This window comes from Paenibacillus sp. FSL E2-0190 (genome assembly GCF_037992965.1).
Lineage (GTDB): Bacteria > Bacillota > Bacilli > Paenibacillales > Paenibacillaceae > Paenibacillus_AQ > Paenibacillus_AQ odorifer.
The window spans coordinates 979,919-1,037,589 of record NZ_CP150306.1 but is presented as its reverse complement, the minus strand read 5'-3'; the positions used below and the strand labels follow the sequence as shown (position 1 = coordinate 1,037,589).

42 protein-coding genes (1 of these 42 cut by a window edge) are annotated in these 57,671 nt (G+C 45.3%); 17 read left to right on the top strand and 25 right to left on the bottom strand.

Going from position 1 to position 57,671, the window contains the following annotated elements; genetic code table 11:
• Positions 1-394 carry the 5' end (the start) of a beta-galactosidase gene (locus NST25_RS04415; protein WP_340393387.1) on the bottom strand. Its footprint begins 1,637 nt before the window's first position, so 394 of the gene's 2,031 nt are visible here — the first part of the coding sequence; its start codon is at positions 392-394; its stop codon lies beyond the left edge, outside the window.
• 119 nt (positions 395-513) lie between these two features.
• Between NST25_RS04415 and NST25_RS04410 the strand changes: the two genes are divergently transcribed.
• Positions 514-1,347 carry an AraC family transcriptional regulator gene (locus NST25_RS04410; protein ID WP_254848824.1) on the top strand — a complete coding sequence of 278 codons (834 nt, stop codon included), beginning with the start codon at positions 514-516 and terminating at the stop codon, positions 1,345-1,347.
• Positions 1,348-2,312: 965 nt separating this feature from the next.
• Here the strand turns inward: NST25_RS04410 and NST25_RS04405 are convergent.
• The 4 genes from NST25_RS04405 to NST25_RS04390 all read right to left on the bottom strand — a co-directional run bounded on the left by NST25_RS04405 (position 2,313) and on the right by NST25_RS04390 (position 7,519).
• Positions 2,313-4,304 carry a beta-galactosidase gene (locus NST25_RS04405; RefSeq protein WP_340393386.1) on the bottom strand — a complete coding sequence of 664 codons (1,992 nt, stop codon included), beginning with the start codon at positions 4,302-4,304 and terminating at the stop codon, positions 2,313-2,315.
• Between the two features lie 137 nt (positions 4,305-4,441).
• Complete coding sequence (locus tag NST25_RS04400; protein WP_094902687.1) at positions 4,442-5,743, bottom strand: extracellular solute-binding protein; 1,302 nt, start codon at positions 5,741-5,743, stop codon at positions 4,442-4,444.
• Between the two features lie 61 nt (positions 5,744-5,804).
• Positions 5,805-6,638, bottom strand: a complete 834-nt coding sequence (locus NST25_RS04395; RefSeq protein WP_036680774.1) for a carbohydrate ABC transporter permease — start codon at positions 6,636-6,638, stop codon at positions 5,805-5,807.
• Positions 6,638-7,519: a sugar ABC transporter permease gene (locus NST25_RS04390; RefSeq protein WP_036680772.1), complete on the bottom strand. Its 882-nt coding sequence runs from the start codon at positions 7,517-7,519 to the stop codon at positions 6,638-6,640. Before NST25_RS04390 ends, NST25_RS04395 begins: the two co-directional genes overlap by 1 nt.
• Positions 7,520-7,655: 136 nt before the next feature.
• Between NST25_RS04390 and NST25_RS04385 the strand changes: the two genes are divergently transcribed.
• Entirely contained in the window at positions 7,656-9,476 is a 1,821-nt protein-coding gene (locus NST25_RS04385) for a sensor histidine kinase (protein ID WP_076194393.1), read from the top strand.
• On the top strand, positions 9,473-11,134 hold the full coding sequence (locus NST25_RS04380; RefSeq protein WP_076219662.1) for a helix-turn-helix domain-containing protein: 1,662 nt from the start codon (positions 9,473-9,475) through the stop codon (positions 11,132-11,134). The genes NST25_RS04385 and NST25_RS04380 overlap by 4 nt, the downstream gene beginning before the upstream one ends.
• On the opposite strand, the gene NST25_RS04375 is transcribed toward NST25_RS04380, so the two are convergent.
• Together NST25_RS04375 and yicI are read right to left on the bottom strand one after the other, a co-directional pair.
• Complete coding sequence (locus tag NST25_RS04375) at positions 11,135-12,304, bottom strand: GDSL-type esterase/lipase family protein (protein ID WP_340393385.1); 1,170 nt, start codon at positions 12,302-12,304, stop codon at positions 11,135-11,137.
• A gap of 124 nt (positions 12,305-12,428) precedes the next feature.
• Positions 12,429-14,750, bottom strand: coding sequence for an alpha-xylosidase (gene yicI / locus NST25_RS04370; RefSeq protein ID WP_340393384.1), 2,322 nt, complete (start codon positions 14,748-14,750; stop codon positions 12,429-12,431).
• A gap of 127 nt (positions 14,751-14,877) precedes the next feature.
• On the opposite strand from yicI, the gene NST25_RS04365 reads away from it, so the two are divergent.
• The 3 genes from NST25_RS04365 (at position 14,878) to NST25_RS04355 (ending at position 17,720) form a co-directional block, all read left to right on the top strand.
• Positions 14,878-15,768 (top strand): AraC family transcriptional regulator, encoded by an 891-nt coding sequence (locus NST25_RS04365; protein ID WP_339171540.1) that lies wholly within the window; start codon positions 14,878-14,880, stop codon positions 15,766-15,768.
• A 73-nt stretch (positions 15,769-15,841) separates the two neighbouring features.
• On the top strand, positions 15,842-16,729 hold the full coding sequence (locus tag NST25_RS04360) for a helix-turn-helix transcriptional regulator (protein WP_076129612.1): 888 nt from the start codon (positions 15,842-15,844) through the stop codon (positions 16,727-16,729).
• Between the two features lie 175 nt (positions 16,730-16,904).
• The gene (locus NST25_RS04355; RefSeq protein WP_340393383.1) at positions 16,905-17,720 is read left to right on the top strand and encodes a hypothetical protein; all 816 of its coding nucleotides are present in this window, start codon (positions 16,905-16,907) and stop codon (positions 17,718-17,720) included.
• A 98-nt stretch (positions 17,721-17,818) separates the two neighbouring features.
• Here NST25_RS04355 and NST25_RS04350 read toward each other — a convergent pair whose 3' ends face one another.
• From NST25_RS04350 to NST25_RS04325, 6 genes are all read right to left on the bottom strand, one after another.
• Complete coding sequence (locus tag NST25_RS04350) at positions 17,819-19,888, bottom strand: class I SAM-dependent methyltransferase (RefSeq protein ID WP_340393382.1); 2,070 nt, start codon at positions 19,886-19,888, stop codon at positions 17,819-17,821.
• 130 nt (positions 19,889-20,018) lie between these two features.
• The gene (locus tag NST25_RS04345; RefSeq protein ID WP_036680750.1) at positions 20,019-20,894 is read right to left on the bottom strand and encodes a radical SAM/SPASM domain-containing protein; all 876 of its coding nucleotides are present in this window, start codon (positions 20,892-20,894) and stop codon (positions 20,019-20,021) included.
• A gap of 22 nt (positions 20,895-20,916) precedes the next feature.
• Positions 20,917-21,903 (bottom strand): Gfo/Idh/MocA family oxidoreductase, encoded by a 987-nt coding sequence (locus NST25_RS04340; RefSeq protein ID WP_038568824.1) that lies wholly within the window; start codon positions 21,901-21,903, stop codon positions 20,917-20,919.
• Between the two features lie 251 nt (positions 21,904-22,154).
• The gene (locus tag NST25_RS04335; RefSeq protein ID WP_036680744.1) at positions 22,155-22,928 is read right to left on the bottom strand and encodes a glucose 1-dehydrogenase; all 774 of its coding nucleotides are present in this window, start codon (positions 22,926-22,928) and stop codon (positions 22,155-22,157) included.
• Between the two features lie 77 nt (positions 22,929-23,005).
• Positions 23,006-23,818: an acetoacetate decarboxylase family protein gene (locus tag NST25_RS04330; protein ID WP_081383412.1), complete on the bottom strand. Its 813-nt coding sequence runs from the start codon at positions 23,816-23,818 to the stop codon at positions 23,006-23,008.
• A gap of 29 nt (positions 23,819-23,847) precedes the next feature.
• Entirely contained in the window at positions 23,848-25,788 is a 1,941-nt protein-coding gene (locus tag NST25_RS04325) for an NAD(P)/FAD-dependent oxidoreductase (RefSeq protein WP_076219701.1), read from the bottom strand.
• Between the two features lie 121 nt (positions 25,789-25,909).
• On the opposite strand from NST25_RS04325, the gene NST25_RS04320 reads away from it, so the two are divergent.
• Entirely contained in the window at positions 25,910-27,184 is a 1,275-nt protein-coding gene (locus NST25_RS04320; protein WP_076194388.1) for a helix-turn-helix domain-containing protein, read from the top strand.
• Between the two features lie 87 nt (positions 27,185-27,271).
• Here the strand turns inward: NST25_RS04320 and thrC are convergent, their stop codons facing one another.
• The 5 genes from thrC to NST25_RS04295 form a co-directional block, all read right to left on the bottom strand.
• Positions 27,272-28,663, bottom strand: a complete 1,392-nt coding sequence (thrC, locus tag NST25_RS04315) for a threonine synthase (RefSeq protein ID WP_340393381.1) — start codon at positions 28,661-28,663, stop codon at positions 27,272-27,274.
• 248 nt (positions 28,664-28,911) lie between these two features.
• Positions 28,912-29,415 (bottom strand): CYTH domain-containing protein, encoded by a 504-nt coding sequence (locus NST25_RS04310; RefSeq protein WP_036680734.1) that lies wholly within the window; start codon positions 29,413-29,415, stop codon positions 28,912-28,914.
• 1,262 nt (positions 29,416-30,677) lie between these two features.
• Positions 30,678-31,643: an alpha/beta hydrolase gene (locus NST25_RS04305; protein WP_340394358.1), complete on the bottom strand. Its 966-nt coding sequence runs from the start codon at positions 31,641-31,643 to the stop codon at positions 30,678-30,680.
• A 324-nt stretch (positions 31,644-31,967) separates the two neighbouring features.
• Positions 31,968-34,121 (bottom strand): alpha-galactosidase, encoded by a 2,154-nt coding sequence (locus tag NST25_RS04300; RefSeq protein WP_340393380.1) that lies wholly within the window; start codon positions 34,119-34,121, stop codon positions 31,968-31,970.
• A 25-nt stretch (positions 34,122-34,146) separates the two neighbouring features.
• The gene (locus NST25_RS04295) at positions 34,147-36,699 is read right to left on the bottom strand and encodes a glycoside hydrolase family 2 protein (RefSeq protein ID WP_340393379.1); all 2,553 of its coding nucleotides are present in this window, start codon (positions 36,697-36,699) and stop codon (positions 34,147-34,149) included.
• A 312-nt stretch (positions 36,700-37,011) separates the two neighbouring features.
• Here NST25_RS04295 and NST25_RS04290 point away from each other — a divergent pair, with 312 nt between their 5' ends.
• The 6 genes from NST25_RS04290 to NST25_RS04265 all read left to right on the top strand — a co-directional run bounded on the left by NST25_RS04290 (position 37,012) and on the right by NST25_RS04265 (position 44,331).
• The gene (locus NST25_RS04290) at positions 37,012-38,358 is read left to right on the top strand and encodes an extracellular solute-binding protein (RefSeq protein WP_076194381.1); all 1,347 of its coding nucleotides are present in this window, start codon (positions 37,012-37,014) and stop codon (positions 38,356-38,358) included.
• 107 nt (positions 38,359-38,465) lie between these two features.
• Positions 38,466-39,359, top strand: a complete 894-nt coding sequence (locus NST25_RS04285; RefSeq protein ID WP_076105422.1) for a sugar ABC transporter permease — start codon at positions 38,466-38,468, stop codon at positions 39,357-39,359.
• A gap of 2 nt (positions 39,360-39,361) precedes the next feature.
• Entirely contained in the window at positions 39,362-40,195 is an 834-nt protein-coding gene (locus NST25_RS04280; protein ID WP_076130664.1) for a carbohydrate ABC transporter permease, read from the top strand.
• Between the two features lie 35 nt (positions 40,196-40,230).
• Positions 40,231-42,063: a sensor histidine kinase gene (locus NST25_RS04275; protein WP_076130665.1), complete on the top strand. Its 1,833-nt coding sequence runs from the start codon at positions 40,231-40,233 to the stop codon at positions 42,061-42,063.
• 17 nt (positions 42,064-42,080) lie between these two features.
• Positions 42,081-43,580 carry a response regulator gene (locus tag NST25_RS04270; RefSeq protein ID WP_340393377.1) on the top strand — a complete coding sequence of 500 codons (1,500 nt, stop codon included), beginning with the start codon at positions 42,081-42,083 and terminating at the stop codon, positions 43,578-43,580.
• Positions 43,552-44,331 carry a fused MFS/spermidine synthase gene (locus tag NST25_RS04265; protein ID WP_340393376.1) on the top strand — a complete coding sequence of 260 codons (780 nt, stop codon included), beginning with the start codon at positions 43,552-43,554 and terminating at the stop codon, positions 44,329-44,331. The genes NST25_RS04270 and NST25_RS04265 overlap by 29 nt, the downstream gene beginning before the upstream one ends.
• Positions 44,332-44,418: 87 nt before the next feature.
• Here NST25_RS04265 and NST25_RS04260 read toward each other — a convergent pair whose 3' ends face one another.
• The 5 genes from NST25_RS04260 to NST25_RS04240 all read right to left on the bottom strand — a co-directional run bounded on the left by NST25_RS04260 (position 44,419) and on the right by NST25_RS04240 (position 49,961).
• Positions 44,419-45,306, bottom strand: coding sequence for a sugar phosphate isomerase/epimerase family protein (locus NST25_RS04260; protein ID WP_076310568.1), 888 nt, complete (start codon positions 45,304-45,306; stop codon positions 44,419-44,421).
• A gap of 36 nt (positions 45,307-45,342) precedes the next feature.
• The gene (locus NST25_RS04255) at positions 45,343-46,365 is read right to left on the bottom strand and encodes a LacI family DNA-binding transcriptional regulator (protein WP_036686912.1); all 1,023 of its coding nucleotides are present in this window, start codon (positions 46,363-46,365) and stop codon (positions 45,343-45,345) included.
• 68 nt (positions 46,366-46,433) lie between these two features.
• Positions 46,434-48,011, bottom strand: coding sequence for a DUF3502 domain-containing protein (locus NST25_RS04250; RefSeq protein ID WP_076105428.1), 1,578 nt, complete (start codon positions 48,009-48,011; stop codon positions 46,434-46,436).
• Positions 48,012-48,091: 80 nt separating this feature from the next.
• Positions 48,092-48,988, bottom strand: a complete 897-nt coding sequence (locus tag NST25_RS04245; protein ID WP_076105429.1) for a carbohydrate ABC transporter permease — start codon at positions 48,986-48,988, stop codon at positions 48,092-48,094.
• Positions 48,989-49,016: 28 nt separating this feature from the next.
• Positions 49,017-49,961, bottom strand: a complete 945-nt coding sequence (locus NST25_RS04240; protein WP_305953532.1) for an ABC transporter permease subunit — start codon at positions 49,959-49,961, stop codon at positions 49,017-49,019.
• A gap of 643 nt (positions 49,962-50,604) precedes the next feature.
• On the opposite strand from NST25_RS04240, the gene bglX reads away from it, so the two are divergent.
• From bglX to NST25_RS04220, 4 genes are all read left to right on the top strand, one after another.
• Positions 50,605-52,764, top strand: coding sequence for a beta-glucosidase BglX (bglX, locus tag NST25_RS04235; protein ID WP_076276802.1), 2,160 nt, complete (start codon positions 50,605-50,607; stop codon positions 52,762-52,764).
• A 116-nt stretch (positions 52,765-52,880) separates the two neighbouring features.
• Positions 52,881-53,849, top strand: a complete 969-nt coding sequence (locus tag NST25_RS04230) for a metallophosphoesterase family protein (RefSeq protein ID WP_340393375.1) — start codon at positions 52,881-52,883, stop codon at positions 53,847-53,849.
• A gap of 186 nt (positions 53,850-54,035) precedes the next feature.
• A complete protein-coding gene (locus NST25_RS04225) occupies positions 54,036-54,788 on the top strand; it encodes a 3'-5' exonuclease (RefSeq protein WP_036686897.1) in 753 nt (250 codons plus the stop codon).
• A gap of 173 nt (positions 54,789-54,961) precedes the next feature.
• Positions 54,962-55,714 (top strand): MerR family transcriptional regulator, encoded by a 753-nt coding sequence (locus NST25_RS04220; protein ID WP_076187440.1) that lies wholly within the window; start codon positions 54,962-54,964, stop codon positions 55,712-55,714.
• An 84-nt stretch (positions 55,715-55,798) separates the two neighbouring features.
• Here the strand turns inward: NST25_RS04220 and aroD are convergent, their stop codons facing one another.
• Together aroD and rbsK are read right to left on the bottom strand one after the other, a co-directional pair.
• Positions 55,799-56,563, bottom strand: coding sequence for a type I 3-dehydroquinate dehydratase (aroD, locus tag NST25_RS04215; RefSeq protein WP_076130672.1), 765 nt, complete (start codon positions 56,561-56,563; stop codon positions 55,799-55,801).
• Positions 56,564-56,624: 61 nt separating this feature from the next.
• A complete protein-coding gene (rbsK, locus tag NST25_RS04210; RefSeq protein WP_340394357.1) occupies positions 56,625-57,554 on the bottom strand; it encodes a ribokinase in 930 nt (309 codons plus the stop codon).
• Positions 57,555-57,671 lie beyond the last annotated feature (117 nt).

Below are 57,671 nucleotides of genomic sequence, written 5' to 3'. Positions count from 1 at the left end.
GCTTACCAGCCAGCTTCGCTGCATACTTGCGGTAAACTGAACTGTTCGGATTGGAGTTATGACGTCCGCCGAACTTACGTTTTCTGCCCTGCACATCGACACGGGTCACTTCAGGATAACGATGAGCCATCCAAGCTGGATGTGCTCCTGTTCCTGTAGCTAGACATACATAAGTTCCATTTTTATATAGTCTATCCATTAATTCATCCAATGAGGAGAAATCATAAGTATCTTCGGAAGGTTGGATTAAAGCCCAGGAAAACACATTAATTGTGGCAACATCAATTCCCGCCAGCTTGAACATCCGTTCATCCTCAGCCCATACTGGCGCATCCCATTGCTCCGGATTGTAATCTCCACCGTACCAAATTTTAGGTAATTTATCGTTAATCACACTTCGCACACCCTTTATAGTATAATTATATATCTATTGTAAATGGTTAAGGTTTCCCTTTAAATATAAAATAATATCTCATACATATAAGAATATAGAACTAACAGGAGAGGATAACATTGTCCGAAATCATGCATCGCAGGATCGTATTCGTCCATGAAGGTGGACAGCACTTGCCAATCACTTTAGACAGTATGGGGCACAATCATGATCAGGAAAAAGTATCCCGCCCCGATGGCTATGACACGTATCATTGGCTTCAAACCTCAGAAGGTGAAGGGATCATCCATTTTGACAATAAAACCTTTTCCCTGCCCGAAGGCAGCGGCGTATTACTACTTCCTTATACACCCCATCGTTATGAGGCTTCCACTAAAAACTGGGGTACCTATTATCTAACGTTTGGTGGCGATTCGGCACACTCTATTTTGGAGACCCTTGGGATGAATAGTAATTCTTTTTACCGTTGGGAAAATGAAGCGCCTCTCCCCAATTTGCTGAAGGAAATGCTGGATCGTCATGATGCCTATCAGGATATGTTTGGTCTCGGCGCCTCAACAGATGCTTATCGTTTTTTGCTTACTTTGAGTAAATATGGCCAGCTTCAAAATAATACGGCGATTTCCCGCAATGTAGATAAGCTGCAGCCACTGCTAAAATGGATGGACAGCCATTATGGCGATCCTGATCTTGGACTGAACGATCTAGCCGATGAACTAGGCGTATCTGGGCGCTATCTTAACAACCTATTCGTCCAAACTTTCGGACTCTCGCCTTATGCCTATTTCGTACGTTTACGCATCCGGAAAAGCAAAGAAATGCTCGTAAGCCAACCCGATCTTACGGTAAAAGCTATCTCCCAGCTAGTCGGCTTCCGCGATGTCAGCCATTATGTAGCCACATTTCGCAAGCAATCCGGGACTACGCCGGAGCAATTTAGACGTCTGCATTAAACATGCCCCGCCTACTGTGGAAAAATTGCTCGCTGGGAATATGCGGCTAGAACGTAGTAAGAGTATGGTATGCGCTACTATTTGTAGAAATGGGCGGTACGGTGGCTGGGTGCATTTGGCTGCGAGTGTACGGCACCTCTGAGATGGATCGTGCAGATCTGCACATGGTGGGACTCCATGTGGAAATCTGCTCATGGTGGACTCCATGTGGAAATTTGCTCATGGTGGATTCCATGTGGAAATCTGCCCATGTTGGGACTCCTTATGGAAATCTGCCCATGTTGGGACTCCTTATGGAAATCTGCCCATGTTAGGGACTCCATGTGGAAATTTGCTCATGATGGGGACTCCATTGTACAGCTCTCTTCAGTTCAGTATGAGTAAGTCAGACGAAATAATTGCACTTTGTACACTTAAAATAGCCTGCACGGCAGAAATTATCCATATAAGTGTATTCTGTGCAACTATATTCTCGGAATATGGCCTTGCAGCGAGATTAGCCAATTTTTAGCTGTACAAAGTGCAACTAAAACCAATTAAATACTCCAACACTTCAAATAAGTGTACGAAGTGCAACTATTTTCTGTTGTGCTTCTGTTGAAGTTTCTACATGCCCTACTCCACTCATTTTTTACTCCACACTTCCACTTACTTCACTATTCCTACCCCACACATTCCCCTACACCGCTCTTCCCCTACTCCACACATCCCTCACTCCATCTTCACCAACCTCACTTCACCCTACTCCACACATCCCTCACTCCATCTTCACCAACCTTCACTTCACCCTACTCCACACATCCCCCACTCCATCTTCACCAACCCTCACTTTACCCTACTCCACACATTCCCCACTCCATATTCACCAACCTTCACTTCACCCTACTCCACACATTCCCCTCTCCACTTTCCCCTCTCCTGCCACACTCCCAAACCCACTCCAAAATCTCTTTACTCAAAACCACTCAAATCTCCAGCACCTCTACGCCATACGGCTCGAGCTGGAGCTCTCCAGATCGAATCTTATTATCCAGCAGGCTGCTGTATTCTCGTGGCAACGGAACGATCACCGACTCGCGGCTCAGATTAAGCAGGAACAAGAAGCTTCCCTGATCTCCAGTCCGCACGGAGGCTTGTACTCCGTTTGGCAATCCTTCAAAGCATAACAACCCTTTTTCCTTAGCCAGGTTCTCCAATAGAACTGACCAGTATTGCTCTTCCGCATGGGTTCCGAAGTAATAAACCTGACCTTTGCCGAAGGAATTAACAGTAACAGCGGGTGTGCCGCGATAGAAATCATCACCATACCAGGCAATTGGCTGGGCCACTACAGGTCGGAGGATGTCGCACCACTGCGTACATTCATATGGGTTACCCTCCGCATCCACGATGACATGTGTTTCAACGCCAATCGGATCATACTCCAGCACTTCAACGCCGGTACAATAGCTCAGCTGCCCAGGCAGCGGTTGCATGACTGCGATGTTGTTTATATTTTTGACGCCACTACGGTTGGTGATCAGTAAGGTCCCGCCAGCGAGGGCAAAATCCTCCAGATTACGTACGATCTCCTCATCCAGCAAATATAAATTTGGAGCGATTACTACTTTGTATCCATCAAGCGGTTGTCTGAGGTCGATAACATCGCAGCCCATGCCAAGCTTGGTCACCGCCCGGTGAATCTGCTTAATGTTCTCATAATAATCAAAGCCCTCTGCCTGCGGCTGAATATCCAGCGCAGCCTTCTCTTCATGAGAATGGAGGATAGCCACTTCGTTTTTCAGCATCGTTCCTTGGAGCTTGCCGCTCAGCCCATTAACCTCATGACATAGCTGCGTGAACTCCGCTAATCTGCGTCCGGGAACATTGCTGTGATCAATCAGCCCGTGCCAGAATTGTTCTGCTCCTGAAGTTGCACTTCTCCAGCGAAAATGAACAACAGTATCCGCACCTCTAGCAATCGCCTGCCATGCATAGGCACGAATCAGTCCCGGATAAGGGGTTCGCCACATCGGCATCCAACAACCCGGAGATCCACTCAGCTGCTCCATGATCCAGAAGTTTTGGCGTTTGATGCCACGGGTTACGTCCAATGAAAGTGCTCCGCTATAAGGCGTTGTCTCTTGTTTGGTTGGCGAAGTATTCGGATAATAATCAAACGCAGCCACGTCCAGATCTGCACCGACCGCGTACATATCGAGGCGCTGCGGATAGCTGTGAAAGTTATGGGTTATGAAATGCTCTGGACAAATCATACGCAAAATATTGATCTGCGCTGTCTGAAACGCTACCACCGAATCCCACTGAAACCGCTGAAAGTCAAGCAGAAAAGATGGATTCTGATGAGGTGATCCGCCCAACGGCACGGTAAGCTCATTCCAATCGCTGTACTCCCCGCTCCAAACAACGGTTCCCCATTCTGCATTGACCTCAGCCAGTGTTCCGTATTTAGCTTGTACCCATGCTCGAAAAGCAGTATTACAAGCGTCACAATGACAATCCAACATGCCAAATTCATTATCAGTCTGCCAGCCTATGACGGCCGGGTGTTCACTGTAACGTTCGGCAAGACGCAGAATAATACGGCTGCCATACTCACGCAGCGATGTGCTGTTATAGCAGCGGTGTCCACGTACCCCCGGGTGAAAAATCTCTCCATTAGCAAACACCGGAAGCACATCCGGAAATTTCGTCGTTAACCATCTTGGCGGTGTAGCTGTTGGCGTACCCATCACAACCTGCAGATCATATTGATGAAAAAGGTCCAGCGCACGGTCCAGCCACTCAAACTGGTAATTCCCCTCAGTTGGCTCCAGTCGGCTCCATGCGAACTCAGCAACCCGGACTACTTTAACACCTGTTTCTTTCATCAACTTGATATCTGGTTCCCACATGGATTCATCCCAATGCTCCGGGTAATAGTCCACACCCATCTGAACATGATCATATCGTTTCATTGGCGCTTCTCCCCATCCCTTGATAATCAGCCCTGTTTCCCAAAAAAAGCACTCCCCGTCTCAAATTGATGAGGTATACGGAGAGCGCTTCTGTTAACCACTAATATCCATTAAATCTTCTCTATAATGTGCTTTACTTATTTTTTAAGCTTGTCCCATGCAGCTTGCATACCAGTCATCCAACCGTTAACGTCAACCTTGTCAGCAATGAACTGTTGAATCACGCTGGCAAATTCTTGCGTTACACCATCAGGGAATTTAGAGGATTGCAGGCCATAAACTTTGTTTTCTTTTACATAGTTCCATACGTCTGCTCCAAGCATACCGATGTCTTCAGGTGTTGCTTCGATTGTGGACAAAGCAGGGATGAATTTCCATTTTTTAACGATGTACTCTTTACCCATATCGGAAGTTACCAACCAGTTCAAGAACGTTTTTGCTTCTTCTTTAGAACCGGATTCTTTGTTGACTACAAGGTTCGCAGGGATACCAACAGTCATTTTGTCATTCTTCTCAGCATCTTCATTGATTGGCATAGGGAACATGCCAATGTTCATATCAGGAGTGATGTTATCAACAAGAGTTTGTGCCCAGTTACCTTCTTGCATCATTGCAGTTTCGCCTTTTGCGAACATTGCCAGGTGAGTGTTAGCATCTGTGGTCAAAGGATTCTTTTGTCCGTATTGTAAAGTCAGTTTGAGATACTTGCTCCACTCTTCAAACGTTTTATTTCCTACAATTGTACCAGTTCCTTCATTCAAACCTTTGATGAATTCATCTACATTATCTTGTTGTGCAAAGGCTACGCTGATCCCTTGGTTACCTAGCAGCCACCATTCCTGATATGCATTACCAAAAGGAGTTACGTCGATAGCTTGCAGCTTTTTAGCCGCTTCTTCAAGCTGTGACAATGTTTTTGGAGTTTCAGTGATTCCCGCTTTAGCGAACAAGTCCTTGTTATACACAATACCGATACCCTCAAGGTTCATTGCCATACCGTATACTTTGCCATCTTTAGTCATAGGCTCTGCAGCCATAGGAATCAGATCTTTTACCCAAGGTTGGTCGGACAGATCTTCCATCTTGTCTCCCCAAAGTTCCATTTCTGCATATCCACCATTGGAAAAAATATCAGGCGCATCGCCGGAAGCGAATTTAGTTTTCAATGCTGCTGCGTAATCCGCACCACCACCAACTGTTTGGATATCCAGCTTGATGTTAGGGTATTCTTTTTCGAATTCTACCTTAAGCTCATTGAGGCCTTCTACGATTTCAGTTTTGAATTGGAAGATCTTAACGGTCTTCACTTCACCTGAATTTGTGCCAGCGCTTCCATTTTGTGAGTTACTAGAAGCGTTATTATTACCACCACATGCCGTTAGAGCTAAACTCATTGCCATTACTGCTGATAGAGCAACTGCGGAGTGTTTCTTCTTCATTATATATTCCCCCTTAAAATAGTGGACTGCTTAAAAAATATTTGGAACGGAGGGCTCGGTGTTAACCTTTCACCGAGCCAGCCGCTATTCCCTCAACAATGTAACGTTGCATAAACAGGTAGAAAATGATAATTGGTGCGACCCCGATTACGAGAGCCGGAAGTGCCATATCCCATTGTTTGGTGTATTGACCAAAGAAGGAGAAAGTCGCTAGTGGAATGGTCCGAAGCTCTGGTGCCTGAAGAATCAAGGATGGCAACAGATAGTCATTCCATATTCCAAGTGCGTTTAGCACGATAGTTGTCATCACCATTGGCTTCAGCAAAGGAAGCACAATACGGAAGAACACGGTAATAGGATTACATCCATCTACTGTAGCCGCCTCTTCAATTTCAAGAGGAACGGACTTGATAAAGCCGTGGAACAGGAAGATCGCCATCGGAACACTGATTCCTAGATTCGTGATAATCAAACCAAGGAAAGAGTTGTTTACTCCAATAACATTTACGACCTTCAGAATAGGAATCATAATCGTTTGGAACGGAACTACCATTGCTGCTACAAAGATAAGCAGCAAGAACTGATTGAATTTCGTATTCGCCCGAACCATACGATAGGATGCCATCGCACTGAACAGAGAGATTAGAATAACACTGATCACTGTGATAATAACCGAGTTTCGGAATGCTTCACCGAAACGGGCTAATTTCCAGGCGGTTGAATAGTTCGACCACATAAATACTTTTGGCCAGCTTGCCGCATCACTCAGAATTTCACCGAAGGATTTCACCGAGTTTGCGAGCAAGAAATAGAATGGAGAGAGAAAGAGCAGCGCCAGAAGGATCATTATCACTTCCGTACCAATATTCCATCTCTTTTTTTCCGTAGGTTTCATTACGCTTCAACCTCCTTGCTCTTCGTGATACGGACCTGAATCAGAGTAATGATGGCTACAATTACAAAGAACAGCAGCGCTTTTGCAGTACCCAGCCCGTAACGATTGTTCAGGAAGGCTTCATTGTAAATATTCATAGCAACGGATTCCGTCGATTTGAACGGTCCGCCCTTCGTCAAGGACAAGTTAAGGTCAAACATTTTGAATGACCAGGAAATGGCCAAGAATAATCCGATAGTTACAGCAGGCATAATTAGCGGAACTACGATATTGCGTAGCACCTGCCAACGGGAAGCACCATCAATATCAGCCGCTTCTAGTACTTCTTTAGATACGTTACTCAACGAGGCAATGTAGATAACCATTAGATAACCGGAAGACTGCCAAACAAAGACCATTACAATCGCCCAGAATCCTGTTGTGGCATCACCGAGCCAAGGAAGATTAAAGAAGGACCATCCTGTCAGGTCGCCCATAGTGGCGAACCCTTTGATGAAGATAAATTGCCAGATGAAACCAAGCAACAATCCCCCGATAACGTTCGGCATAAAGAAAATAGTCCGAAGCATGTTACGTGTCTTTAAAGGTTTAGTTAACAGATAAGCTAAGAAGAAGCCTACCACGTTAGTCAAAATCACACCTAACACCGTAAATCTTACCGTGAACCAAAAGGAAGACCAGAAGTCAGGGTCATTTGAGAAAATAGTGGAAAAGTTTTGAAATCCGACCCAACTTACATTACCGGATACACCGTTCCAATCTGTGAAAGAGTAATACATCCCCATCAAAAATGGGATAATCGTTATTAAGGTAAAAAACAAAACTGCCGGACCAACGAAAAAAAGCTGTTGACCTAACTGGGACAACTTAGTGCCGCGCATTTATTGCCCCCCCCTTTCTTTTGCTCACTTACTTGTTTATGCTTTATACACATATTATCTGTTTTTTTCAGGGTACCTCACACCTACTAAAGTGATCTTTCAGGTGTAAAATATTGATCGGATGTGACAAATTTCGATGAAATGGAACACGATTCGCACAAAATTGATCGTTTTTATCCTACTGCCAACGTTAATCTGTATTATGGCCACCATGTTTATTAGCTATCACTATAGCACTCAATCCCTAAGAACAAGGGCAGTAGATGAGAATACGAACCTCCTCTTTCAAGGCAATAGAAACATCGAAAGTCTGATTCAGGAGATCAATCGTCTCTCCCTTATCGTCTATTCAGATTCAGATTTCTACAGACTGCTCGAAGCGGGATACGAGGATATGGCAGCAAATACACGAATTTATTCTTCTCTAAATTACATTTCTTCATCCATGCCAGATATATCCCAGGTGTATCTTTACGGTGTAAAGGATAGAAAAGCCACTTTGCTCACCCAAAATACACCCAAACGTTGGCAGGGTATCCCCCCTTATGCCGACTCAGAGATCACTAGCAGTTCTCCTGTGTTTATACAAAGTACACATATAAGTCACAGCTATGGCCTAACTTCACCTATCCCGCAACTCATACCGGAGCCTGTGTTCACATTGCATAGACGAATTGAAAGGATTCCCACTACCACCCCACTCGGCTTCCTGTCGATCGATGTTAAGCTAACGGCTCTTACCGACATCGTCAGCCAGTTATATGATCAGAAGCAGGAGAACATTTGGCTGCTGGATGGCGATGGCAGGATTGTATACGGAAGCAACAGTGAGGAATACGGCAAGCGCCTACACGCTTCTTGGTACAACAAGCAAATCGCCACGAATCAAAGCTCGCAAGGGTATTTTGAAGAGGAAGATGCTGTGTTTATTTACCAAAGAATCGAAACCCAAGGTTTAAATTGGACCCTCGTGAAGCAGATTCCTACGTCCTATCTTTTCCGGGAAGCTAACGAGGCGGCAGCGATCAATATATTCCTCCTTGTTCTACTTTTGATTACAATTGCCACGTTAACAACCCTGATCTCTTTTCGAATCACGGCTCCTATCAAGCAGTTGACTCGTTACATGAATCAGGTGCAGACCGGTAATCTTGATGTTGAAATTCAACCTATGGGCAAAGATGAGATTGGCGTGGTTACCGAGCGATTCCGCAGTATGATGGACACGATCAACAACCTGATTTTAAGAGAGTACAAGCTGGAATTGTCCAATAAGACCAATGAACTGCGGGCACTGCAGGCACAAATCAACCCGCATTTTCTGAATAACACGTTACAGATCATTGGCACGCTGGCCTTAGAGCTTAAAGTGCCCCAAATTTACTCACTTCTTTCAGCTCTAGCCAAAATGATGCGCTACAGCATGTACAATGAGGAGAAGATCGTAACTGTTAAGGATGAGCTGGATCATGTCAAAGCCTACATTGAACTGCAAAAGGAACGTTTTGAAAATAAGTTCAGTTTCCGCTACGATATGGAGGAATCACTTTTAGAGACGTTTATGCCGAAAATGATTTTACAGCCTATTGTAGAAAATTATTTCAAACACGGCTTTAATCTTTCCCGCAGTGACGGATTCATTGAAATCACCGCAGCAAGAGTGGATGACAACCGGATGGAAATCTGTATCCAAAATAACGGAAATGCGATCCCTTCAGCGAAGTTAGATCTTTTAAAGCAGAAGCTACAGCATCCTACTAGAACAGATATAGATTTATTAAGAAATACAGAGCAAACCAAGGAAGCTACAGGATCAGGTATTGGTCTGCCGAACGTTCTGGCTCGACTCAAGTTTGTGTGCGGAGATAGTGCCACTTTAACTGTGGATAACCTTAGAGCAGGCGGAGTAGTAGTGAAATTGGAAATTGAAATTATAGCGGAGCGTGAAAAGATATGAAGGCGTTGATTGTTGATGACGAGGCAAGAGTTAGAAAGGCAGTCAGACTGCTTGTCGACTGGGACGCCCATCAAATAGATGAAATTCTGGAAGCCGGAAATGGAAATGAAGCCATCGAGATCATCCGGCAGGCTAAACCAGCATTAGTCATTATGGATATGATGATGGAATCAGGTAATGGGATAGAGTTAATGACCTGGGTGAACGAATTCGCCGGCAACACTAAGTTTATTGTGGTCAGCGGACATAATGATTTTGAGTTCGTACGGCAGACTGTGCGGCATGGGGGTATTGATTATATCCTGAAACCTATCGAAGCCGAGGCAATCAATGTAGCGGTAGCTAAAGCAGTTGCAGCCTGGCGCTCAGAAGAAGACGACCGAAGCGAACGGCAGAAACAGAGTATTCAGCTTAATGAGTTCAAGCCCATTTATGGGGAAAAGCTATTATCTGCACTAATTGATGATCCGATCAATTCTGATTTATCTTTGCGGAGGTTATGCAGTGATGGTATCATTCCGGAAAACATCCATTCCGCTCGGTTAATATTGGTGCAGACAGATGCGGGTAACAATCCGTTGATTAAACGTTTTGGCGGAGACACCGAGCTAATGAACTACGCTATCGTCAATATTTGTAATGAATTTTTGCACAGTCCGCTTAAGGGTGTTGCTTTTCGTTATTGGGGAGGTCCTCCGGAGATTGCGATTATTCTGTGGGATATTCAAACCTCTGTGGTCGAGCTAATAGGCAGAATCAATCATGGCATCTACTCTACCTTGCAGGTCCGAATGCATTTTGGAATCAGCAGCATCGGCAACTTACCTAAGCAGTTACCTTATCAGCGTGCAGAGGTGGCAGAGGCCTTACAACGCCGAAACTTATTAATTCATGAGGATTACTGCCATTTCTCCTCTTCCTCCGAAGAGTTCAGAGATCGTAAAGAGATCGCCAAAGCAGAGGTTCGCGGTAATGTATCAACAACGAACTTTGCTGACGTCAAGGAAGATTGGAAAATGGCAGTCATCAGCGGAAGTCCAGAGATATTATCAACAGCTGCGCAGCACTGGGTAGATGAGCTTAGCCGAGGCGGGGTTGTGACACCAGAAATCCTAAACTCATGGAAAAATGATGCTCTACTATTTCGTTCCCAGCTGGTACGGGAAATGTTAGGCCCTGAAGCTGAAGGCGCACTGGCCGAGCTTGAACAGGCCGACCAGCTTCACCCAGCTCCTTATACGAACGGTTACTCGTTCTCTTTATTCGCTTGGCGTGACTGGTCGTATACCCTAATGCAGGAGCTGGCTGAAGTAATCGCCCTGAAACAAGCTAAAGAACGTAATCCGATGCATGATATCGTCAAATATATCGAGCTTAATTATGCTTCCGACCTGTCCTTACAGGAAGTGGCCGGGAAGTTTTTTGTTAGCCGTGAATATATTTCCCGCCGATTCAAACAGGAATACGGGATTAACTTCTCCGACTTTATTGTTAATATTCGAATAGATAAAGCTAAACTACTATTGCAGAATCCTCGTCTGAAGCTGGCCCAAATCTCCGAAATGGTCGGTTTTCATGATGTTAAATATTTCAGCAAAGTGTTTAAGAAGCAGGTTGGATCTTCACCTAAGGACTACCGGGACACATTTAAGAGTTGATCAATACCAGTTTAAAAAGGCGTCCGCAACCGTCTTACCGGCTATGCCGTTCGGATGCGGGTCGTCTTGTCCACTCATATATTCCGGTCTGATCCGGTGATCGTCTGGTGCAGGCAACGATAATAGGCTTGCTATATCAAACACACGGTCTACTCCAGCGGGTGGGTTAGTCAGGATTTCATGATTCACTCTACGCCAAGTTTCTTCTCTTGCCTCCTGAAAATTAAACGGCGGCACCGTACTTAGAATAATACTAGCATCAGCATTTGCTGTTTTGATCTTAGCAATAATAGTTGTCAGATCACCAAGTAACTCATCTGCAGAGCGGCAGCCAATATCAATATCATTTACGCCGAGGACAATCATCAGTTCATCACTCTGTTTAGCTTTGTGAAGCCAAGGGCCATCCGCAGCCACATCATACGCTCTAGCCCAGCCTGAGCCCAGATTCCATACGCCAATCTCTGCACCAAGACCATCCGCAATTCTCGCTGCCCAATATTCGTATCCGTCCTTTAATGTCCGCACACCTTGAGTAATCGAATCTCCCAAAAATACTAGCTTCTTATGCACAGCTTTCTTATACCCGATATAGCTTGGCAGTACCAAAAGCTTGTCAGATTCTGTAAACCCATCGGCTGATTCCTGTGTAGCCAGATTTCCGGGCGCATCATAAGCGGTTGCCAGCATCCCTTCTACGTTGAAAGGAATGGATTTGCCCTCAGTAGTTGTCTTAATTGTCCATGTAAATGCTAAGTAATGGCCATCGGGAAGATTGATACTTGTCTCATCACTCCAGAAGCATTCACCGGCCGCTACTGACTTGGAGACATTGCCTTCAAAGGTGACAGCATGTTGTGTATGCTCAATAATAGCTCCGTTTGGCTCAGTCCCTCCATCCGCGATAAAAGCCGATTCGATTACCCAACTGCCCCCAGGCTCACTGCCCGAAGCTTCAAGCCCTTGGTCCCAGGTGGAATCCACCGCATTGCTATGCCAAAATTTCAGCTGCAACGGGCCGTTTTCCCGTAAACGAATATAAGTCCGGAAGGTATGTGTAAAAGGTTCTTGCCTATTCATAATAAAATTAGCGGCGGTTGAAAGAACCGTAGCAGAGGTATAGTCCGTCTGATTCAAAACTCCACTTCCCTTAATTAAATTAGTATTCATAACGTTTCCCCCGTTATTAGTTAAGATTGTAACACTAAAACCTCTCCTATAAACCAGGGAACGGATCATTCACCCAATCTACAAGAGAGGTTATGGCTATATCAATATGCTTTAAGAAATCATCTTATTTCAATGTAATGGTAAACGATGCGGATTTTGCACCTGCGTTTACTTTCACTGTAGTCTCATCTACTTGCTCTGCACCTTCTACGGAAGCGATAGCTCCCAGATCTTTAAGGGAAAGCGAGAATTCTTTACCGCTGCCTTCTGCAGTAACTGTTACGCTGTTGCCTTTGCGGGCAGCCTTCACAGTCAATTCTGGAGCACCTTTAAGATCACGTACGGTTGCAGAAGTAGTAGTACCTTCTTCAAGTGAATACAGGCCAAATTTCACGCCATCCGCAAAGTCGTAATCCGGTTTGTTATCGATGCTGCCGATTGCCAGCAAGGAGTTCTGACGAACGAACAGTGGCAGGCTGAAGAAATCATATTTCTCTTTGCGCCATGATCCGCCTTGTACAGTTTCACCAGATAACAGGTGAGTCCAGCGACCTGCTGGCAGATAGTATTTCACTTCGCCGTTTTCTTGGAAAATAGGCGCTACGAGCAAGGAATCACCCAGCATGTATTGGCGATCGAGCACTTCACATGTTGGATCTTCCGGGAATTCCATAACCATCGCCCGCATAGAAGCCCAGCCATGCTCTGCAGCCTGCCCAGCCACATCATACAGGTAAGGCATCAAGCTGCATTTAAGCTTCGTGAAGAAGCGGGTAACATCACAAGCTTCATCATCGTACGCCCAAGGCACACGGTAAGAAGTGCTGCCGTGCAGACGGCTGTGGCTGGACAACAGTCCAAAAGCTAACCAGCGTTTAAATACATGTGCCGGAGCAGTGTTCTCGAAACCACCGATATCGTGACTCCAGAAACCGAAACCGGACAAGCCCAGGGACAAACCGCCGCGAAGGCTTTCTGCCATGGATTCATAATCTGCGTAGCAATCTCCGCCCCAGTGAACTGGGAACTGTTGGCCGCCAGCAGTTGCAGAACGTGCGAACAATGCTGCCTCATTCTTGCCAAGCTTCTCTTCCAATACTTCAAATACAACTTTGTTGTACAGTTGAGTGTAGTAGTTGTGCATTTTCATCGGATCAGATCCGTCGAAATAAACTACATCTGTAGGAATCCGCTCACCGAAGTCTGTCTTGAAGCTGTCTACGCCCATATCTACCAAATCACGCAGGTAGCCGGCATACCATTCACAAGCCGCAGGGTTAGTGAAATCCACCAGTCCCATACCCGCTTGCCACAGGTCACATTGATAAACATCGCCGTTAGGCTTTTTGATCAGGTAGCCGTTTTTCTTGCCTTCTTCAAACAAGCGTGAACGTTGACCAATATAAGAGTTGGTCCATACGCAGATCTTCAGGCCTTTTTCCTTCAGGCGTTTCAGCATGCCCTCTGGATCCGGGAATACACGTTTATCCCATTCAAAATCAGTCCATTGATACTCACGCATCCAGAAGCAGTCAAAGTGGAATACATGCAGCGGCAGATCACGTTCTGCCATACCTTCTACGAAGGAATTTACAGTCTCTTCATCATAGTTGGTAGTGAACGAAGTTGTCAGCCACAACCCAAAAGTCCATGCTGGTGGAAGCGCTGGTTTACCTGTAAGAGCAGTATAGTTGCTAATAACGTCTTTAATGGTAGGTCCATCAATCACAAAGTATTCCAAGCTTTCTCCAGCTACGCTGAATTGGGCTTTTTTCACTTTTTCTGAAGCGATTTCATAGGAAACCAATTCCGGATGATTCACGAATACGCCATAACCTTTGCTTGATACGTAGAAAGGAATGTTTTTGTAAGCTTGCTCAGAGCTAGTGCCGCCGTCTTTGTTCCAGATATCAACGGTTTGTCCATTTTTCACGAAAGCGGTAAAACGTTCGCCCAGACCATATACGAATTCGCCTACGCCGAGATCCAGCTCATCACGCATGTACGTGTTACCGTCTTGGTCGGTGATGTAAGCCATGGATTTAAAGCCACTGCCTGTAATACGTTCTTCGCCGCGATAGAAATCCACCGCCCATTGTTCGCCTTTGCGAATCACTACACGAAGTCCGCCGCTGATCAGCACGGTTTCGAGATCCGTTTCTTCAATCTTCACGTGATCGCCAGTACCTTTAGTCAGTTCGAAAACCGGACCACGTTCCTGTACACCATCATGATGAATAATTTTAATACCTACCACGCCTGGAAGCGGGGAATGGAATTTTACAGTAAGCAGGGTTGAATTCAGCGTTGCTGCGCGCCCTGTGATTGGAGTCGTTTGTGTAATTGCTGTTAATCCTTCTGGAGTCTTTTCTACAACATAATTTTGAACTGCGCCGTTAATCGTGATACCTTCACGAACCAGCCAGAGACCATCAGTAAATTTCATTGTGTACTTGCCACCTTTCAATTTGGTGTTTATAGTTGCATTATACCGATAAAAAATGAACAAAACTAATACTATATAGCTCATTTATAACACTATTTTGATGTTTTTTAAGAAAAGAGGCCTTTATATGGACCGTACAACTCAGAGTTTGCTAAAAGAAAACAGAGTTCATGGAGATAGTATGTTTCCACTCGCTGCTTATTGGATAGATCTTCCATCCGGAACGCATGTACTCGATACACATTGGCATGAAGAAGCGGAGTTCTTTATGCTGCTAGAAGGAGAAATTCTGTTCCAAGTAGACACAGAATATTTTCCACTCCGCGCGGGCGAAGCGGTATTTATCGAATCTGGCGATATACACGCCGCCTATGTGCTGAACGAAGACACCCCCTGCAAATTCTGTGCGCTTGTATTTCTGCCTGATCTTTTGGCTAGCGCCCAGTACGATACGATCCAGCAAAACGCGATTTTGCCACTGCAAGAGAAACGCCAGAGCTTTCCGAGACATATTACACCAGATGTCCCTTGGCAGCAGGAGTTGCTTCATCATCTGGAGCAAATGATGGAGGCATACGCTAATAAAATGCCCGGATTTGAGACCTTTATGAAAGGAACTTTGCTAATCATGCTTTCCAAGATTACCGCAGAGGGCCGATTTGAGAACCGCAGCCAATCGGATGATGCTGATACCACCAAAATTAACCGCCTTAAAAAGGTGATCCTTTATATCCAAGATAACTATCAGGAACCGATCCGTACCCGTGATCTATCAGAGCTTATTCCCATGAGCGAGGGGCAATTCTGCCGCTTCTTCAAAATGATGACTCGTAAAACGCCGGTCGATTACATCAACTCATACCGGATTCGCCAGGCTGCCGATCTGCTGCAACAAAGTGAAAGAAAAATATCCGACATCGCATTCGAGGTCGGATTTGATAATGTAAGCTATTTCATAAAGGTTTTCCGCAAAGCGATGAAATGCTCGCCTTCGGAGTTCAGGAAAGGTGCAGGCTAGTTTCATCTACATCATAAAAAAACGATGGATTCCAACCTGATTTTTAGGAAATACAACCTTTTGGAGGCTCGCGATGAACTCACCGATTCTTAGCTTTATCACACCGCCTATTCCTTATTTCATAGACTGTGGCCGTGCTCACTACAATGCTGGAGACTATCATATCAGTCGTAATTGCATCGGCGTATTTGATCTAATCATTGTTAAAAAGGGGATGTTGCCCATCGCCGAGAACGAGGTGCACTGGGAGCTAAAGGAAGGAGAATTCCTCATCCTTCGTCCAGATGCCCATCACTATGGCTTTGCCCCTTGTCCTATCGAAACAGAAATCATCTGGATTCATTTCCAGACCTTCGGCAGCTGGATCGAGTGTCAGGATATGAACGAATGTCTGGAGAATCAGAGCGAGCTCATCGAAAGCCATAAACAAAAAGCTTATTTAAATCACTGCGATGTATGCTCGATCTTTATTCCGAAGTATACGGAAATATCAGAGAAGGCAATGGAGGTATTAGAGTTCTTTTTCCATCTGGAACAAGAACCCCAGTCGATGCGCAACTGGAAGCGCCAAGCCTCCTTTCAACAGTTCCTGCAATTCTTGGACCGCGATCTGGCCGAGGCATCCGATGCAACCGCCATTCATCTTGCCGAGAAGATTGAATTGTTCATTCGGCAAAATTATACTCGTGATGTCTCTAACTCCTTACTTCAAAAAGAACTTAACTATCATCCCAACTATCTCGCCAAAAACATGCTAAAAATATACGGTGTGACCCCTATGGCCTATCTCCTGTCCTATCGTCTAGAACAATCCAAACGGCTGTTAATTCAAACTTCCTGGTCCATTGCCCGCATCGCTGAAGAGGTTGGCTTCCATCATATTACTTACTACTCTTCCTGCTTCTCCAAGAAAGAAGGCATTTCTCCCTCTAACTTTCGACAAAAATTCACCGGCAAATAGACATAACAAAGCCTGGAATCGAAAATATCTTCCTCTTCCGGGATAGTTTGGACAAAAAAAGCTGTTAAGCGTCCATCAAACAACGCTGCAGCTAACAGCTCTCCTTATTAAGTATTGCTGCTGATTTACCGATATATTATAGATAGATCTTATCGTTGTAGGAGGATAATGAACCATGCACATAACGAATATGACCTCATCTATGGGAACGAGGTTTAATGTATCTGTTAGTCACCAAACTCATGATAAAACTATGAAATCAAACAGCAATACTAGTGGTAATGGTAATGGAGATAAATTATCAATAAGTAAATCTGCAAAGGCTGCTTTTCAAAATCAATCCAAAATGGACGGAATGGTTAACTCCCTGCTTAAACAAAAACAAAATATCATCGACAGTAAGAACAGTCTGATTGAAAGAACTACCAAAAGTTCACATAATCTCGAATCTATTCAAGATCAACTTAAGGAGTTCGACAAGCAGCTCCAAACGATTGACCAACAAATTGCAAAATACAGCTTCGAAGAGCAACAAAAGAACTTAGAAGATGCTCAAAAAGCTAATCCAAAGGATGAACCTAAAACCGAGCAAGAGATACAGAACGAAAGATTGAATACGATTGTTTCTGTAAGCCAAGATGTTAGCCAAATGGAGGTAGTTTCTTCTACCCACACTAAGATGCGTGGCGAGGCAAAAGTTCTGACCAAGGAAATAGAGCTGGACGAGGCTCGTTCTACTCATTCCGCAACAGCCAAACGGGAGCAGTTATCCAAAATCGAAACTAAACTATCGGAAATAAACGAATCGTTAGGCGATGCCATGAAAGACACGGGAGATAAAATTAAAGATCAGATCGATAAAGCAGGTTCAACAGAAATTAAACCTTCTGAAGAGAACACCAATGAGCGGACAGAACAATTAGCTACCTATCAAGAAATTCAACGTTTAGCCGAAGAATCTGATAAGTCGCAGCTAGAAATACTACTCTAACAAGGGCAAGATTCCCTATATAAAAAAGCAATCGGATCTCCTCCGCATCAGAGGGTCTGCCGATTGCTTTTTTAGATGCAGCTGATGTTACTTTTCGGCTATTCCTTCCGAATCACAATAAAGCAGGTGCTGTCCGGCAGCGCCACTTCCTGTCCGCTCTCATCCATGAACCTTACTCTATCACGCAAAGCTTCGGTATAACCTTCTTGCAAGTAATGCCGGAAGACCTCAATCTTTGCCTGCTCTCCTAAAATCTGTTCAATAAATGAGGCAAACTCCGTAGGGGTGAAATAACCAAACTGTTCTTGGACTTCGTGAATATAAGCCTCTTCGCCCCAGGTATAAGTATATAAAAATTCCATGGCATCATTAACGGGCATGAGCACTTCTTGTTCCCCTAATCTCTGAAACTGAATCTGACGTCCAGCAAAATCCTTCGTATAACGCTCCAGCCACACCAGACCGTCCTCTTCCAGAAAGCGAACTCTCCGCAGCAATGATGCAGGTTCAGTCATGATCCCATCGCGGATAATGATAACCCCGCCAGCTGACAATACAGCAAAGGCACTTCGCAGAGCTGCGGAGACGGTGTCGTGATTGAACTTATTACCATTTAGCGGCACATAAGAATATAGCTCATGCAAAATCGAAGAGAAAATTACCGTGTCCACCGTTCCGGCCTCCACGAAATCTTTAAGGTTCAACGCATCTCCCTGCAGCACCTCCCAGTGGCGACCTTCCCGCTGCTTGCGTTGCCGCAAGGCTTCCACTACATTGCTTGATATATCAATGCCGATTGGAGTAACCTCGGGCATACGCTCTTCCAGTAAATCCAGCAGCACACCGCCGCCCGGACCGATATCCAGCACTTTTTGTCCAGTGACATGATCTAGAATTACAGCTTTATAATCTGCTGTATTATTCATTTGGCTTAAGTAGGTATCTTCATTATGAAAACGGTCAAAAGCATCCCTGCGCAGCTCGAATAGATCGAATAACAGCAATACAGCACGTTCATACAAGGGTGATTTTTCAGCTTCCATACAGAATTCGATCAGCTTCTCTGCCGCTGCCGAGAATTGGAATTGAAAAAATACCGTGTCTGGCAGATGTTCCTTAGAATATTGCCGCAAGAGTAGGTGAGGGTTCTCAGCAGGCAAAGTCCCTTGCTCGATATCCTTCCATTTAAGCTCCGCTAAAGATTTTTCGATAATCCGCTTCTTATAAACATTGGTCTTCTTAACACCCTTGTAATCGTAGTAAATGCTGTTCATGACATGCTCGAAGCTGATATGGCTTAAGGATTGATTCTGCGCCCTCTGGGCAGCAAGCACCATCACCTTCAGAAATTGCTCCAGCGAAAAGGTCTGTAATGCAGATTCTACATACCAGAAGGTAATCTTACTTAATGACTCCAAGCGTTCAGCATGAAAACCTTCCTGCGTCAGCTTAGCCCATTCCGTAGTGAAATCCTCTCCTCTAGAGATCGGACCCAGCCGCATTCTGCGCAGTCGTTCCTTCATCGGCATAGGACTAGCAAGATTGCCTGAAGAAATCAGCTCAATAAGCTGCTTCACTTCATGCTGCACATTCTGCCATAACTCGGGAGACACAGCTCCGATGATGCAATGATTGAGCACGGTCAGCAGGCGTTCCAGTTCCTCCGCGGTCAGCAGCTGATCTTCCACTATATCATGGAGTGGCTTATTGACTTCCGGCGGCACTTCTCCGCGAATTTGCTGTCCTATAAGTCCATGAGTCTCAATAAGCCGCTGAATCATCGCACCTTTCTCGGAGACAGCCCTCCCTAAATATCTCTCATATAACTGTGCGGAACCTAAATTATGTACAAAACAATTGATCCCTTCCTTCTGCCAAACCAGCCGCTCCTTTGCTGTACCTCCCTTAGCCGTTTCTGACCAAATTAACGTTTCTTCCACCAGCTCTTTTATCCAAATAGAACGGGGAAGTTGGTCCAGAATCTGCAAGCTACGTTCCACATAGTCCAGTACGGGATTCCTGCGATCCAGCTCCTCCAGAGATTCCACACGTTCCAAATTTACAATCTGCTCCTCCGCTTGGACAATAAGCTTCAGCCAGAGGTGATCCTCCAAATGATCTTGCACACCTTCACGGTATAAGGCGATGGCTTCCAGTGATTTCAGCATATGCTCCTCCTTCGCTCCAAAGTGGAGACTATAAAGACCTATTATTATTATATATACAATCCCGTTAATTAAAAAACAGAACCAGGACTCATGAAATAGCCATGTCCCGGTTCTGTTTGCATTCCAATCATTAGGTTCCGAACCGCTGCCGATACCCACATTTGCGGCACAGCTCCTCCACCGCTTCTCTACGTGAGAAGCCATAGAATAAATTGTTCGCCCGCTCCCCCTCTACAATCTCTGAGAACGGAGTTTCATGGATGTTGCCTAGATTAATTACTCCTTCACCATCCAGACAGCATGGCACAACAGTGCCATCCACAAGGATTGCCGCTTGGCTCCGCAGGGCATGACAGAACCCTTTTCCGTCATCTTCCGGCTCATTCAGCGCTGGCCAACGGAACTCATGATCCTGATTAAGGTAGACGCGTGGGGCAATCTTGACACCACTGCCAGGCACAACCTTTTCTTCAATCTTGAAATCCAAGTTGAAGGCTTCCTCCAGCAGGGCAAGGGTTTCACGGTTACGGTTTCTCTCCAGATTCGTCAGATTATCCTCCGTCAAATTCCACAAGCGGAAAGAAATAATAACCCCTTGCGCTGAGGCTTCCCGTACAAAAGAAATTATCTCTGAAAGATAGCCTTCACGGTTCTCTGACCCTTCATGCCCATCAAAGCTGTGCAGAGAAAAGTTCATCTGACGCAGTGCGGGTTTACCAAGAATTTTAGGTCCGGCTTTATGAATTAACGTGCCATTGGTTGTAATATTAACCTTGAACCCTTTGGCATGAGCAGCATCCAACAGTTCACCGATCTTGGGATGCAGCAACGGTTCCCCTTTGACGTGAAGATAAATATGATTGCTGTGTGGTTTAATTTCATCCAATATCGTATTAAACGTATCAAGCTTCATGAAATTTTTCGTCCGGGCGGTTTGTGGACAAAAGCTGCAGGCGAGGTTGCAGACGCTTGTTATCTCAATATAAACCTTTTTAAAAGTCTTCAAGTCCTGCTCCCCATTCTATTTATTATAAATCTGAGGCATAGCGGAGACCGATCTGTGCTCTGGCTTCCTCCATAATCTCTGCTGCGGCCATGGAGTTCTCATGAGTATTAATTCTGCTCTCCCGTTCACCATTCTTAATCAAGTTGATGAATTCTTCAACCTCATAATACATAGGTTCAAACACCTGAGGCAACGTAAGCTCCTCAACTGTACCATCACGATAGTAAATTTTCACCTGATAAGGCTCATTGATCTTGTCGATCACCATCGTACCGTTCTCTCCATGAATCTCAGCTGGCAGATAGGAGTCGGAAATCTTGGAGTGCATAACTACCGCATCCATATCGTCATACTTCATAATGAGACTTCCTTCACCATCCACACCTGACGAGAGCATGACACCCACTGCCTGTACTGATTGAGGCTTGCCAAAGAGCACTACCATTGGATACAAACAGTACACTCCAAGATCCATTAACGAGCCATTGGAAAAAGCGGGATTAAACGCATTTAACACAGTCCCCTGCCGGTAGGCATCATATCTGGAGGAGTACTTACAGTAACTTGCAAAATAACGGCGAACTTGGCCGAGTTTATACAAATTATCACGAATCACTCCAAAGTTCGGCATAAAGGTCGATTTCATCGCCTCTACCAGCAGCACATCATTTGTGCGCGCAGCTTCAATCATAGCTTTAAGCTCCGTACTGTTGGATGCAGCCGGTTTCTCGCAGAGCACATGCTTGCCGTGATTTAAGCACATAATCGCTTGTTCTGCATGCATAGAATTTGGGCTGGCAATATATATAGCATCTACATCTTTGCTTTTCACCATATCTTCCAAATTCGTATAAATTGTAGCTCCCGCATATTTAGCAGCAAAGGCCTGACCTTTCTCCATTGTGCGAGAGTACACGGCTGTCAGGATAAACTCCTCATTCTCCAAGCCGGCTTGCACGAAGCGGTCTGTAATAAAGTTTGTTCCAATGACCCCGAAACGAATTGTCATGATGTTATCCCGTCCTTTTTAGTTATTACTAACTCTACATGCTATTTTCTCACTCATAGGTAGTCATGTCTACTTTTTAAGGCAAATTAACGACAATTTCTGATAAATTCAGCAATTCTCTTGTTACTGGCGGAGCACCGCTCATCGTACAACGCAAAAAAAGGCGTATCCCAGCCACCCTTTCATGGCTTTTGAGATACCCTTTTTTTGGAGTTACAATCATTCCCCGAGCTTACAGAACCAGATGAACTCTATATAATTGTCCAGCCGCCATCTACAAACAAGGTCTGACCTGTAGTGTAGCTGGAAGCATCTGAAGCAAAGTAGAGCACGGCGCCGTTTAATTCTCCCGGATTACCAGGGCGCCCCATCGGACACACTGCGTTGTACATTTTTAGCGCTTTTTCTGCAAATAACGTATTCTCAGTCATTTCAGTTTTGAACAAGCTTGGTCCAATCGCATTAACAGTGATACCATGCTTAGCGTAAGTTGCCGCCACCCCTCTTGTCAGATGGATCACTCCACCTTTAGCAGCATTGTAAGAATGCGTAGGAACCGAAGCAGAAGCTGTAAGGCCTAGCATTGAGGCTGTATTGACGATTTTGCCGTAATTCCGTTCCTTCATATGCCGGATCACATGTTTCGACATCAGGAAAACACCTTTTAAATCCGTATCCAGTACCCGATCCCAAGCTTCTTCTTCCAGCGCCTCAATCGGAACCGCATCCACCACACCAGCATTATTCAGCAGAATATCAATTTTGCCAAAGGCTTCCATAACCTTTTGAACAGCCACAATAATCTGGTCCTCTTTTCTTACATCACACTCGATAGGAATTATTCTGCGTTCAGGGTATTTAGCCCGGATATCCTCGGCTACTGCTACAAGCTTGTCATATCTTCTGGCCAAAATAGCAATGTCTGCTCCTTGCTCAGCAAGCATCTCTGCGAATTGTACCCCGATCCCACTGGATGCTCCTGCGATAATAGCTGTCTTACCCGTCAAATCAAAAAGGTTAGTCATTCTAATTCCTCCTAATGTTTGGTTAGCCGATCCTTCTTCGGTTTCATTTCGTACAAACTCACTTCAAACACGTAGGCTTATACTGAGGAAACAGGTTGCAAATTGTTCTCCCACCAGTCCCAGCGGAGATAGCAGTATGGAAGATACTCCATTGGATTCAGAGGCTCCAGAATTTTACCTTTTTCAAGCACATTTGTACTGACGGTGTAAACCGCGCCCAGCATATTCACAACTTCAAGCTCACTCCAAGGATCATGCGGGGAGTCTTGGAAGGTGATAGAGGCTTCAGCCGCTTTATAGACTTTAACCTCACTTACTAAACGCTGTGTGACCAAGGATGGCATCAGATCGAAGCCGTTTCCGTCAATTGCATTGGCATATTTGATGTTATACAAAGGGATATCTTTGCCGTAATATTCCTCCAGAATCTTCTCGGCTCCATTGTCATTGAAGTGTCCATCCATAGTGGCTTTTACGTTGAAAAAGTCAATGCCATGCCGGCCGATTGCCCCATCAATGCCATCTTCTGAGGTGTTCATACGCACATCGGCCATTTTCTTAGGCAGCCCACATACTTCCCGGCCCATAGCCATCCCGATATCGCTTGTAATAGGCATCGACAGGCAGTAGTTGCCTAATTGTCCGTTATAGTCCGCTAGAACGAACAATCCAGCTTCACGATAAGGTGGACAAAAGTTCGTAGCTGGGTAATTGGCGATAAAAGCATTTACCAGCGGCCGGCTTGTTGGCTTCAGTGGCTTCGGCAACAAACGCTCGATAATCTCTGGTTTGGTCTCCCAATACACCGTCAGCATCTCTGCATCATAAAAGGTGGTTGGCTTGCCTCCGTATTTCTGCATATCTGCGAAACTTTTCACAAAACTCACCATGAATGAACCCTCCTTAGATTAGTAACACTTTAGTTCAGCACAAAAGCCGTTTCGAATCCAGATTGAATGGCCTGTCCGATTCGGCCTGGCTTGCCTGCATCGCCGATCACCTTCACATTAGGCAGTACCTGCTTCAACTCATCAACAAATGAGCGATCGGGTGTAACACCAATGGATAATACAACAGCATCCGTCTTTTTCAGCGAAGTTTCCCCCGTGGACGTATTCTCAAGCACAATCGCGCCATCCTGCACTTCTACCAGCTTGGTTGATGCTAAGAGCTCCACGCCGTTCTTTTTCAGTCTAGTCACAATGTCGATCAGATTTGGCAGATAGGCATCTGGACCAACCCGCGGCTGCATTTCCACCACCGTGACCTGATTTCCCATATCGGCTAAATATTCAGCCGTTTCCAGCCCTGTCATGCCGGAGCCGATGACCACAGCCTGCTTGTTCTTAATCACAACTGACCCACTAAGTACGTCAACAACGGTGCAGACCGCTGCCTTCTTTACTCCCGGAATAACAGGCACTATAGGCTGTGCCCCAGCAGCAACAAATACCGCATAAGGGTTCAGTTGCTTCAGTTGTTCCAGCGTAGGTTTCGTAGAGAGACGGACATCAACATCCAGATCCTCTAACTGATGCTGCATATTATCAATAAACCAGTTCAGCTTCTCCTTCAATGGTGGCCGGCTTCCCAGCTCCACGCTGCCGCCTAGCACATCTCTGGCTTCGAACAATACAGGTTTAAAATCTCTGAGCGCCAGAATCCGTGCTGCTTCCATACCTGCTGGACCCCCGCCGATCACAGCTACTACTTTGCCAGCGCCATCTTTGGTTGGTTCTGCAAATTCAAGCTCACGGCCCACTCTGGCATTGACAGCACACTTGATTACCTTGCACTCCATTACTTCCTGAATACAGTACAGGCAAGAGATACAGGTTCTGATCTCTGCTTCTTTGCCTGCTGCCGCTTTGTTACCCCACTCCGGATCGGCCAGTTGGGCTCTTCCAAGGGCTACAAAATCCGTGTTTCCTTCCTGTAGCAGACTCTCAGCAAATTCAGGCTTACGGATCACATCACAAGCAATCACTGGAATTTGCACCGCTTGCTTAATGGCTGCGGAGAGATGTTTTTTCCAGCCTTGCGGGTAGGATATCGGCTCAATGATCGTATTGGATGATTCATAAGTGCCGGAGCTTACATTTATGCAATCCACTCCGATGCTTTCCAGATGTTTCGCAGTCTGGATAGCCTCATCCAGTGTAATCCCGCCTGAGACAAATTCATCACCGTCGATTCGCACCGATACAGGGAATCCTGCGCCACAGGTCTTTTTGATGCCAAGCACAATTTCGTTCAGGAATGACATTCTACCTTCCAGTGAACCGCCATATTTATCAGTTCTCAGATTGGTAAGTGGGCTCAGAAACTGTCCTACGAGATAGCCGTGGGCACCATGGATCTCCACACCATCAATACCTGCTGTTTTAGCTATATAAGCTCCGAACACAAATTTACGAACTAACTCTTCTACCTCTTCAGTAGACAGCTCCCGGGGCATTTCCCCAATCGCTGAAGACATCACTGCGCTAGGAGCAACAATTTGTTTGCCTCCAATAAGCCGTCCGTGATTTTGCCGGCCCGGATGCTGGAGCTGAAGGAATATTTTGCTGTCATGACGATGCACAGCTCTTGCCAGTTTCTCCAGACGTGGCACAAACAGCAAGTCACTTGCATTCAGCTGGTTCGGTGTACCTACTCCGGTCTCATTATCCACACGCGTAATTTCCGTAATGATTAGACCACAGCCACCTGCGGCACGTTCCTCATAAAAAGCAATCATTTCATCCGATGCTTCACCACTGGCCGCAGCCAGTGACGTTCCCATAGCCGGCAATACAATTCTATTCTTAAGTTCAAGGCGTCCAATTTTACCTGCTGCAAACAGTTTTTCATATTTCATCTGCTTAGCACCTCCACCTTTAGTTTAAGGCGTCCAATACTTTGTGAATATATTTACAAGCACCAAAAATCACTTCTTTATAGTGCATATTGCACTATTATTGAACCAGGGGGCGATATGAATGGATGTTTCCTTAAATGAGCAAGTATCAGGTAAAATCGAAATGGAGCATTATACCGCATCTTTGTTTACTGCATACATTTCAGGTGCAGGCCTTTCAGCTATCGTACAGACAGCTGCCGAGCTACTGCAGAATCCCGTCATTGTATTTGATTGCAGCTTCAAAATTGTAGCTCACTCTGACCTTTCCGATATCGACGATTACATATGGAGTGATAATATCCGCAAAGGTTATTGCTCTTACGACTTCATTGCGGCTGTGAGCAAAATGAACAGTGTCCAGCGTGGGAAACAAAGCGATGAATCTTATGAGGTAACCTGCGAGGAAACGTCAAACTCCAAACTGATCTCCAAAATAAAAGTAGCCGGCAAACAAATCGGCAATGTATTGCTTCTAGGATGCACAAATCCTTTTCGCGCCAGAGATAACGAGCTACTGTCCATCACCGCTACCATACTTGCCGAAGAGATGGGCAAAAATAGCTACTATCGCAACGCCAAAAATATAAAAGTTGAAGATTTTATCTGCGCATTGCTAGAGGAACAGCTTCAGGACAACCGGATTATTCAGGACAGGATGCGGAGTGCAGGACTAAAGTTCGGGAATCAGCTGCTTGTGCTGCTGTTCGATCTTACCTGGTATGAAGGTTCAGGCCGTTATGATGATTATTTAAGAGAACGTTTGCAACAGCTTTTTCCGGGCAGTCCTTCCACCTATTATGACGGGCAGATTGTAATGATCCATGATGGAAATCTCTCCAAAGAGCTTGTAAATAAGCAGCTGCAGGAATTTCTAGCCCAAACCGGCATCTCGCTTGGCATCAGCAATATGTTCACTAATCTTACGCAATGTAGGAGACACTATCTTCACTCCCGAAACGCTATTCGGATCGGTACCATTCTCAGCCCGCAGCAGCAGCTGACTTACTATTCAGATATCCAGCTCTATGAGATGCTCTCTGCTGATGTTGTGTTTAACGAGGATAATAACTACTACCATCCAGAGCTGCTCAAGCTTCAAGAATACGATACTGTGCACCAGTCCAATCTATATCATACCTTTTACGTTTATCTCAAAAATAACCGGAACATGCAGATTACCTCAGACGAGCTGTACATTCACCGGAATACACTCAGATATAAGCTCGATCTTATCAGCAGACTGCTGGACACCGACTTTACCGATTCTGAAAAAATGCTGTCGTACTATGTCTCTTACAAGGTCGCTGCTTTTTGTGAAAAAGCTAGGGAGCAGACCCGTACGCCGCAACGTTAATGTTAGAAGCTACTATAAACACACAAACAGCCCCCGTTCTTATCCCAAGAACGGGGGCTGTGCTGTGAAGTAGAACAGTATATGATATTACAATCCGTAAAAAGCTTGCAGCTGACGCACGATTTCATCCTTGTCATGATCCACTACGGTTTGATGTTGTGGCATCTCGAACAATGCTTTAATCTGTGCCGGGAATTCCTGCTTAATATCGATCAAAGTAATTGCCTCATCGAACTTAGCTGGATGTGCAGTCGCAAAGGTAATGCCAATCTCATCTGGGCCATTAAAGGCTTCGTAAGCCGCGATTCCACATGCTGTATGTGGATCAAGCAGGTAGCCGTATTCTTTTTGATACTTAGCGATCGTATTCAAGCATTGATCATTCTTCACACCCAGCGCTGCAAAATCCTTCTGCACCTGCTGAAGCGCCTCGCCTCCAACCGTAATCTTGCCTTCGGTTTGCAGCTTGGACATATACGCGGATAACTTCTCAGAATCCTCGCCTACCAGATAATACAGATACCGTTCGAAATTACTTGCCACTTGGATGTCCATCGAAGGGCTGTAAGTGCTTGTGAAATTACCTGGTTTGTATTCGCCAGTATTCACGAAACGCTCCAAAATATTATTTTCATTCGTAGCAATGATTAGCTTGTTAATAGGAAGCCCCATTTGCTTAGCCAAATAACCCGAGAAAATATTACCGAAGTTACCGGAAGGCACGCTGATATTAATCTTCTTCTCGTTGCTGCCATCGACATGCAGATATGCATAGAAATAATAAACAGTCTGCGCCAGAATCCGCACAAAGTTAATGGAATTGATTGCACGCAGATGATACCGACCTTTAAAGTCCAGATCTGCGAACAGATCCTTAATCACCTTCTGGCAATCATCAAAGTTACCATGAACAGACAGATTCAGTACATTGCTGTCGTCCACCGTAGTCATCTGCAGCTCTTGCACTTTACTTACCTTGCCGTGTGGATGGAGAATACAGATCTTGATGCCTTCTTTGCCGCGTACACCTTGAATGGCCGCCGCTCCAGTGTCCCCAGAGGTTGCACCGAGGATGTGGATGATTTTGTTTTGTTTTTTGGAAATATACGAATACAGCTCACCCATAAACTGCAGCGCTACATCCTTGAAAGCAAAAGTAGGCCCATGGAACAATTCAAGGACATATAAAGAATCATCCACTTGGTGTATAGGTGTTACTTCAGGTGTGCGGAAATTAGCATAACTGGTGTTGACCATTTCCTGCAAATCCTGGTAAGGAATCTCATCATTGGTGTAATAGGCAACAATCTTCAGGAACAACTCCTGATAGCTGAGACTTCTCCACTCTTCCAACGTTGCTGCTGAAACCACTGGAATCTCGGATGGAACCATCAGCCCACCGTCGTCCGCAAGTCCCATCAACACCGTATCAATAAAACCTTTAGGTTCCACATTACCTCTTGTGCTTATAAACTTCATGCTCATCCTCCTGAACCCCTCGTTAATATATGACAAGAATATATGATAAGAAGAAACAACGTTGTCGTCCTATATAGAAGACAACTGTTTCTCGCAGAAATATAAGGCTGTTATAGTTGCACCACTTATAAATTCTTATAATTAACTATAAGTTTCACCCTAAACGTTATCCTTAAGCTAGTTAGGGATGATTAAGCTATTTCTGCTTGTTTTCCCTATATACTACCACGTTTACGCGCTAAAGTCCGTTAATTCTTTGTCTTATTTTGCAGCTCTCTCCAGACCGTTTTGTTGCTGTACTGCCGTTCTGTACTAACATCCTTACCGAACCATTCCGGCTCTTTAAAGCTTTCCGCTTCCTCCAGAGATTCAAATTCAACCTCCAATACGGACAATTTCAGCTGGGAATATACGTCGATCTCAACCGTTGTGCCATTCCACACCGCTGTAATTCGCTCTTTGACCAAAGCTACCGCATTTACCGCTTCGATCATCTGATTATATAAACCCTCTGAGATAAAATATTCGATCTCTTCGCGTTTGATCCCTTTGCCATCCTTAAACGTATGCGTGTAGGTTACCTCACCTGAGTCCAGATCCGTAATTTTACGCACACGAAGCTCTTGACCACCATCTATTGCCAGATATGTCTGATCGATATTATGACGGGTAACAATCTTCAATTCTCCCTTTTGAATCAGCTGCTCCGGAAATTCCGGCAGCAGAAACTTGCGTTCGATCTCCAAAGCCATGATGTTTCGCTCCTCTTCGTGTCATATATTTTTATATTAATAATCATCATAGGGGTGTGACAAACCCAAGTCAATGTGGATTATAGGGAAATAGGACATGCTCTAGCTTAAAAAAGGCTACCGTGGTGTTCATTGTGGGATTTATGGAGGTTGTGGAAAGATAGGGCTCACCATAGATTACTGGAAACTACGGATAATTAGCGAGTCAGCCGGCGATCATTGGAAAGCACCATTCGATGAGTTGCTCCGTGTGCCACTGGTGAGGCTCCCCCATTCGATTAGTTGGTTCCGCTCCACTGGTCGTACTCACCTATTTACTTAGTTGGTCACGCTCCACTGGTCGTACTCACCCATTTGATTAGTTGGTCACGCTCCACTGGTCGTACTCACCCATTCGATGAGTTGGTCACGCTCCACTGGTCGTACTCACCCATTCGATTAGTTGGTCACGCTCCACTGGTCGTACTCACCCATTTACTTACGGACCGTATAGCCACTATTTGCGAAAAAAACGCATATTTGAGATGGTATCGGACCCAGGTGCAGCTATTTACTCCAAAACACCCCATATGGTCGCGATAATTAGCCAATAACGTCGCTGGGGTCCGAAAGTAGTCCCAATTGCCTCTTTTTTAGCAAATAAGGACTACTGAGTCCGATCCGAAGCAGGGTACCTAGGAACCTAGAAGCAACCAAGGGAACTCTCCATCATATGTAGTCGGCGCCTTCTCATTCTTATCCCAGACCAGACCATAATGATTGGAGCATCGTTAACTGGTGGCACTCCCTCATACTTCCTCATACTCCTTCATACTTCCTCAAATCCCCTTATACTTTCTCATACTTTCTCATACCACCCCTACTCCCCATTCACTTACGGACCGTATAGCCACTATTTGCGAAAAAACCGCATATTTGAGATGGTATCGGACTCAGGTGCAGCTATTTACTCCAAAACACCCCATACGTTCGCGATAATTAGCCAATAACGTCGCTGGGGTCCGAAAGTAGTCCCAATTGCCTCTTTTCTAGCAAATAAGGACTCCTGAGTCCTATCCGAAGCAGGGTATACCTAGGAACCTAGCAGCAACCAAGGGAACTCTCCATCATATGTAGAAGGCGCCTTCTCATTCTTATCCCAGACCAGACCCTAAAGATTAGACCATCGTTACTGGTGGCACTCCCTCATATCTTACGGACTAATAAAAAACCGAACGAAAATCAGAGGAAATCCTGAAATCCGGTCGGCTCGACGGCAGCACTTATTTTATTTCTTTCATAAATGCCTGAAAGTCTTTTACGATTTCTTTTGCTTTAGTGCGATATAAATAATGTCCCTCTTCAAACTTCACTATTTTTCCATGCACAGAGTCCTTGATTTGCTTTTCATGCTCTGGTATCCATCTATCCGTTGCTGGTTGATTCGCTTGTATAAAGAAAATAAGAGGAAGATTTTTAGGAAATGTTAAGCTTTCAGCTGATTTAAAATTAGAATACATCATTCCAGCTTCATTTAATTGGGTGGGGTTAAATATGTTTTTGCGATTGATCAGTCTCATTTGTTCTTTTGTTTTATCATCAAATGGTAGTTCAGCAATTGGGTCAGCATTAAATTTCATTTGCAATCTGATTAAACCTGATTTTTTGAGCAGATTTATAGCTCTTAATTCCGAAGCTTCGATCTTCCTCTCGCTTATCGATGGAACACTACTATCAAGCCCGACAAATGCACTCACTTCATTTTCATACTTGTTAACATAATCTAGTCCATATATGCCTGAAATAGAGTGGCCCATTAGAATATAACGGTCAATATTAAGAGCCTGTAAAGCTTCATGAATTTCACTTACAATATTCTCTGTGCTGCGCTCCTTTTTGGTCAGATCACTTAATCCATACCCAAAAGGCTCAATCATGACAACTTTGTAAAACGGCGACAGTTCATCTATTAATGCTTTAAAATCAAGAGCTGGCGCTGCTGTGCCATAACCCGGTAGTAGCACGACTGTTTCTTCACCTTTTCCTTGAATATAAACATTCATGTTTTTCCCATCTACGGGTACTAACTGACCATAGGGTTCTATTTTATTTTGTTCCGATTTATTGCTGATCAAATTAACTGTATAGACAATAGCGAGAAAAAGCACGATTGCGATGATTATTGCTCCTACTACTTTAAGTAGTATGTTTAGTATTTTACTTGTTCTCGTGCCCGCCTTCATTTTCATTTTTTCTTTTATTTCCACTCGTATCTTCTCCTGTCATCAGCTGTGTTTTGGACTACCATAACTAACTGCTAAGCTAAGATTAACCAATGAAGATGTACTCTCTATGACCTCAATATGAACGGAATATGAACATGCAAAAAAGCTATAGCGTCATGCACAAGGGTAGCTGCACAGGATGCCAAAACAGGAGGAATATATGTGTGGAGGTGGATACGATCAAGGCTGCCTTGCCATCCGCAGCTTCAGCTGATTCAAATTCATCTTTGAACAAAAAAAGCAAACCACGAGCTAGGCTCATGGCTTGCTGATGACTTGCAATAAACTCTATTCCTGCACCTTCAATTTATAACATCCGCTAACAAAATCCTGCTGGATATCCGGCAGAGCCAGCCCAGCCTGCATTAGCCGATCACCACCGTAAACCTCACCACTGGCCTCCAGAATGTAATCCAGCTCCGGATTTAAACCATTCAGCTTCAGGCTACGGCGGGGCGGGTGCGGCACAGCCATTACCCGGAAGTAATAAACTAATGCCTCACGCTGATCATCGGACACGAACATCCATGCTGTCTCATTGCCCTCAAACGGGCTTTGCAGCCGGTACAGATTCCCTTGCTGCACAAGACTGCGGATTTGTTTATAGTTCGCAACCTGTTCCTTCACAAGTTCCTTCTCTTCGTCTGTAAACTTCGTAAGATCCAGCTCATAACCGAAATTACCGGACATAGCTACATCTCCACGAAAAGACAGCGGGGTGATCCGTCCTACCTGATGATTCGGCACGGCAGACACATGCGCGCCTATCGAACTAACCGGATACACCAGACTTGTTCCATACTGAATCTTCAGTCGTTCCACAGCATCGGTATCGTCACTGGTCCAGGTCTGCGGCATGTAATGCAGCATGCCTGGGTCGAAGCGGCCACCACCACTACAGCAGCTCTCGCACAGGATATGCGGAAACTCTGAAGTTATTCGCTCCAATAGCTCATACAGACCAAGCACATAACGATGAGCGGTTTCCCCTTGGCGTTCAGAAGGTAACTCTGCAGAGCCAATCTCCGTTAAACAACGGTTCATATCCCATTTCACATAACTAATGGGCACGGTCGAGAAAATCCGGGACAGTGACTCATAAATGTACTGACGTACATCCTCCCGAGTATAGTCCAGCACCAATTGCCAGCGGGCTTCGCTACGGCGGCGTCCCGGCACATGCAGACACCAGTCGGGATGCTTACGATAGAGCTCGCTGTCTGGCGAGATCATCTCCGGCTCGAACCAGAGGCCAAACTGTAAGCCTAGATTGTTCACACGCTGCGCCACATCAGACAATCCGCCTGGAAGCTTGCGCAGATCCTCTACCCAGTCTCCGAGAGAGGAGTTATCTGCGTCTCTTTTGCCAAACCAGCCGTCGTCCAGCACGAATAGCTCTATTCCGAGTTTCGCTCCTTCCGCCGCAATCGACTCCAATTTATCCGCATCGAAGTTGAAATAGGTGGCTTCCCAATTGTTGACCAGAATGGGCCGTTCCTTATCTCTATATAACCCTCTGCATAAACGGGTCCGGTACAGGCGATGATAGGTTCTCGACATTTCCCCGATCCCCTTGGAAGAATACACCATCACTACCTCTGGGGTCTGAAATTGTTCGCCCGGCTCCAGCAGCCAGGAGAAATCAAAAGAATTCAGCCCCATCGTAAACCGGGTCATCCCGAAGGAGTCGACCTCTGCCTCAGCTTCAAAGCCTCCACTATATACAAGACTGAAGCCGTAGGCCTCTCCATGATTTTCATCCGTTTCAGGTTTCACCAGCGCTGCAAATGGATTTAACTGGTGGCTGCTCATCCCTCTGCGGCTCCCAATGGTCGTACCCCCTTGCACCAGACGTCTACGGGTCAGATTACCTTCCCTTGACCAAGCTCCTGCCAAATAGATCATATCCATATCGCCAGACGAGAAATCGACACTAGCACTCAGTGCACGCTGCAATCGCAGCTGTGTTTCCCCCGCATTGGTGAACTCCACAGAGCGGGTGATTACGTTGGTATGTTCAAAAACCGTATAGCGCAAAATAACACTCAGCTTGGCGTAATCATCCTTAAGTGTAAGCTCCAACGTCTGTGCTTCTTGCGCAGACTCAACATATACAGATGGCAGACCCGGCAGTGAGGGTTTACCCTCAACTACCCGGTACCCGCTGTATTTCAGCTCTGTAATACGAGTGCCGTCTTCGAGCCGAACTTGATAAGCAGGTGTTCTGAAATCTCCCGTGCCGTATTGGGGATATTCCTGCGGGAGCCGGTCGAGACCCGTATTTCCTCCCAGATTCAACAGCCCTTCCAAATTGCTGCCACTACGCAGCTTCTTGCCCCAATACACATGTGCCGGATAATCATTAACAAGCTGAAGAATATAACTCATCCCTGCGCTCTGTAAATGGAATAATCCCTTATCTTCCTGAACTAAAATCCCCATGTGCCAGTCCTTCTCTCCTTAGGATTTACAGCAAATCTTCGCTCACAAAATCAACCATCGATTGAACCTTTAGCCCTTTAGGTGCGGCAGGAATCCAGTCTCTTCCATCGTTCCCGCGTTGTGAGAACTCTATCGTCTTGGTCTGACCTGGGAGAAGGTCAAAATAATTGTCAGAGAATATTCCTTCCTCTTCCGAAGTCAGGTATACACCTCTAGCCAATACATCACTGGTCACGGTGAAGCTTAATCCACCGCTCTCTGGAGTTTCCAGCACGGTAATTACTGAGCGCTGCAACGGAATTTCTTTTTCCGGAGTAAAATAATGCAGCTTGTGATCTATCACCTGGCCATCCGCCTGCAAGCAAATTCCAAGCAATACATCACCCCCCCCTTGACCTTCTAGCAGGTCTGCCACAGGAGACGAGAATACGATAGCAGCAGAATCAGCTCCCAGCTCAACGGGATGTGCCCACTCTCGCAGCACCGAACCGTTAAACTGATACAAAGTAAGCACCAACTCAGCGCTCACTGCTGTTCTTAAATCAGATACGACATGAATGTCTACCTTCTCACGGTCTGTACCGTCGATAGACAACAGAACATCTTTGAAGCTTGAACGCACGGTATATTGCAGGGCTTTCCAGCGCCCGTTATAATCCATGCCCGCCCAAGAAGCCACCGGCCAGCAATCATTCATCTGCCAGTATAAAGTGCCCATACAATAAGGTTTATTTCTTCTGTGGCTTTCAATCGCGATTCGGATCGCTTCGGCTTGCAGGATTTGACTCATATATAAAAAGGCTTTGAAGTCCTTTGGCTGCGGCAGATACATATCCATATATTCTTTGATCAGCAGATTACCGCGACCATTCTTCTGATGCGCCAGCATCACCTCTGAGGTAAGCTCCAAATCCTGCTCTTCCGCATAGCTCATTACCGTTTTTAGTTCCGGGAACGACTGGAAGCCATATTCACTCATGAAGCGGCCAACCTTTGTATTATAGTTCTCAAAAGGCTCGATTCCGTGCCACACGCCCCAGTAATGCACATCCCCTTCGCCCACAATCCGCGTCGCATGCTGATTAATATCGCCAGTCAGCTCCCGCAACGGCGAAGACGGCCAGTAGTCCACACCTGGATGGAACGCGGCTACAGCCTCCGGCAGAATACGGTGGAAGATTTTAATATAATCGGCCCACATTGTCGCTCTTTGCTCAGCGCCGAGTTTTTCTTTCCAGCCCCAGCCCATATTTTCCTCGAACTGTGACCAGGCCGAATCAATCTCGTTGTTGCCACACCATAAGGCGATGCAGGGATGATTGCGCAATCTTTTGACGTTGTATTCGGCTTCTTTTTTCACATTTTCAAGGAACGCCTCGTCTCCGGGATACATACTGCAAGCGAACATAAAGTCCTGCCAGACCAGCAGTCCGTATTCATCACAGAGCTGATAAAAAATATCTTCTTCATATATACCACCGCCCCAAACGCGCAGCATATTCATATTCGATTCTACTGCCGTGGCAATTTCATGCCGATACCGCTCCTCGGTTACTTCTGTGGTGAAGCTGTCATTTGGAATATGATTGGCGCCTTTGGCGAAGACGGAAACTCCATTCAGCGCAAAAGAAAACGAAGCTCCTTTGGCATCACGCTCCCGAATCAATTCAATACTGCGGAGTCCGGTTTTTACACTTTTGCTAACCTCTACTTCCGCATTTTGTACCAATTCTGCCTGGAATGTATATAAATGAGGCTCTCCGAGCCCTCTGCACCACCAGAGCTGTGGCTCGGATATAACAATATTCATCTCTAATTGCTGCATGCCTTCTTCTAAAGTAACCGCTTGCATCCACTCCAAACCATCGGTACTTATTCGCAGCATTCCCCGCCAAGCAGCAGGAGCATCCACTTCTACAATTGCGGTCAGGCGAGCTTCTTCCTTAGCAATCACATTTTGACGGATATAGAGGTCTGTAATTTGAACGGTGTCACGTCCCACCAGAGCTGCCGCACGCCATATTCCACTGGTCAAGAAACGCGGGCCCCAATCCCAGCCGTAATGATAAGGTGCTTTGCGCGCAAAAATACTAATCCGTTGTTCATCTAATCCCCCAAGCTCGGATTGATCATTCGAGGCAGGCAGCGCGTAACCCAGCTTCGCTAATTTCGGTAAATCTTCCTTAACCACAGAGCGGAACTTCACCCGTATATTATTTTCTCCAGTCTTTAACTGATCTTTGACATCCACTTTCCATGCCAGAAACATATTATCAGCAGCGAGCACATGTACATTATTCACGTACACATCTGCATAAGTATCCAGTCCCTCAAAAACTAGCTCCGTACAAGCAAGCTCCTGCCACTCTTCCCCCAACTGCAACGAGGTTTGATATTCCCAGTCCTTCTTATCGATCCACTGTAGATCATGTTCATTTGTTCCATAAAAGGGGTCTGAAATCTTCCCGTTCTTTAGTAAATCCGTATGGACTGTACCTGGCACAGTCGCCGGAAGCCACTCCTCATCACCACAGCCTCTAAATTCCCACTTCGCAAGATCCATATGCAAATGTTTCATAATACCTCCTAAAAGTTTTGTAAGCATAGACTTCTCTGAATGACTTCGCGCAAAACTCGCTTCGGAAGCAGATGCCTAAAGTTTTGTAAGCATAGACTTCTCAAAAATAGCATAAGACTTCAATTAATTCATTGAACCCTTTTGATATTCTTTGTATTTTGTTATCTGATTGTTAGGTACATGCTAATTATAAACGCAGAAACAAAACAAATAAAGACAATAAATAATAATACAATACATTTATTAACGGCTTCGATAAAGCTATAATGTTCATGTAAACGCTAACAATAAAAACGAAAAGGGGATTAAGCTATGAGAAATAAGTTATTTTCGTTATCCTTTGTTATGATTATGGTCTTATCTTCAACACTTGCTGGTTGTGGTTCGAATAATGACAACACCACGAATAACGGTGCTGCCGCAACTGAAAAGCCCGCAGCAACTAACGCAGAGAATACCGGCGGTGACACAAATGCAACTGCCGAACCTGCAGCAGGAGCTGATATCAGCGGCAAAATCACCTTCCTAACTAACAGAACAGACATGATCGGCAAAGAATATGACGAATATTTAAAGCGCTTTAATGAAAAATACCCGAACATTAAAGTCGAATTCGAAGCTTCCCAAACCGACTATAACCAACAGGCTAAAGTCAGAATGGCCAGCGGCGAGCTTCCAGACGTTATGTTTATTCCTTCCATCCCTAACTCCGACCTGCCGAAATATTTTGCTTCACTGGATGATCTCGGCTTGAACGATCAGATCACCTTTAAAGACTTCAAATCCTTTGATGGTAAGCTTTACGGAATTACTACAGGGAACTCTACTTCCGGTATTGTTTATAACAAAACAGCATTCACTGATGCCGGCATCACCGAAACGCCTAAGACTTGGGATGAATTCCTGGCTGCCTGCGAGAAGCTGAAAGCAAAAGGTGTTATTCCAATGTCCTCTAACTTTAAAGACAAATGGCCACTTGGTACTTGGGCTTATGACACACCACGCTTAATTGAAGGCAATCCTGATTTTCCAAATGCTAAGCTGAGCTCTGAAACACCGTTCACTATAGACAACGGTTATGGCAAAGCTTTCAGCCTACTTAGAGAGCTCAATGAAAAAGGCTATCTGGAAAAAGACATCAACTCCACCAACTGGGAGCAATCGAAAAAGGACATCGCTTCCGGCAAATTCGCCATGTACTATCTTGGCAACTGGGTTATTAACCAAGTTATCGGAGCAGGCGCTTCTTCAGACAATGTGGGCTTCTTCCCATTCCCTTATGACAATTCGGGTAAACCATCTGCTACCCTTAGCCCTGACTTCTTCTATGCCGTTGCCAAAAACAGCAAAAATTTAGAGGCAGCTAAAGCCTTCGTAAAATGGATGATTGAGGATTCAGGTTATGAGGATTTCGCCGGCTTTATCTCTCCATTAAAAGGCAAGGAATCCAATCTGACTCAGCTGAAAGAATTCCAAGCTACCGGAGTAGAACTGGTAGAAGGAACTGTTGACGATGCAAAGGTTACAGAAATCGGCAACAAGGCACAACTGGATCTCCCTGCTGTTGTACAGGAATTTGTACTTGCCAAAGATCCACAAACCGTATTAGACAAGTGGAATAAAGCTTGGGCTAAAGCCAAGAAGGACCTCGGTTATTAATTTGAGCTTTTGATTCGAAGTACACTACGGAGCAAAATGGATTATTGCTTTTACGGATAATCCATTTTGCCTTTCCATACCACGTTTTTATGAAAGAAGGGCTAGCGATGTTCGGAACACTTTCCTATAACAAACAGAAGACGATTATCATTGTATCCTTCCTCACGATTCCTTTGTTGCTGCTCGCAACATTCACGTATTATCCGGCACTCAAGCTGATTTATTACAGCTTTACGAATTGGGATGGCTATAGCCCTGAGAAGCCTTGGGTCGGTCTCGATAATTACCGCGAAGTCTTCTCCAACCCCGATATTTTCAAGGTATTTACCCATAACTTTGCTTATTTCGCGATGGGAATTCTCCAGAATATCGTCGCTATTTATTTTGCGATTGTGCTCAATAGTAAGTTGAAAGGAAAAAATGCATTTCGAATCTTACTGTTCCTCCCTTACATTATGAACGGTGTCGCCGTCGCCTTTATGTTTGGTTATGTCTTTGACACCACCAATGGCTCTCTGAATATGTTCCTGAATAGCATCGGTCTTACCGGACTAGGACAGACCAGTTGGCTTGGAACAGAAGGACTGGTTAACTATTCTCTGGCGTCCACAGGATTTTGGCGTTTCATGGGTTATAACATGGTAATCTACATCGCCTCCTTGCAGGCCATTCCAAACGATATCTATGAGGCCTCAAAGATCGATGGTGCCGGACCTTTTCAAACACTTTGGAGAATTACTTTACCGAATATGAAGCCAGTCATCCAGCTTAACTTATTTCTTACCGTCACAGGGGCACTGGAAGTATTCGATCTCCCCTTCGTGTTGACCAAGGGCGGCCCCGCAGGCGCCAGCGAAACATACGTACAAAAAGTTGTAGATACTGCATTTGCTTACAATAATTACGGCCTCGCTTCTGCCATGAGTATTATCTTGCTTTTCTTTGTCGTCATCGTACTGTTAGTACAGCAACTAGTTCTAAGCCGGGGAGGGGACAAATAGATATGACATACTCCAAATTTCGCTTCACAGATGTTATTAAATACTTCTCGCTGCTTATCGGCGTATTTGTTGTACTCTTTCCTCCGTATGTGGTCATCGTCAATGCCTTTAAATCCACTGACGAATTTAACAGCAGCAGCTCCATGGCACTGCCAAAAAGCTTTTTGAATTTCGATAATTTCACTGCCGTTTTCCAGCGTGGGGGTCTACTTAACGGATTTGGTAATGTGTTAATCATTATAGCTATTACTTTAATTCTGAACATTCTGTTCGGCACTATGGTAGCATTTGTATTGGGACGCTTCTCTTTCAAATTGAAACCCGTTGTCTTCGGTGCATATCTAGTAGCCACCATTATTCCTAGTATCACGACACAAGTGGCGACTTTTGGTATCATCAAAAGCATGGGGCTTTACAATACACTTGGCGCCCCGATCGTGCTTTATATTGGAGCGGATGTAATTCAAATTATTTTATATCTGCAATTTATCCGTAATATTCCCGTGGATCTCGATGAAAGTGCGATGGTAGAAGGTGCCTCTCTGTTCAGAATCTATCGGTCGATTATTTTCCCTTTACTTACGCCAGCTACGGCTACTTTGATTATTCTGAAAACCATTAGCATTTACAATGACATGTACATCCCTTACCTCTACATGCCGAAACAAAGCCTTGGTGTAGTTACGACGATCCTAATGCGTTTTCAAGGGGTCAATTCGGGGGAATGGAATTTAATCTGTGCGGCTATTCTGCTTATCCTGCTGCCAACAGTAATTCTATATTTCTTCCTGCAGCGTTACATCTTTGAAGGCGTAACCAGTGGAGCGGTCAAATAAGGTAGGTAGCTTATTACAGGAAAGGAACAACGCAAATGCTATCATACATCCGGTTAACTTTACGCAAAATGTGGTTGTTCCTTGCCAATCTACCGATGGAGCGCAAGCTGATCGTTATCTTTGTCTTTCTGATCTCTCTGCCGATCACTTATGTAAGTTATCTATCGTCCCGCTCCATGTTCAACTCGGTTCTTGTGAATGCGACTGACGGTGCGGGTCAAATGACATCGAATGCTTCAGATACCATCGACCGATATATTGCCGACCTCAAAAGATATACAGCCCTGCCGCTGTATAACACCGATGTGCAAGTCTACCTGACACAGCAAAATACCGACTGGGAAAAAAATACGGGCATGGCGATGTTCCTTAGCTATTTGAATCATACTAAGGAAGAGATCATTGCCGTGTATTTGGTGGATCAGTACGGTTCTGTCTTTTATGATAAAGACGCTGGAATTAATGAACTGTATCCAGAGGAACGATTAGCCAAATGGAGAACCATGAGTGAAGATGCCGGAGCAGCGCCTGTCATTCAGGGCAGACATACGATCCGCACCAACTCGAATGTCCATAAAGAGGTCTTTAGTGTTCTGCGTACGATTAACTCTGTAAGCACATTGCAGAATATAGGAATTCTCGTTTTCGATGTAGACATCAATCTGTTTAAGGGCATTATCGATCCCGTAAATGCAGTTACGCAAGGAAACACGTTCATTGTAGATAACAATGGAGATCTGATTTATGCCAGTGAAGATTCCGCGGTTCCGAATCTGGCTGCCGATACACAAACTCTGAATACAAAGCTGTTGCTGCAGCAAGTAAATCAGCAGCAGGATCATTTTCAAATAGACTTGAATGGCCAGTCTTATCTTGCAGTGTATACCGTCTCGAAACAGACCGGGTGGACCACTATGGTTACGATTCCTTTAACACGTATCCTGTCCCCTGTACAAAAGAATCGTAATACGCTTATCTTGACCACACTGATTATCATTGCTTTTGCACTTTTTGTTGCGACTATAATTTCCCATGCCCTGACCAAACCCCTTAAATCCTTGGTCCGCTTAATGAAACGGGTGCAGCATGGTAATCTGGATGTCTGGCAGCATTCCAAATATAATGATGAGATTGGGATGCTGGGCAGTCATTTTAATCGGATGATCATAAGGATCAAAGATCTGTTACAAGAAGTGTCTATCACGGAGAAACGGAAGCAAAAGGCTGATATGCGGGCGCTTCAAAACCAGATTAATCCCCATTTTATTTACAATACGCTGGAATCCATCCGCATGCTCGCAGAGAGCAATGATGATCCACGTGTGGCGAAGCTAACCTATTTACTTGGGCTTCAAATGCGTTACAGCATTGTCCGAAACGAAGAGGCTGTTACAATTAGACAAGAGCTGGATCATGTGAGAAATTATTATCAGCTGCTGGAAATCCGATTCCCAGACAAGTTCAGACTTAACATCGACGTGCCGGACGAATTCCTTCATCTTCCTGTTATTAAGCTTGTCTTTCAACCGATCGTAGAGAATGCTGTCTTTCACGGTCTGGATCAAAAGGTAGGACCGGGCACCTTGAGCATCACCGCATGGAGCGAGCATGGAGATGCCGTATTCTGTGTAGAAGATGATGGGATCGGTATGGATGAAGCCACCCTTCGTTCCTTAAACAATAGTCTGCAGACTGGAACGGACAATGAAAGGTTCGGGATTGGACTACGAAATGTAAATGAAAGAATTCGCCTGCATTACGGCAGTTCGTTTGGTCTGCTTGTTGAGAGTGAGCTTGGAATCGGCACTCGTGTTACCCTGCGCATTGCGGATATTAACGCTAAATTCAGTGAAGATGAATTTATTTAGGAGAGGGGCTGCTCAGATTGCTGCGTATTGCGATTGTGGATGATGAGATCTTAATCCGCGAAGGACTGGCCCGAATGATCAGTAAAGAAAGCGCCGAATTTCTGGTCATCGGCACCTACTCCGACGGAAAACATCTATTAGATAAGTTAAGCACACTTCAACTTGATGTTGTGATTACAGATATTCGTATGCCGCAAATCAATGGCTTGGAGCTGATTAAACAGTTAAAAGCCACCCATCCGCAGATCTACTCTATTCTAATGAGTGGATTTGTTGAATTTAATTATGCCCGAGAAGCCATCCGCAGCTCAGCTGTAGACTATTTATTAAAACCAATTAATAAAGAGCAGCTGTTCGAGCTGCTTTATCGGCTAGACAAAGAACGGCAGCTCGCGCGCGACAAGGAAGAACGCCACCGTTCCGGGCTTTTATTGACAGTCTTACATATCGAAGAGCCCTCTTCCCCTCTCCTATTATCCAGCCTTACCTTGCCCCAGCCTTATTTCTCGGTCTTTGTCCTCAAAGGGAGCGCCAGAGAAACCGTCTGCTCCTGCGCAGACAGTCTGCGGCAAGAGAAGGCGTTGAGCTTCGACAGCTTGGAGATTCAAAAAGGACTCTACGTCTGGATTGTATATTCTGCTGAGCCGCTGTCAGACAACGATTTAAAAGATATCGGTGACATTATGCGGATATCTGCACACGGAAAGATCCTACATGTAGGTACCAGCGGTTGTTATAATGAGGTATCCAAGCTTAGACAGGCATACCTAGATGCTAAACAAGCCTGCAACATAGGCATATATAATCCGGAGCCTGTACATTACGCGAATATTCAGAATATTCAACAGCCGGAGATGAACCTCCTGGATCACTTTAATACAATTAGAGAACCGCTGATCCATAACCTGCAGATTCTGAATGTGACAGGCGTCTTAGAATGGATTCATGACCTGTTCTCAGTGCTGAAAGCACAACAAGCCGGTCCTGACCAAATTCTCCGGGTCTGTCGATGGGTTGAAGAAACTGCACAAAAGGAACTGCAAGAATTCGAGGCCCGCAATAAAAGTGCTCCCGACCTCAGGTTGGATGACAGAATTGCGTCCAGCATGAGCTTTTGCGACATTGAGGAGATGTTTACCGCTCATTTCACAAACATTCTGACCGAAATCAGAACCCATCGTCTGGAGATGTCCGGCACAGCCATAGAAACCATAAAACGCTGGATATCCGCTAACTATAATCAGCATGCGGATCTGAACACTTTGGCAAATATGGTTTTTTTGACTCCAAGCTATTTAAGCAAGCTGTTCAAGCAAGAGACCGGACTTACACTGACGGACTACATCACGGAAATTCGGCTGCGCAAAGCCAAACATCTGCTCAAGAATGCTCCCGACCTGAAGGTTCACGAGATTGGGGCAGAGGTTGGATATGGCGATCCTGCCTACTTCAACAAGCTTTTTAAACGTGTTGTCGGGGTTACACCCAATGAATATAAACGAATTAGTATTGTATAAGGAGATCGATCACTTGCATTCAGAGCTTCAAAGAAATAGCGAAAATCATGAAATAACCGTCTACGACACAACAGAACTATATGGTGAAAAAGGCTCCTTCCGTGTTATGCAGTTCTCGAATCATGCCACTCAAGGTGCGATGGATCTTAATGACCCGCAACGAATTCTCTTTGAATATCCGCGGGCCATCATTCACTTCATGGAGTTCAACCTCCCCTCTTTTGAGGATGTTTTTCTTATTGGGCATGGAATTGGAACAATTGCCGGACATTTTCCGGACAAAAGATTTAAAGTAGCCGAGCTAGACAAACAAGTAGTCGAATTAAGCCGCCGCTGCTTTGGATATAGTCAAGATAACGTAGTGATCGGTGACGGACGTCAGATCCTTGAAGGCGAAGCCCCGCAGGTATATGATTACATCATTTTGGATGCCTTTACTGCCGCTGGTACACCAAGGCATTTGATCTCCCGTGAATTTTTCAGTATTACCCGTTCGAAGTTGACCACAAGCGGATATATTCTCATGAATCTAATGGGAAAAGGTGAACATGACCCGCTGATCAACGCGATTTATACGACGCTAGCCGAAGAGTACGCCTATATCAGAGCCTTTTCCCTGCCTTCAGAAGGGGCTGCCGATATCCAAAATATCATTATGGTTGGCGGCAGCACCCCTATCCGCTTTCAAGCCCGCCATTTGGCTGGCTTCAAAGAAATACAGCTGGGACAAGGATATCTGATTCAGGATTAAATCAGGATTAACTATAAAAAATGACCTCATCCTCCACTTCACTGTGGATTTCGAGGTCATTTTTGGGTTGTTTTCATACGGCACCATTTAAACCGGATTAGGCACAAAGCTGCCACCACGGCAATATTTCAAGTAATTCAATGCATGCACCTGGCCGGTCATTTCCAGCTCATCACGATACACTGGATCATGCCAGCCTTCGATATCAATCGTACCTTTATAACCCGCTTGGCGCAGGATGGTGATTACATCTACCCAATTGGTATCCCCGAAGCCAGGGGTCCGGTCCCATACATAAGGTTTGGGGCCATGAATACCGTATTCCTTAACGATGTCCCAAGCGATGGTCGCATCCTTGCCATGCACATGGAATACTTTATCCATCCATTTGCGCAGCTGCGGAAGCGGATCAATCAATGCGATCATCTGGTGGCAAGGCTCCCATTCCAATCCCAGATTATCCGCCGGAACGGCATTGAACATCTTCTCCCAGGCCGAAGGATTGTGAGCGATGTTCCACTCTCCGCTCTGCCAATTTCCGCCCATAGCGCAATTCTCAAAAGCAATCCGCAGGCCACGATCTGCCGCTCTCTTCGCCAATTCTCCGAACACCTCTGTAAACTTCGGGATGGACTCATCAATGGACAAACCTGGCAATCGACCGGTGAACCCGCCTATAATATCTGTGCCAAACAAATGTGCATGATCAATCAGCCGCTCCCAGCTGGCCAATGTGTCGGCATTGTCGCCGCTGCCATTCAGCGGATTGCCATAGATGCCCACAGAAGAGATGACAAAATCATGTTCAGCAGCTAACTCCCTCAGTCGTGCAGCCGTTTCTATCAAATCGGTTTCGCCGGTGGTCTGCCAAAAGTTCAGATTAAATGATTCAAATCCATGCCCCACAATTTGTGGAATGACCTTAACGGCTTCTCCACCACGTACAATCGTACCTATTCTCAGTGTATCTTGCATTTCGGTTCCACTCCAATAAAGGTTTATAGTGTGATCTTAACGAGGTTTAATCATCTTGCAGGAACCACGCTTGAGCAATACCGCATCATAGACAATATGCTGATGGTTTGAACGTCCGGAAATGAGATCAAACAGAACACCTACACTGGATAAGGCCATTTCCGTACCCGGCTGGCTGATTGTATCAAGAGAAGGATGATAATATTCAGCCATCTCGATCCCGTCAAAGCCAATGATCGAAATATCATCAGGGATAGATAACCCCGCGGTAAGCACCGCTTTGGCAGCACCGATGGCAATCGTGTCGGAAGCGGCAAATATAGCTGTAATTCCCTTGTTCTTGTTGAGCAGTCTCCGCGCAGCATTAAATCCCGAGCTGGGACTGTATTCACAATCCTCAACCAACCCTGAATCATAGGGCAGACCCTGCTCTTCGAGTGCTTTTTTGTAGCCTAAATACCGCCGGTTGCCCGTGGTTTCATCCAATAATGGAGACTTGGCTAAAAAGCCGATATTCGTATGACCTAATGAGATCAAATAATTGGTAGCCTTATAAGCTTCCTTCGTTTCATTGATAATAACGCTGGAAAAAATAAGCGGGTTCACCTCCTGCGTTGAGGTGATCGTTGTCAGCACAAACGGAACCGTCAGCTGTTTGAACTTCTCTTCAGAATGATCATAGGTTCCACCCATGAAGATAATCCCGCACAGATTTTTCTCCTTCACCAGTTGAATTGCAGCATTGATTTCATCGGTCCCATCCTCTACTTGCTGGATAAGAAACGGGTAGCCCCGCAGATTGACCTGCCGTTCAATTTCTCTGATCATATTAGAGAAAAAAGGATTGGTAATCCCCTTGACCATAAGTGCAATGTTCTTAGATTGTGTAGTTTTCAAATTCCGCGCGTTGGAATTGGGAATATAATTGTATTCCTTAACCACACTCATCACTTTCTCACGTGTAGACTTGCTCACCGGTCCCTTGTTATTGATTACCCTGGAGACCGTCGAGATGCCCACACCGGAAATCCGCGCGATATCCTTGATATTTACATCCACTTTACTCCCCCATTTATGGGTAAAGGAGCTATATCGAATTATAGCTCCCTTACACCCCTTAACTTTCTTTAGTTGACAGGAACAAACGCAGCCAATTGCTTCTCTACTTCGGCAATGACCTTGTCAACTCCTGCTTTTTTCAACTGATCACGGTACTCCGCAACAGCTGCTTTTGGATCTTTGCTTGTTTTACCAAGCATCAATTGAATACCGAGCTGTGAATTCACGTTGGAAATCGAAGCAATTTCAGTTGTAACATTGGTTGGATCAAAGCTGAAGCCATTGTAAGGATCATCGATAGCCACTTTATCCCATTCTGCGAATAAGGAGTTACGGATTGGGTTTTCTGTATCCGTAGGAACTACGAATTTGTCATTACGAAGTGACCAAGCAGCGAAACCTCCGCCGTCCGTTTTATCGTTGAAGCCTGCAGGCTGCTTTTTAACACCATTTTCCATCACATATTGTTTGCCTTCAATACCGTTTTGGATGAGGTTGTAGTAGCTTTCATCGGTCATGAACTTCTCGATCACCATCAGAGCGCGCTCTGGATTAGCTGAGTTCGTGCTGATTACAGTCGAGTTGTCAACGCCCATCTTACGTTTGATCTTCTTATTAGCTTCCGCAAAAGTAAAGAAGTAAGGATCTGATTCCGGTTGCGCCTTCAAATCCGCACCGTATTGGCCGATCCAGTCCTGAGCATGAGTCAAATAACCTGCGGAGTTAGCTGCTCTGAAGTTATCCTTGCTGCCTAGGGTCGCAGACAGCACATCTTTACTCCAGTAACCCTTATCCGCCCATTCACGCATCTTCACAGCCCAATCTTCAAATTCCTGAGTGAAGGCTGGATGGAAGACGGTCTTGTAGTCCTCTGGACTTTTGGTCACAAGATTCAGCTCATTCAAAGATATACCAGGAGCGTTAAGCCACATCCCTGTAGTATCTACGAGCATTCTGAACATATTGGCTGCATCTTCTGCCTTGCCGTTAATTGGTGGGAAGGACTCATTAGCAACCACATTATCCATGTATTTAACCATATCATCAATGGAAGTGATTTTGTCCATTCCATATTTCTTCAGCAAGTCAGAACGATAGGCATAACCGGCAGGTGTGTATTCGCTATAAAGACTTGGTACACCATAAATTTTGCCTTTGTATTTTGTATTCTCCCACACACTTTCCGGGATTTCCGCTTTTAGCTTAGGAGCAACTTTATCCAGCATATCTGTAAGGTCCACTAGAGCGCCTTCACTAGCCAATGTGAAATAAGACACCGGAGCTCCGGGAGATGCATGCGACATATCAAATTCTTCGCCTGAAGCAAATAGCAGCGGGTACTTAGTAGCGATATCCGGCCAGTCAATATACTTCACTTCAATCGTAGCGTTTAGATCAGCTTTGAGCTTCTTGTTAATCTCAGCGAGGATTTCTTTATTTTTAACTCCTTCGCTGCCCCAGAGGTAGTACACCAGCTTAGCTTCCTTGGAAGTATCCACTCCGCCTGCATTGGCTGAAGCCTCTGGAGCTTTCGTGGCTGCCGGATCATTACTCGGCTCATTGTTGTTCTTGGATGTGCAGGCTGTCAGTGCTCCAGTAAGCATGAGGACAGCAATTAAAGAAGACGCGATCTTTTTACCTTTCATTTAGGTAAGCCTCCCTTTTCTCTTCTATTTATGAAACTTTCATTTATAATAAACGCTCTTCGAAAAGAAGATTGCGTCCATTAACCCTTTACAGCCCCGATGGTGAGGCCTGTTACGAAATAACGCTGTACAAATGGATACAGGAGAATAATCGGTCCAGTGGCCAGCACAGCTGTAGCCATCTTGATGGATTGCGTCGGAAGATCAGCAGTATTGATGACCGCTCCCGAGTTGATTAGCGCTCCTAAGTTCGTCTGATTGACCATTCGCTGCAAAAAGTATTGGAGCGGATATTTCGTCGGACTGTCAATATACAACATCCCGTTATACCACTCATTCCAAAAGCCTAGTGCTGAGAAAAGTCCAATAGTAGCCAAGGATGGAACCGCCAGCGGAATAAATATCCGCCAATAGATGCGAAAGTCACCAGCACCGTCAATGGTAGCGGATTCATATAAAGAATCCGGAATCGCCTTCATGAAATTACGCATCAGGAAGATGGACCATGCACCAACTACACCCGGAAGAATCATGGCGAATAAGCTGTCCTTCATATGCAGGTGCTTAACCATCAGGATGTATGTCGGAATCAAGCCGCCACTGAATAGTGTTGTAAAGTAAATCAAGAAGGAAAAGAAGTTGCGGTACTTGAAATCCTTACGGTTGAGCACGAATCCGGCCATCGACATCATAAACAGTCCGAGTACCGTACCCACTACGGTGATGAAGATAGTTACCTGATAAGCATTCACCAGCTGAGTAGAGTTGTTGAATAGCATCTCGTAAGCCTTAAAGGAAAATGCCTTCGGCAGCAGCTTGTAACCTTCACGAACAATTTCCTGCTCGTTCATGAACGATGAGGAGATCATCAACGCGAAGGGAAATAAACAGAAAAGCGCAAAGATAGCGATACAGATATAACTGACTGCTTTTATGAGAATGCTTCCGGAATCCTGTTTGATTGTACTCTTTTCCATATTTATCACCCCTGTTTCGTGTCTAGTCTTAGAACAAAGCGCTGTCCGGTTCTACCTTGCGTACAATAAAGTTAACTACAAGCACCAGGATCAGACCGAATAAGGATTGGTAGAAGCCCACTGCGGCACCCATAGAGAAGTTGAATTGTCCCACCAGTGAACGGAAGACATAGGTATCGATGATATCTGTCTGCGGATACAGTACAGAGTTGGTACCGATCAGATTATAGAAAAGGTCAAAGGATCCCTTGAGAATTCCACCCATACCGAACAGTAGAAGCAGAATAAAGGTTGGCTTCAGAATCGGCAAGGTCATATAACGGATTCGCTGCCAGGTAGTCGCTCCATCCATATAAGCTGCCTCGTACAGATCATGATTAATCCCTGTGATCGTTGCCAGATAAACAATCATTCCATATCCGGTACCCGCCCAGATCTTGAAAGCCACAATAATATATTTCCAGATGCCCGGATCGGAATAGAACTCGTAACGGTCTAGCCCCATTCCAGTTAACATCGTATTGATAAACCCGGAATTGAAATTGAATATATTGTAGGCAAACACACCGACGATAACCATGGAGATGAAATTCGGTAACAGGATAACGGATTGTGATATTTTTTTGAACCACTTGCCTGAGATCTCAGACAACATAATGGCAAATACTATTTGAATGATATTACCTAAAGCCAGAAAGACGATATTATAGAGCAGCGTATTCTTGGTAATATTCCATAGATCCCCATTTTGAACCAGAAACTCAAAGTTCTTAAGGCCGATAAAGTTACTTCCAAAAATCCCCTTATTGAGCTTGTAATCTACAAATGCGACGTAAGCTCCAGGCATTACAGCATAGTGAAAGATAACGAAATATACGATTACAGGCAGCAACATTAGAAAAAGAACTTTGTTCTTAATGACTTCCCGAACAATGTTTCCACCCACAAGCTTCAGTCTCGCCAAAGTGCCCACCTCCAATTTGAAAGATGCATTCAGTCACATGCATAAATTACCTTCCTTTCTTGTCCAGCAGCCAGAATAAAAACAGTTTGCCCAACCTTCATAAAAAAGTGTATCGAGTGTTGTAGAAACGTTTCCAGTGTTTCTGTAAAGCTCTCTGTGTGAGAAGCATACTCCCAAAATGTATGCGCTGTCAATTCATTTTATTTTTGAATTACAAGTACTAAAGTTACATATTTCACGTAAAAAAATATAAATTAGCTGTTTTTCCAAAGGCGATTGACTTTTTTTGGTGTTCAGACTAATATCGAGGTGTATCGTTTGTGGAAACGTTTTTATACTTTTCTTTCATAGACATGTCAGTCTCCATATGTAACATCTTAATGATGCAATCCTCTTCTGATTTAATTTATGCCTCATCCCTGTATCCGAAGAGAGAAATGCTATGATTTTCACAAAAAATGAACCTGATTATAGCTCAGGCCCATTCCGCATCTCGGAGCTGTGTGCCAGGAGAGTTAACGGTTCACTCCCATCCTTATCGCCTATCTAACGTAAGTTTTGCTAATAAAATCATGCTTACGCTGCCCGGCGGGGAACTACACATCTATTTAACAAACTAACTTTCAATGCGCTCACGAGGAAGGAGTTAACCATGACTAAAACGTTTATCCAAGATCTTGTGAACGATATGACCCTGGACGAAAAGCTGGCCCAATTAACCCAGCTAGGTCCTCACTATTGGGGTTTGGACGATACCGTGGATTTAACCGGACCATTTAAGGAACTGAATATTAAGCCGCAGGTAATGGAGAGCATCGGAAGTGTTCTGAACGGTATTGGAGCCCGGAATGTAATCGAGCAACAGACCCGACATTTGCAAACCAGCCGACAAAAGATTCCTCTGCTCTTCATGGCGGATGTCATTCACGGCTACCGGACCATCCTCCCGATTCCGCTGGCCATGGGCAGCAGCTTTGACCTTGAAGCCTGTGAAAGGTTTGCTGAAATCGCCGCCAAGGAGAGTGCGGCTGCCGGCATTCACGTCACCTTCTCGCCCATGACTGATCTCGTACGCGACCCGCGCTGGGGACGCGTCATGGAGACATCTGGTGAGGATCCCTATCTGAATGCCCGTGTCACCGAAAGTATGGTGCGGGGTTATCAGGGCAAGGACCTAAAAGAAAAAGGACGCATCGCTGCCTGTGTGAAGCACTTCGCTGGTTACGGTGCTCCCGAAGGCGGACGGGAATACAACACGGTGGATATGTCTTCCGGCGTATTGCGTGAGTTCTACTTGCCAGCCTATAAGGCTGCCGTAGATGCTGGTGTGGCCATGGTGATGGCCGCATTTAATACCATTGACCGTATCCCGGCAAGTGGTAATTCCGAACTTCTTCGCGGGATTTTACGGGAAGAATGGGGCTTCAACGGCGTTACCATCGCCGATTTCAATTCCGTTAATGAGCTGATTCCCCATGGCGCCGCGATAGATGGCCGTGAGGCAGCCGAGAAAAGTCTGGCTGCTGGGCTGGATATTGAGATGATGTCCACTCACTATCTAAACCACGGCGCTGCTCTGGTCGAGGAAGGAAAGCTTGATATCGCCTTGATCGATGAAGCCGTCATCCGGGTGCTTGAGCTCAAGGACGCGCTTGGCTTGTTCGATAATCCATTCAAGGATGCAGATCCGCTGGTGGATGAGGCTCCGAAACCTAGCGCGGAGCATCTGCAGGCCGCACGGGAGCTTGGAGCTAGCTCAGTTGTACTGCTCAAAAACGACAATGATGCTTTGCCCCTTAAACGTGGCATGAAGATTGGTCTGGCTGGTCCTTTCGCCACCTCCATTCATGTGCTGGGCGGTTGGGCCGGGACAGAAAAAGATCCGGCTGTATCACTCTACACCGGCCTTTCGCAAAAAACATCTGCCGAAAATATTTTTACGGCCATGACTGGTGAGCTGGGAAGCATGCTTGAGGGTGTTTTTGATGTGGAGGATGAAATTGAAGACGCCTACCAGGCGCTGAAGGATTGTGATGTAATTCTCGCCGCTGTCGGTGAGAACCAGCAGGATACCGGGGAAGGCGGAAGCAAATCCAATCTCCGCCTATCAGCCAATCAGGAGAAGCTGATCTGGCGTCTGAAGGATACCGGAAAAAAGGTCGTCACCATTGTATTCAGCGGCAGACCACTGGAGCTGAAACCCGTTCTTGATGCCAGCGACGCTCTGCTGCAGGCTTGGTTTCTGGGTACAGAGTCAGGAAATTCGCTGGCCGATGTGCTGTTCGGAGATTATAATCCTTCCGGACGTTTATCGATGAGCTTCCCCTACTCGGTTGGGCAAATTCCTGTCTATTACAATGCTTATCAAACGGGACGTCCTTATGATCCTATGTATCCTAATGTGCGTTACGTGACCCGTTATCTGGACTGCCCGAATGACCCGCTGTTCTGTTTTGGTTATGGCCTGAGCTATTCCAAGTTTGCTTACAACAGCTTCAATGTTGAAGCTGCGGATCGGGTGGTTGCCTCCATTGAAGTAGAGAATACTTCGGACATCGCCGGCAAGGAAACCGTTCAGCTCTACATCCACGACGTCAGCGCAAGTGTCGTGCGCCCGGTCAAGGAACTGAAAGGCTTCCAGCAGATTACACTCGCACCGCATGAGAAACAGGTGGTTTCCTTCGAAATCACCAGAGAAATGTTAATGTTCTACGGAAAAGACGATCAGTTGGTCTTCGAGCCTGGGGAATATGATATTATGATCGGTAGAAACTCTGGAGATCATTGCACTCAGCGGATCTGGATCGGCTGACCTGCGTATAGCTATGCTTCTAACGACGTCAGCCCTTATTGCCCTCTTGGCGCAATGAGGGGTTGGCGCCTCCACAGCTTGCTATTCAATATTCGATAGTAAGGGAGATTATTCTAATGAGACACAGTTTATCATTTCAGCAAGATGGCACTTTTAAAATCGTACAATTTACCGATCTGCACTGGATGGATGGAAGAGCTGAGGATCAGCTTACCGAGGCACTGATGGAACGCATTCTGGATGCGGAACAACCTGATCTTGTGGTTTTCACGGGAGATCTTATTTACACGGGTCCTGTATCACCGGGAAACAAGGCATGCGAGCACCCCGCACAAGCTTTTCGTGAGGCTATCGCTGCCGTGGAGAGATCCGGCATCCCTTGGACCTTTGTATTTGGCAACCATGACACAGAAACTCTGATTTCAAAGAGTGAACTGATGCAAATTGCCCTGGAACATCCCCACTGCCTGACCGAAGCCGGTCCAGAAGAGCTGGAAGGCTCGGGCAATTACACTCTTGAAATTAAAGATCAGGAAGACCACTCGGCTGCTATTTTGTATTTTCTGGACTCTGGCGGCTACTCCGAGTATGAGGATATCCCGGGCTACAATTGGATTGGGCGGAATCAGATCAACTGGCTGACGGCTGAATCTGCGCGGCTGAATCCGAAGACTGCTGAGAACAGGCTGCCTGCCTTGGCTTTCTTCCATATTCCAATTCCCGAATATCGGGATGTCTGGTCTACACAAGTCTGTCATGGGCATAAGTTTGAGCGTGTATGCTCACCTGAGGTGAACTCGGGCTTATTCTCAGCTTTGCTGGAAATGGGTGATGTGCTTGGCACCTTCTGCGGACATGACCATATCAACGATTTTAGCGGCAACCTGTATGGCATACGTCTTTCTTATGGCCGTGCTACCGGCTACAATACTTATGGAAAAGAAGGCTTTATGCGGGGAGCACGCGTCATCGAACTGGTCAAAGGCACTCAAGACTTCAATACCTGGCTTCGTCTTGATGACGGATCCGTTATAAATGAACAGCCGATTCATATGCCTGAACCTGCTGCCGATTCAGGACATTAATCTTTTATAGGATTAAATTTTAATAGTGATTAAATGAACCAGTGCGCAGATGTTACGCTGGTTCATTTTTTTGTGCAAATATTAGCTTGTCTCCATATTCCCCATTACATCACTTTTTTTGTTAAAATAGAGAAGTCGACGTATTAAGCACTACAGCGTCAGTCATGGAAACGGAGGCAAGTACCTGTGGATTATATTATTCTGGACATCGAATTCAACGGCCGTAAGTTTGCCAGCGAGCACCCTATGGAGGTCATTGAGATTGGAGCCGTCCGGTTAGACTCTTCACTGCAGTATAAGGATGAATTTTCTTCCTTGATCAAACCTATATATTTCTCCACCCTGAATTCCTTTATTAAGAAAAAAACGGGTATCCCTCAAGAGGAAATCGACATTGCCGCCCGCTTCCCCAAAGTCATCACTGCTTTTAGAGAGTGGCTTGATCTAAGTACAGACGGAGTTCTGCTGCTTACCTGGGGTGGCGAAGACATGAAGCGAATCATTCAGGATGTGCGCATGCACAAGATGGACGAATCCTACTGGATGTCCGCTACGTATTTCGATTTGCTCAAAGGAGTTCTTCGTGCGCGTGGTCTTAGCAATGATGTCAGCGTGGAAAGCGCGATGGCATTGTTTGAGCTTGAGCCTACTGGATCTGCACACCGGGCGCTGGATGATGCACGGATGACGTCAGAGATCTTCCGCGCCGTGTTTAAGGATCTGGATTTTGAGCGTTCACAGCATTACGTAGATACCTTCTCCAATGCCAAAGAACGCAAAACAGTTAAGGTAGCCATTAAGGCTATGACCTCACAAAAAATTGTACCTACCTGGGACCTTGTCGTTGAACACTACTTCTCAGACAAAGCAACCCTTGCGGACCCTCGTAAGCTGGAGGAATTGCACAATTATTTCACAGCACAGATGGGCCATAAATAAATTCAAGCAGCAAAGCTCAACATTATAGACTTATTCATAGCAGCGGCAGACTTCCCCATGATCATTCAGAGGGTAGCTGTCGCTGTTTTGGATATGCTAAAAAAACCATTTGACCTTCACGTTACGTAAAGGTGTACATTTGATTTGTAGGAGGTGATACTACGGAATACACAGTGCAGAAGCTCGCAGAGTTAGCTGGAATCAGCACACGGACCCTGCGCTACTACGATGAGTTTGGCATTCTTAAGCCGGCGAGAATCAACTCTTCGGGGTATCGTATATATGGCCGTACCGAAGTAGATCTACTACAGCAAATTTTATTTTATCGGGAGCTTGGCTTAAGTCTGGAACGTATCAAGGCTATTATGACAGAGCCCTCATTCGACGGAGCCAAAGCGCTGCGGGAGCATCATGACAAGCTACTGGAAAAAAGACAGCAATTAGATCTATTAATCGCTAACGTCGAAAAGACGCTGGCTCAAAAAGAAGGGAGAATTACCATGAGTGATACTGAAAAATTCGAAGGCTTTAAACAAAAGCTGGTAGATGACAACGAAAAGAAATATGGCCAAGAAATAAGGGAGAAATACGGAGATGACACCATTAATCAATCCAACCAAAAGCTTAAAGGAATGACAGAAGATCAATATGCCGCTATACAACAGCTTGAGGAAGAGATGTTCGAAACACTCTTGCAAGCAATGGAGCATGGAGATCCTGCCAGTGTATTAGCACAAAAAAGTGCAGACCTACACCGTGAGTGGCTCTCCTTCTACTGGAATTCCTATTCCAAAGAAGCTCATGCTGGTGTTGCACAATTGTATGTTGATGATGAACGTTTTACCGAATACTATGACAAACGCCGCCCTGGACTCGCTGCGTTTCTAAGAGATGCCGTACATGTATATACGGGAAAAAATGCGTAAGCGCACGAACAATATTTTAAAATAGAAAAAGGCATCCGGATACTCCGGATGCCTTTTTTTTGAGGCAATAGCAATCAGCAGAAATCACAGACTGCGGTGCAGCAGCGACAATGTATTTCGAAGCTCAGCGACAGCTACCTGGCCAGGTGCAGAAGGTTTATGTGCAGCTCCGAAGGTAAGCGCTGAACCAAAAACTTCACCTGCCAAACGGCTGATCACCCCGGCTCCCGCCATAGACATCGTTATAATCGGACGGTCTGCATATTTTTCCTTCATGATGTGTGTAGCTTCCAGCAAAGTTAGCACATCGCCTGCATCTTGGGGCATAACGGCAATTTTGGGCAAATCCCCGCCAAGCTCCTGCGCCTTGCATAACCGTGAGATGATCTCCTCTTTAGGAGGTGTACCCTGAAAATCATGATTTGAAATAATGACAGACACGTTATGAGCATGAGCAGCTTCGACCAGTAGCTTTACATCCTGCTCATCATTAAATAGTTCAACATCTATTATATCTACTAGACCGCTCTCGGCAGCAGCTTTATTCAGTGCTGTGTAATATTCCGTGCTGACTTGCTTCTCTCCGCCTTCTTTTGCACTCCGAAAAGTAAAAATCAGCGGCAGATCTGGAATCACAGAACAGATTTCGCTTAGTGCGTTCTTTACAGCTGCAACGTCTTCCACTTCAGCAAAAAAATCCGTCCGCCACTCCACCAAATCAGGTTGCAGTACTTTCAGCGCTTCCGCTTCCTGCTTCAGCTCAGACAAGGTCGCTCCAATTAGCGGAACACATATCTTAGGGATTCCTTCGCCGATGATCACATTTTTAACGGTTACTGTTCTGCTCATTATTTAAGCTCCTTATCCTATCTCATCTAGTATAGATCTTGAATATCCTGTACTGTCTATTCTACAGCGATTTAAGTTTTAGAAATTGCTCGACCTCGGACAACTGCGGCAATGAAGGGATCGCCCCTTCTTTCCCTACAGCCAATGCACCTACAGCATTAGCGAAGCTCACGGCTTCCTCCAAGGTCTTCCCTATGACCAGCTGCTGGGCTAATGCGCCATTAAATGAGTCACCGGCAGCAACTGTATCTACCGCCTTTACCGGGAAGCCTGGAACAGCCTTGGCACCTTCAGCATTCACAATCAGGGCACCTTTTGAACCCAAGGTTACAATTACGTTCTGTACTCCTTTTTGCAGCAAAATACGGGCTGCCTGCTCAGCAGTCTCTGCGCTATCCACAGTCATTCCGGACAAAATCCCGGCTTCCGTCTCATTAGGTGTCAGGTAAGATACCTGAGCCAGCATCTCATCCTTTAGCACTCTAGCTGGTGCAGGATTAAGGATGACCGGAATCCCCTTACGATGGGCAATCGCAATCGCCTGCTCACTCATCGCCAGATCCATTTCAAGCTGCAGCACAATGATCTTAGCCTGGCTAATCACAGCCTCCAATGCCTGAATATCCTCTACCGTAAGCTCAATATTCGCTCCAGGTACCACGATAATCCGATTTTCTCCATCTTCTTCAATAACGATTGAGGCGACTCCTGTTGCCTCATGTTCACTTACAGAAATATGCTCTATATGAATGCCTTCATTCCTGATAATCTCCAGCATTTCGCTACCAAAGGTATCTTTTCCAACTCTTCCGATCATACTAACCTCTGCACCCAGACGTGCTGCGGCAACGGCCTGATTTGCCCCTTTTCCGCCAGGAGATAGAGCAAAGGCTTGTCCAATCAGGGTTTCTCCTGCATTTGGTGACCGGTTTGTACGTACCACCATATCCATATTCAAGCTTCCAATCACAACTATATCCAACTTAGACACCACCATTAATTATTTCTTCAATCTCTTTATCTTAGGGGCTTCTGTCCACTTTATCAATCAATTCCGCTCAATTGGATTCAAAATGGTTGTTTTCACCAAATTGACGTTATGCTTTTA

What these genes read in the sequence shown, in the direction of transcription:
- NST25_RS04305 (WP_340394358.1), bottom strand. Translation starts at nt 31,643, where the DNA reads ATGAAAATGAAGGCGGGCACGAGAACAAGTAAAATACTAAACATACTA.
- NST25_RS04320 (WP_076194388.1), top strand. Translation starts at nt 25,910, where the DNA reads ATGGATGTTTCCTTAAATGAGCAAGTATCAGGTAAAATCGAAATGGAG.
- aroD (WP_076130672.1), bottom strand. Translation starts at nt 56,563, where the DNA reads ATGAGCAGAACAGTAACCGTTAAAAATGTGATCATCGGCGAAGGAATC.
- NST25_RS04245 (WP_076105429.1), bottom strand. Translation starts at nt 48,988, where the DNA reads ATGGAAAAGAGTACAATCAAACAGGATTCCGGAAGCATTCTCATAAAA.
- NST25_RS04300 (WP_340393380.1), bottom strand. Translation starts at nt 34,121, where the DNA reads ATGGGGATTTTAGTTCAGGAAGATAAGGGATTATTCCATTTACAGAGC.
- NST25_RS04355 (WP_340393383.1), top strand. Translation starts at nt 16,905, where the DNA reads ATGCACATAACGAATATGACCTCATCTATGGGAACGAGGTTTAATGTA.
- NST25_RS04395 (WP_036680774.1), bottom strand. Translation starts at nt 6,638, where the DNA reads ATGAAACCTACGGAAAAAAAGAGATGGAATATTGGTACGGAAGTGATA.
- yicI (WP_340393384.1), bottom strand. Translation starts at nt 14,750, where the DNA reads ATGAAATTTACTGATGGTCTCTGGCTGGTTCGTGAAGGTATCACGATT.
- NST25_RS04385 (WP_076194393.1), top strand. Translation starts at nt 7,656, where the DNA reads ATGAAATGGAACACGATTCGCACAAAATTGATCGTTTTTATCCTACTG.
- NST25_RS04280 (WP_076130664.1), top strand. Translation starts at nt 39,362, where the DNA reads ATGACATACTCCAAATTTCGCTTCACAGATGTTATTAAATACTTCTCG.
- NST25_RS04390 (WP_036680772.1), bottom strand. Translation starts at nt 7,519, where the DNA reads ATGCGCGGCACTAAGTTGTCCCAGTTAGGTCAACAGCTTTTTTTCGTT.
- NST25_RS04290 (WP_076194381.1), top strand. Translation starts at nt 37,012, where the DNA reads ATGAGAAATAAGTTATTTTCGTTATCCTTTGTTATGATTATGGTCTTA.
- NST25_RS04250 (WP_076105428.1), bottom strand. Translation starts at nt 48,011, where the DNA reads ATGAAAGGTAAAAAGATCGCGTCTTCTTTAATTGCTGTCCTCATGCTT.
- NST25_RS04230 (WP_340393375.1), top strand. Translation starts at nt 52,881, where the DNA reads ATGAGACACAGTTTATCATTTCAGCAAGATGGCACTTTTAAAATCGTA.
- NST25_RS04265 (WP_340393376.1), top strand. Translation starts at nt 43,552, where the DNA reads ATGAATATAAACGAATTAGTATTGTATAAGGAGATCGATCACTTGCAT.
- bglX (WP_076276802.1), top strand. Translation starts at nt 50,605, where the DNA reads ATGACTAAAACGTTTATCCAAGATCTTGTGAACGATATGACCCTGGAC.
- NST25_RS04340 (WP_038568824.1), bottom strand. Translation starts at nt 21,903, where the DNA reads ATGACAATTCGTTTCGGGGTCATTGGAACAAACTTTATTACAGACCGC.
- NST25_RS04330 (WP_081383412.1), bottom strand. Translation starts at nt 23,818, where the DNA reads ATGGTGAGTTTTGTGAAAAGTTTCGCAGATATGCAGAAATACGGAGGC.
- NST25_RS04295 (WP_340393379.1), bottom strand. Translation starts at nt 36,699, where the DNA reads ATGAAACATTTGCATATGGATCTTGCGAAGTGGGAATTTAGAGGCTGT.
- NST25_RS04380 (WP_076219662.1), top strand. Translation starts at nt 9,473, where the DNA reads ATGAAGGCGTTGATTGTTGATGACGAGGCAAGAGTTAGAAAGGCAGTC.
- NST25_RS04275 (WP_076130665.1), top strand. Translation starts at nt 40,231, where the DNA reads ATGCTATCATACATCCGGTTAACTTTACGCAAAATGTGGTTGTTCCTT.
- NST25_RS04400 (WP_094902687.1), bottom strand. Translation starts at nt 5,743, where the DNA reads ATGAAGAAGAAACACTCCGCAGTTGCTCTATCAGCAGTAATGGCAATG.
- NST25_RS04360 (WP_076129612.1), top strand. Translation starts at nt 15,842, where the DNA reads ATGAACTCACCGATTCTTAGCTTTATCACACCGCCTATTCCTTATTTC.
- thrC (WP_340393381.1), bottom strand. Translation starts at nt 28,663, where the DNA reads ATGAAGTTTATAAGCACAAGAGGTAATGTGGAACCTAAAGGTTTTATT.
- NST25_RS04285 (WP_076105422.1), top strand. Translation starts at nt 38,466, where the DNA reads ATGTTCGGAACACTTTCCTATAACAAACAGAAGACGATTATCATTGTA.
- NST25_RS04365 (WP_339171540.1), top strand. Translation starts at nt 14,878, where the DNA reads ATGGACCGTACAACTCAGAGTTTGCTAAAAGAAAACAGAGTTCATGGA.
- NST25_RS04350 (WP_340393382.1), bottom strand. Translation starts at nt 19,888, where the DNA reads ATGCTGAAATCACTGGAAGCCATCGCCTTATACCGTGAAGGTGTGCAA.
- NST25_RS04260 (WP_076310568.1), bottom strand. Translation starts at nt 45,306, where the DNA reads ATGCAAGATACACTGAGAATAGGTACGATTGTACGTGGTGGAGAAGCC.
- NST25_RS04405 (WP_340393386.1), bottom strand. Translation starts at nt 4,304, where the DNA reads ATGAAACGATATGATCATGTTCAGATGGGTGTGGACTATTACCCGGAG.
- NST25_RS04375 (WP_340393385.1), bottom strand. Translation starts at nt 12,304, where the DNA reads ATGAATACTAATTTAATTAAGGGAAGTGGAGTTTTGAATCAGACGGAC.
- NST25_RS04310 (WP_036680734.1), bottom strand. Translation starts at nt 29,415, where the DNA reads ATGGCTTTGGAGATCGAACGCAAGTTTCTGCTGCCGGAATTTCCGGAG.
- NST25_RS04335 (WP_036680744.1), bottom strand. Translation starts at nt 22,928, where the DNA reads ATGACTAACCTTTTTGATTTGACGGGTAAGACAGCTATTATCGCAGGA.
- NST25_RS04325 (WP_076219701.1), bottom strand. Translation starts at nt 25,788, where the DNA reads ATGAAATATGAAAAACTGTTTGCAGCAGGTAAAATTGGACGCCTTGAA.